Origin of the sequence: Pseudomonas sp. URIL14HWK12:I5, assembly GCF_900176445.1 — a bacterium.
Classification (GTDB): Bacteria; Pseudomonadota; Gammaproteobacteria; order Pseudomonadales; family Pseudomonadaceae; genus Aquipseudomonas; species Aquipseudomonas monteilii.
In genome coordinates this window covers 56,269-113,217 of the sequence record NZ_FWXQ01000012.1, presented here as the reverse complement: position 1 = coordinate 113,217, position 56,949 = coordinate 56,269, and the positions used below count along the sequence as shown (strand labels likewise).

The following is a 56,949-nucleotide window of genomic DNA, read 5'->3' as shown; positions in this document are numbered from 1 at the left end:
GGTCACGCTGGGGAAACGGGACAGAAAGCGCTCATCGACGTTGGCCAGCTCCAGGTTTGTCAGCGTGAGCGTGGTCACATGGTCAAAACTGACGGTATCTGGCAAATCCGGCAATGAGCCCAGCCGTGAGTTTTCCAGAATCAACGCGAAGTTGCCGGCCTCGTCGCGAATACTGCGCCGCCAGGCATTTCGTATTCGCCGTGCCATGCGGGCCCGCCTGAGCAGTTGCACAGGGCCGGATGACTGACGTCGCCATCGGCTCAAAGCCAGGTCAAGTGCACGCAGCTGCCCACTGAGGCGCAGATGATAGTTCCAGGCCGTCAACCCAAGGCTTCGCGCCCTGTCGATGAGGTCGTCAAATGCGTGATCATCCAGTTCCGGAAACAGCCGCTGCATACCCCGGCGCAATGCACGAAGGCTGCTCTCCCCCCGTCCGCTCAACGGGTATCCCACGCGCCCGTCTCCCAGCCTGACTGGAGGCCTGAAACCAGGGGTGATTGGCGCCATACCAAGCACATCGGCCACCCGTTCACGCCGCTGGCTTGCCCAGAGTGACAACGCATCCACCAACGCCTGCGGGCTGTCGGCGGCCTCGCCCAACTGCTTGCGCTGCCAAGGGTCCAGCAGCTGTATCAGCGCTTCGAACAGGCTGCATGGCGACGAAGGGGGCGACAAAGGGTCGCCGGCGCGCGCTATTACTTCATAGCCGTCGGCGGTACGCACCAGCGTACGGAGCTCGTCGGAGGTTTCAGCGCCGACACAGGCCATTCTTTCGCCTTGCGCCGATGCAAGCCGCACTTCAACCCGGGTGCCTCGCCAAGGCGCCTCATCGCCGACCAGGCTCAACGCCAGCTGCTCGGTATCGCGGTTGATGGCTGCGGCCTGGCGCAGCCCGGCACAGGCACGATCCAGTCGCGCATCGTGCAGTTGCCAACGCGCCTGTTCGGCCAAGGCAAGGGGAACACGCTGGTGTATCAGCAATTGCTCGACCTGGTCCTCGCTGGCATGCTCGACGATTTCACGCGCCTCCCTGATTGAAAGCCCAGGGAAGTCTCTTCGCAACACGGCCTGCTCTGGGGTAGCGACGCCTTGTTGGGCCTGCAGATGCTCCTCGAAGCCATCGCCGCGTAGCCATGGCACTTGCGTGTGCATACGATGCCGCTCAGCTGCATCGAGCAGCCGTGCCGGTGGCGGCGCATGATCGAGGTGCAAACGCCTCAGATGGTCTTCATTCAGGCCGGTGGCGAGCAGCACATCGTTGGCCGCTTCAGCATCCAGCTGCGACAGATCGCTGGCGAGGTCTTGCAGCAAATGCACGCGCCCCTGCCACTCATGAGGGCTTTCGAGCTCGTGGCGCCAACCGCCGGCGCCGTTGTTTTCAAGCATTGGCGCATAGGCACTGGTACGCTGCGGATGACGGATTCGCCGTTGTTGCGATTGCGCCTCCAGGTAGGTTTCAAAGCTGCCGACCGGCGTGCGCACCCGCTCACCCGGCCCGCCCAAAGGTCGTGCTCCCGTGCTGCCCACTGGGTCAATCGCATAGCCGGGCAACGCCGGGTCGCATAATTTCAAACTGTGCTCATCGTACTGGACCGGCACCAGCTCATCGACCTGCACTGCCCTGGCCAGCCGCTGCGCTGCCAGCCCGGCGCCAACATTGGCGCCCGTCATGATTACCGTTTCAGCAACCGAATAAAGGTGTTCCAGCGCCGCCTGTCGATCACCCAGTCGCCAATCGGCATAGCCCTCGTATACCTCGCCGGCCACCTGCAACGCGGTGATGCCCAACAATGGCAGCGCCAACGCGGGAAGCCCGAAGCTCGCCAGGCCCACTAGGTCCAGCGCACTTTCGAGATAGAAGTGCAAGCGCCGGTCACGCACCTGTGCATCCACATCGGCGGTAGGCACCGCCAGGACCCTGGCATTGTCCAACAAGGTATCGATCTGTTGCTTGCGCAGGTACTCGAACAATGGCTGCTCGATCACTTCGTGACGCCCATCGAGACGGACCGGCACATTTTCATCACCTTGCTTCAACGCCTCACCCAGCGCACGGCTATACGCTTCACGATCCCGTTCGCAGATGAAACGCTGGAAGAAATCGACATACCCAGGCAAGCGAAACTGCTTGCCCATCGTCAGGAACAGTTGGTCCCAGGTGGAGTACCAGGTAAGTGCACCATGAGGATCGTCAGGCACCCAGCACAGAAGGCCCTTCTGCGAACTGTCGGATGCTGCAACGTCGAATACCACCACCCCGCGTGCGAGCTTGCCGAATACACGCAGCGCATGAGGCTGCAAACCTGTACCTGTCGAGGGTTTGCCAGCTACCTGCGAGGCCAGCGGGATGCACTGATCAAAGCCATGCCTGGAAATTTCGCCGTTGTACAGTGAGAGACGCAGTGCCGCCTCCAGAGCAGCCCGATAGCCCTCCTGCAAAAGGGCCTCCAGCTGCCTCCCAGGCTCTCCGCCTGGCATCAACCGGGTATTCAGATAAGCCTGGTACTGCCCACCCAGGTCGAGGGTTCGGCACAACGTGTAAAATGCCTTTGGCGAAAGACTTGCGTCCTGGCCATTCGAGTCCTGCACGACAGTGCCTTGCAAAATAGCACTGGCAAATGTTTCCCCCTCGGTAAAATTATGCAGCGCAGCAGCCAGCAGGCTCTGCTGATGGACATGCTCTTTCACCCCATCTGGAAGGGTCGCAATGTGTGATGGGAAACGCTGCAATGTACGTCGGCGCAGCATCGCCTTGCGAACATCCAACGTCAAACCATGCCGGGTGTACAACGCCTGCTGCAACAATGGGGCGGCAAATGCATCCAGAGGCAGGATACTTGCCAACCACTCATGCAACTGGTGTTGAACGTGCTGCTGCCATTGCTGGCTCGCATGCAGTGAGTACAAGGTATTCAGCGATGCCCCGGTCAGCCAGGACGGTAAACGGCTGGCAATCAGGGCATCGGTCGAGCCATCGGTAAAGGGTGGCGGGTGCATCGCGGTCTCCGGGCAAGAAAACCGCATTGCATCAGGCCCGACGTGGCCACGGTGGTATCTATGGCAATCCCTTGGCGCCCTGAACATAAGTACCGGGGCGACTGTTGACTTCAAAGCAAAAGATCTTGCCGCCACACTGCATTAATCGTTACACGCAAAACCTGCACACTGGCTTCACTGACGCAGGCCCCCGCCTGGGTCCACCCTGATCTGCCAAGGAGCATTTTCATGAGCATCCCATCTTTTGGTCTAGGCACCTTCCGCCTCACCGGGCAAGCCGTTATCGACTCGGTCAAGTCGGCCCTGGCGCTGGGCTACCGGGTGATCGACACCGCGCAAATCTACAAGAACGAAGCTGACGTCGGCCAGGCGATCGCCGAAAGCGGCGTGCCGCGCAGCGAGCTGTTCGTCACCACCAAGATCTGGGTGGACAACTACGCCGCCGACAAGCTCATCCCCAGCCTGCGCAACAGCCTGAGCAAACTGCGTACCGACTATGTCGACCTGCTGCTGATCCACTGGCCAGCGCCGGGCAACGGGGTGGAACTGCGCGAATACATGACCGCGCTGGCCGAAGCGAAAAAACTGGGCCTGACGCGCCAGATCGGTGTATCCAATTTCAACATCGAGCTGACCCGCCAGGCCATCGACGTCGTCGGCAAAGGCGAAATCGCGACCAACCAGATCGAACTCAGCCCTTACCTGCAAAACGGCAAGCTGACCGCGTTCCTGAAGGAACAGGGCATCACCGTCACCTCCTATATGACCCTGGCCTACGGCAAGGTGCTGAAGGACCCGGTACTCGCCGAGATTGCCGCGAAGCACAAGGCTACTGTCGCCCAGGTTGCCCTGGCCTGGGCCTTGCAGTTGGGCTATGCGGTCATCCCGTCGTCGACCAAGCGTGAAAACCTGGCCAGCAACCTGCTTGCCCGTGACCTGAAGCTGGACGCAGACGACATGGCACGCATCGCCACGCTCGAACGCAATGGCCGCGAAGTCAGCCCGCACGGCCTGGCACCGGCCTGGGACTGACAGGGGTACGCCCTTGTGCAGGGGTGACACAAGGGCCGCACCTGGGCAAGACACCTCAGCACTATTCCACGCACCGCAATTATGAAGTGCCCGGCACATCCATTCTCTGTCCAGGCAGCGGCAGCTAACCTGCTACAAGCCAAACGACCCGAGGAGTACACCGATGTCCCGCCCACCCCTTCCTCCCTTCACCCGCGAAAGTGCCATCGAAAAAGTCCGGCTGGCCGAAGATGGCTGGAACGGCCGTGACCCTGCCAAGGTTGCGCTCGCCTACACCCCGGACACGGTCTGGCGCAACCGCGTCGAGTTCCCCCGTGGCCGTGCCGAGGTCGAAGCGTTTCTGACCCGTAAATGGCACCACGAACTGGAATACCGCCTGATCAAGGAACTGTGGGCCTTCACCGGCAACCGCATTGCCGTGCGCTACGCCTACGAATACCACGACGACAGCGGCCAGTGGTTCCGCGCCTACGGCAACGAGAACTGGGAGTTTGCCGACGACGGACTGATGCAGAACCGTCATTCGAGCATCAACGAACACCCAATCAGCGAGGCCGAGCGCAAGTTCCACTGGCCGCTGGGCCGGCGCCCGGACGATCACCCCGGGCTCAGCGAACTGGGGCTTTGATCAACCCACTGGCAGTGTGACTTTGGCTTGCAAACCGCCGTCGAGGCGGTTGCTCAATGTCAGGCTGCCACCTTGTTCCAGCACGATGGCCCGTGCGGCGGGCAGGCCCAGCCCCACACCGCCAGTGTCGCGGTTACGTGAGCCTTCAATACGGTAAAACGGCACGAATACTTGCTCCTGCAGTTCCGGCGCGATACCCGGCCCGCGATCCTGCACGGTAATTTCTATCTGCCTGGCAGTTACCACCAACACCACCGTTGGTTCGCAACCGTACTTCGCGGCATTGTCGATCAGGTTGACCAACACCCGCTTGATGCCCACGGGCCGCCCGGTGTAAACACAGCGGCGCGGCCCGCTGAGGCCAACCTCCACGCCCGCATCCTTGAAGTCGTCCACCACGGTCAGCAGCAGCTCGCCCAGGTCGAACACGGTGGTGGGCTCAAGCCGCGCGTCATCACGGAAAAACGCCAGCGCGGCATCGACCATCGCCTGCATCTCGTCAACGTCCTGAAACAACTTGGCCTGCAACTGGGCATCGTCGATGAACTCAGCGCGCAAGCGCATGCGCGTCAGTGGTGCGCGCAGGTCGTGGGAGATGGCCGCGAGCATCTGCGTGCGGTCGTTCAGGTAATGCTTGAGCTGAGCCTGGGTGGCATTGAAGGCCAGGATGGCCTGGCGCAGGTCGTGCGGGCCGACCACCGGGATGGGGGGCGCGTTGAAGTCCTTGCCAAAGCGCCGCGCACCTTCGGCAAAGCGCTCCAGGGGCTTGGCCAGGTAGCGTGTGGCCAACAACGCGACAGCAAGGCTGGAAGCCAGCATCAAGGCGAGGATGATCAGGTTACGCGGCAGTACATCCAGGCCCCAGCTACGGCTGGTAGCGCGAAACAGCACCCAGGACTTGTCGCTCAGCTCGATCATCAGGGCATAGCCGCGTTCAGGGGCGTATTCCGGCATGTCGGAAGGCTCGAATGCCTCGACCCTGGCATCCGGGCGCTTGAGCAAGGCACGCAGGATAGGCGTGCCCTGGCGGTACTCGGCATCGACCAGCATGGGCACACCGGCTTCGTCATGGCGCTGCAACCAGCGTACCGAATAGGTGCCATCACCCGCCGCGCCCGCAATGTTGCTGCGTTGCAACACAGGCGCCGCATCGAGGATGCGGGTCACCGCTGCCACTTTCTCGATCACCCCGCTTTCCAGCAGCGGTGGTTGCGCCCACACACTCAACAGCAGGCTGAACAGCCCCTTGAGCAGCAACAGGAACAGCATCGCCGTCAAAGTGGTCAGCGCAATCCAGCGGGCAATGGTGATTCTTGGCTGCGGCAGGGCCTGTCGCAGCCGGGTGAACAGCTTCATCGCCTGGCGACCGTGGGCGTGAACAGGTAGCCGGCATTACGCAGGGTGCGAATCAACGGCTCACTGCCATTGTCGGCTTCAAGCTTGCGGCGCAACCTGCTCACCTGTACATCAACGCTGCGGTCGTAGGCATCGTAGGCTTCACCACGGGCCAGGTCCAGCAACTGCTGGCGGCTAAGCACCCGACGTGGATGCTCGGCAAACACCAGCAACAGCTCGAATTCACCATTGGACAACGGGATCATGACGTTATCCGGCGAGCGCAACTCGCGCCGCACCACGTCCAGCTGCCAGCCGGCGAACTCAAGCACCGAGGGGTGGCTCGTAGCGACAACAGCGCCAGCAGCCCCCTCACCGGCCCTGCGCAACACGGCCCTGACCCGCGCCAGCAGTTCACGGGCAGCGAACGGCTTGGTCAGGTAGTCGTCTGCCCCCAGCTCCAGGCCCACCACACGGTCGCTCAGCTCGCCCATGGCGGTCAGCATGATCACTGCCACCTTGTGTTCGGCCAACAGGCGCTGGCACAGCACCAGGCCACTGTCACCGGGCAGCATCACGTCGAGGATGACCAGGTCTGGCACGCGCCGCTCGATCGCCTGCCAGAGCGCTTTGCCATCGCAGGCGACGTCTACCTCGTAGCCATGCTGGCGAAGAAACTTCTGTAACAGGTCGAGCACCTCGACATCATCGTCGACGATCAGCAAATGGCTCACGAAAAAGCACCACGAACAAGGTAACCAAGCGGTACTTTAAGGCCATCACCCTGCGGCCGTCATATATTTCAACCCGGTAACAAAGTGTCCGGGCCGAGACAATCCAGACATTACCAGGCAAAAAAAGCCGGGCAGCATCGCCGCCAGTTCTTGCCAGGAATGTGCCTATGTCCCGCTCATCATCCGTCTCCCGTTCGGCGCGCTCTGCTGCGCTGGCACTGTCGCTGCTTGCAGCCGGAGGCTGCAGCCAGCGCGCACCTGCCGCCTCGTCCTGCGGCCCTGTGGCCTATCAAGTCAGCGATCCGGCGGAACCCGCCAACCGCGCAGTATTTGCCTTCAACCGCACGGTCGATGACTACCTGCTGACCCCCATCGCCCGCGGCTACACCGCGCTGCCTGGCTTTGCCCGGCAGGGCGTGCACAACTTTGCCAACAACTTCGGCGAGCCCAAGGTGTTCGTCAACGACCTGCTGCAGGGCAACGGCGAACGGGCCATGACCAGCCTTTCACGCTTCATCCTCAACACCACCCTGGGTGTGGCGGGCCTGGTCGATGTGTCCGGGAAGATGGGGCTGAGCCAACACCGCTCAGACTTTGGCCAGACTTTCGGCGTCTGGGGCATCGCCAATGGCCCCATCGTCGAGCTGCCATTACTGGGTACGCACAACGTGCGCGACGCTACCGGCAAGGTATTGAGCATGGCCGTGGACCCGTTCGGCGATAACAGCGACACGGTTGCCACCCTCACGACCGTGGCCACTGCCGGGCACATCGTGGATGGGCGCGCCGCCACCCTGCCGTTGACCGATCTGCTGCACACCTGGCCCGATTACTACCTGGCAATGCGCGACTACACCGCCCAGCAGCGCAGCAACCGGGTGGCAGAAGGCAAGGCAGGCAGACCTGGAACGTGGCAAGCCCATTGCCCGGAGGCAACCGGCCATGAATGATGCCCAGGCGGCCATGCTGCTGTTCAGGCGCCTGGAAGGTGCCGCCCGGCAACCCCTGTTGCTGCATGAACTGGAGGCGCGGCTATCGGCTGATGGCCGTAGCCTGGTCATTAGCCGGTATCGAGAGCGCTTCAGCGCCGAAGGTAAGCCCTACCGACACGAGGCTCACCGCAGCATACCGATTGCGGCATTGCTGCGCTGGATGGCCAGGCACGAACGCTAAAAGGGCTTTGCGGGCACGGATGCCCGAAACGCGGCAGTGGCTGCCTGTTCGGCGTGAGACAGGCAACCCGGGCACTGGCTACCCTGCTGCGGCAATGCCTTGCTCCCTTGCCACAGAAGAACCTTGCCCATGACAACCTCCGCTGCCTCCGTAGCCTCGACCACGCCTGCCGACCAGCCTCAGGGCTTTGTGGTCCGCATCGTCGGTGCTGCTGCATTCGCCCACCTGCTCAACGACCTGATCCAGGCGGTGCTGCCATCGATCTACCCCATGCTGAAAAGCGATTTTGCGCTGAGCTTTGCCCAGATCGGCTGGATCGCCCTGGTCTACCAAGTGACCGCCTCCCTGCTGCAGCCCTGGGTCGGCCTGTTCACCGACAAATATCCACAACCTTTCCTGCTGCCCGCCGGCATGCTGGTGACGCTGGTGGGCATCGCCCTGCTCGCCTTTGCCGGCAGCTATGAAATGCTGTTGTTGGCCGCCGCAGTGGTTGGCGTGGGTTCGGCGACCTTCCACCCCGAAGCCTCGCGGGTGGCCAGGATGGCCTCCGGCGGGCGCTTCGGCACCGCGCAATCCACCTTCCAGGTTGGCGGCAATACCGGCTCGGCCCTCGGCCCGCTGCTCACCGCCGCGATCGTCATTCCGCACGGCCAGCCGGCCATTGCCTGGTTCATGCTGGCGGCTGCACTGGCAGTATGGGTGCTGTTGCGGGTAACAGGCTGGAGCGTGCGCCACGGCCAGGCCCGGCTCAAGACCTTCGCCGGTCAGCAGGCGCCCGGGTTGTCGCGGGGTGCCATGTGGCGCGCAGTGGCCGTGGTAGCCGTGCTGATGTTCGCCAAGTTCGTTTACATCGCCTCGTTCACCAACTACTTCACCTTCTACCTGATCGAGCATTTCGGCCTGAGCGTGCAACACAGCCAGCTGTACCTGTTCGTGTTCCTCGCAGCCGTGGCGCTGGGGACCTTTGCCGGCGGCCCGGTGGGTGACCGCATCGGGCGCAAGGCGGTGATCTGGGTCTCGTTCCTTGGCGTTGCCCCCTTCGCCCTGGCCCTGCCCCATGCCAACCTGGCCTGGACAGCCGTACTGGCCGTGGCCATTGGCCTGGTGATGTCCTCGGCCTTCGCGGCCCTGGTGGTGTATGCCCAAGAGGCGGTGCCAGGGCGGGTCGGCATGGTCTCCGGGGTGATGTTCGGGCTGATGTTCGGCATCAGCGGCATCGGCGCCGCCGGCCTGGGCGAACTCGCCGACCGGCATGGCATCGAGTGGGTGTACCAGGCCATCGCGTTCCTGCCGCTGCTCGGGCTGGCCACCGCGCTGCTGCCGGCCACCCGCTCGCAGGCCCGGCCGAACCGTTGCTGCTAAAGTGGCGCTGCCTGGCTGCATCTACACGAGGTCACGATGGTAAAGCCGCAGCGCGAATTGCTGGTGGAGGTCGATGAATGGACCTGGGAAGTGGGGAGCCGCGCGACCGACTACCCTACGGACTGGTTCATCGAACCCCACCGGCATGCCAAGCATCAACTGATCTACGCCATCAAAGGCTTGATGATCGTCGAGTCCGGTAACGAATGCTGGACCGTGCCGCCCAGCCGCGGTGTGTGGATGCCCTGCGGCCAGGTGCACGCCATCCGCTGTGTTGGCGACGTGAAGATGCGCAGTGTGTTCGTGCGCACCGACGCAGCCGCGGGCCTGCCCCTGCAGAGCAAGGCCATCAGCATCTCGCCGCTGCTCAGCGAACTGATCAAAGCCTCGGTGAGCTTTACCGCCCCCTTTGCCGAGGACTCGCGTGAGGCCCGGGTAATGCGCTTGATCCTCGACGAAATCTGCGTACTGCCAACCTTGCCGCTGAAGCTGTCGCAACCCAGCGACAGCCGCTTGAAGGCCATCTGCTCGGCCTTGCACGAAAGGCCTGATGACAACGCCACCGTGGCTGACTGGGCCTTGCAACTGGGCGTAGATGAAAAGACCATCCAGCGCCTGTTCCGCAAGGAAACCGGCATGACTTTTGGCCAGTGGCGCCAGCAGGCGCGGCTGATGCAGGCACTTGAGCGGATCGCACAGGGCGAGCGGATCATCGATGTGGCGGGGGCGCTGGGGTATGACAGCCCCAGTGCCTTCGCCAGCATGTTCAAGCGCCAGTTCGGCACCACACCGAGCCAGTTCTTCAAATAACCTTCAGGCCGGTGCGATTTTGGCGTCGACCGGGCCAAGCCGTGTACAGTACCCCTACAACAACGCCCGATAAGGAGCCCGGCCCATGACCGTGACGCTGTCCCCCGTGCAGATCGACTGCGCTTTCGATTCCGGCAACATTCAGGTGCTGGACGCCAGCAACCCGGCCCAGGTGCACCTGGCCATCCGCCCCGACACCCACAGCGGCCACTACCAGTGGTTCCACTTCAAGGTCAGTGGGCTGACCCCGGGCCAGGTCCATCGCTTCAGCCTCGACAACGCATCGGGCTCCTCGTACAAAAATGCCTGGAGCGGCTACAACGCAGTGGCCAGCTACGACCAGAACACCTGGTTCCGCGTACCCAGTCAGTTCGACGGCACGGCGCTGTCGTTCGAAGTGAAAGCAGAGCACCAGCAGATCTGGTTCGCCTACTTCGAGCCCTACCCGCGCGCCCGTCACAACCAGCTGATCGAACGTGCTCGCCAGTTGCCAGGGATCGAGTTGCTGGCCAGCGGCAGAAGCGTACAGGGCCGCGACATCCCGCTGCTGCGCGCCGGTGATGGCGCCACTGGCAAGCGCAAGCTGTGGCTGATTGCCCAACAGCACCCGGGCGAGCATATGGCCGAATGGTTCATGGAAGGGGTAATCGATCGCCTGCAGGCCAACGATACGGTAATCCAGCAGTTGCTGGCCAAGGCCGACCTCTACCTGATCCCCAACATGAACCCGGACGGCGCCTTCCTCGGCCACCTGCGTACCAATTTCAAGGGCAAGGACCTCAACCGCGCCTGGCAGGACGCCAGCGTCGAGCTGACCCCGGAGGTGTTCTTTGCCCAAGCGCAGATGAAGCAGTACGGGGTGGACGCCTTTGTCGATGTACACGGCGATGAAGAGATCCCCCACGTATTCACCGCCGCCTGTGAGGGCAACCCGGGCTACACGCCACGCCTGGCAACGCTCGAGGAGCAGTTCCGCAGCACCTTGTGCAGCCTGACCCGGGACTTCCAGACCGTGCATGGCTACACCCGTGACGAGCCGGGGCAGGCCAATACCACGCTGGCCTGCAACGCGGTGGGCATGGCGCATGACTGCCTGTCACTGACCCTGGAGATGCCGTTCAAGGACCATGACGACGCGCCCGATGCGGTTACCGGGTGGTCGGGGGCGCGGTCGAAGGCACTGGCCGGGGCGGTCCTGGAGACATTGGCGAAAATGGTTGACGATTTGCGTTGACCATCATGGCCTCATCTCCGGCAAGCCGGCTCCCACCTCGACCGCGCTATACCTGAGCCATGTGCAGTACCGTGGGAGCTGGCTCGCCGGCGATGAGGCCGGTAAGCCCTACAGAGGTCTGGGCTCAGAACTGCACATCCAGTATCACACTGTCGGAATAGGTCGCCGCTGGCGGCGTAGCCTGGTCCGTGTAGACCTTGGCGTTATAGTTGAACACCTGGCTGCCGATACCGGTACCCGCCCCGGGGTTGACGTCTGCATCGGTACTGGCACGTCGTGCCGCCCCCGATGAGCCCCAGCGCACCGTCCCGGCACTCTTGAAAATGTCGTAGGCCAGGTAGTTGTTGGCCGATGACTTCATTCGCCGCCGGCCACCGGAGACGTTCTGCCCGTCGTCCAGCCCCACGGTGTAGTTGCTGCCCTTGGTGCACGACACGTTGAGGCTCTGGCTCACCGTACCGAACCCTGCGACCACCGGCGCGCTGCTGAAGCTGATGTCGGGGGTGGTAATCTGGCAATCGTTGGTCACGGTCAGGCTCACGTTCAAGGTCTTGGTGCCCGAACCAACGTCACGCCCCAGGCATATTCCAAGCGCGCCAATCCCCGAACAGTAATCCCAGCTCCAGGCCACGGTCAGGTTTTCCTGATACAACCCTGCTGCAACGTTGCTACCGATCTGCGTGCGCATGTAGATCGGCACTGCCTTGGGTGTAGTGCCCCCGAGCAACCCCAACAGGTCGATAATACCGTTGCGGGCAAAGTCGTAGGCCACCCCCCGGGTGATCGGGTAACTGGTCGTGTTGTTCGCGTACAGGGTATAAGGAATGACATCGCCTGTAGGGCCGACCAACCCGCCCGAGGCAGGCGTTATCGTCGCGTAGAAATGATCACTGCTGCTGAGCAAGGTCAGTAATGAACCTGTGCACTGCAAACCGGAGTTCAGGGTCGACGCAGTCTGCACCGTGGTGCGAACCTGCGTTGAATTCAGACTGCCAAACGCTGCTGGCAACGTTGCTACCGACGAGCAAAGGGCCCAGGAGGTACCCGCTGGCAACAGCAGCACGCTCGCCCACAGGACACGCAGCCAGCCACTCATCGGCACACCAACGGGCCAATCAAGGGTATCGAGCCTTGTGCTTCGGGCAGGTCGAAGGCCACCTGGCACTGCCCGCCCCCTTCGATCTGCACCTGCAGGCGGTTGTGCTCCGACAGGTTCTCCAGGTATACCAATCCGTCCCAACCCACCACGGCCTGGCTGCCACTTTGCTCGTGGGTGACCCGGCTGCCCAGCTTGAGCACCTGCTGGTTGCCGTCCACCAGCTCGACGCTGGCCGCCATCACACGCTTGAGCGGGAACTCCAGCAAATAACCGCTGCCCCGGCGCACCGCCACGCGCTGTTCAACCTCAGCAGCAAGCACGTCCGGTGGCAGGTCCATGGGGTCGATTTCGTACTTGCCGCGGTAGTACCCGCTGCTGTATGGCACAAGCAAATGACCTTTGGAATCGGTACGGCCGATTTCCTGGTTCTCGTAGCGTACCGGTACATCGGCATAACCTGTAGTACTCACTACCACAAACGCATCGTCAATGCGGTTGGCGGCGAAAACGCCCGCATCCATCCACACCAGCGAGCCACTGGCGTCGGCCCAGCGGGTCATCTCGCCGCTGCTGCCATACACCCCGGCCTGCAACTGCACCGATTGCAGCCGCCAGGTAACGTCAGCCTGGCGGTAGGCATCGCGGTCACTGCCTGCGGCGTAACCGAGGTTATAGCCAACGCCGACGCCGGCCGGTACCGCATGGCTGTAGTTGACCCGTTGCAGGCGCTCGCCTTCCTTGCTCCGCTCCATACTCAACGCCAGGGTGCCGTGCAGGTCGAACGGGATCACCAGCTGCGCCTGCACCGCCCACTGGCTATCACCCACTTCGCGGTTAGCCGACAGGTACACGCTGCTGCTGCCCCACAACGGTTTGCTGTAACTCAGGTTGATCAGACGGGTTCGCGTGCCGTCACCGGCGCGCACATCGAAATAGCCGGCACCTATGCTGCCGTACTCGTTCAGGTTGAGGCTCAGGGTGACCTGCTCGCTGCTTTTGCTCAGTTGCATGTCCGGGGAATCGACCCGCGTCAGGTCGGCATAATCGCCATGGCGTTGCAGGCGCTGGTAGCTGAAGCCGATGCGCTGGCTGTTGTACTGGTAACCCAAGGCGACCTGGTGGCCCTTCTCGCCGTCGAAGCGGCTTTGCGCCAAGGCAGCGTTGAGCACCCCGTAGTTGCCCAGCCGCATGTTGCCGCCCAGGCCGCCCAGCATCAGCGATTCGGAGGTTTCGGCATGGGTTTCCAAAGTGAAGGTGTCGCTGAGCCCGTAGCGCAGGCTGCCCGAAGCCACGCCTGGGCCATAAGCAAAATCGCGCACGGCGTAATCACGTCGCAAGCTACCTGCCGCCATCGAATAGTCCGACAGCCCTTTTTGCAGCAGGCTACTGGTGACGTAAAACGGCAAAGTGGTCGACACCTGCCGTCCCAAAGAATCAGTAGTGACCACCACCGCTTCCCCCGCGCCATTGATGAAGGGGACATTGGTCAAGGTGTATGGACCCGGTTGCAACTCGGTGGTGCTGGACTTGTAGCCATTGATGAACAGGTCCAGCGACGTCGGAACCGCCGCTTCACCCGCGAATGCCGGTAACGGGTACGTCACCAGGTCGGGGCGTGCACCGAAATCACGCGACAACTGAAGCCCCCCTACCCGTACCGAACTGCTCCAGGGCAAGGCACCGGTAACAAAATCACCCATTTCATACGTGAGCAGGCGCTGCTCGTCGGTAAGGCGCCAAGTGGTGTCGTAACGCATGAACCCCTGGCGTGTTGCATCCGCCTGTGCGCCATTGAACGACTGGCGCCACTGCCCGGTGCTGGAAAACGTGCCCCAACTGTCGAACAGGCGCAGCTCGTTCCAGGCGGCCAGGTAGGTACCGCCATCATCGGTGTCGTTCAGGTACAGGTCGTAGTTGAACAAGGCGCCGAAGCTGCTGCGGGCATCACTGGCCGGGTACAGGTTGTGGTCGCCGACCTGTTGATCGGGCAGCCAGGCCGGCGGCACCTGCAGCAGCAAGCGCTGGTTCTGGCTGTCGTAGTCGGTGTGCAACCCTGCGATGCCTTCCAGTGCCACTTCGCCCTGGGGGTTGCCCGGCAGCGAAATACCGGCCGCGCGCAACACCTCGCTGTCCAGGTACAACTGCCCGGCCCGCTGCTGCACCGGCACCAGTTCAGCCCTGGGCATCTGGTTTACCAGCAGGTCGAGGTACAGCGTGGCATCGGCGGTGGCGGACATCTCCGTAGGCGGCGGGGGCAGGTCGTCGGCCAGCGCCAGGCAGGGGCCAGCCATGGCCAGCCCCAGGCACCAGCGGCGCGTCGTCGCCGTCAGCCATTTCACACACGGTTTCCAACCATTGCCGGGTCCTCCCTGGCCCCTGCACTGCATTCAGTTGCTGGCTCATTGGCCTTGGCGGATGGCGTCCGCCGAGCCTTGGCCGTTGACCCGGCCCTTGAGCACGCTGGTGCTGCCGGGCGCCACGGGTGCCGGCCAACGCATGCTGGCACCCGGCAGCACATAGCCCAGCAAGCCCTCGGCCAACGGTTTGCTCTGGCTGCCTTGCTGCACCACCACATCGGTCAGGCGCGCATGCACCGGGCCTGTGTTGCGCAGCTCAACGTAGGGCTTGCCCTGCACGGTCACCGGGCGCCAGGTGAGTTGCGGCTTGCCAACGCCCTCGGCATTGCGCCTGCCCTCGGTGTCGGCCTTGCCCCACAGGCCTTCGCCGTAGACGAACAGAGGCACCGAATAGCGCATCTGCAGGCGAATTGCCGCAGTGGCGCCGGGCTCGGCCTTGTCCACAGCAATGGCGGGCGGGATTTCGTCGATGATGATGCGGTAGGCCTGCTCCTGACCGGCCGGTGACGGGCCGGTGCGGGTAAGGCGGATGAGCTGCTTTTGCCCAGGGGCGATGTTGGCCACCGGCGGGCTGCCGATGATTTCACGCTGCGCCTGGAACTGTTCCTGATAATCGCCCTGGCGCCAGGCGAATACCCGTACCTGCAGGTTGGCCGGCGCCGTGCCGCGGTTTTCAAGCCACAGGGCACCGGCCTTCTGATCAGCCTCCAACACCGGGTCGATCGGCCAGATCAGCACCGAAGTCGCCGCTCCGGCTGGCAGGCTCGCCAGCCACGATAACCCGATCAATCCATGCGCCCACTTCGCGCCTTGCCGCATGCAACTCTCCTTAGACACGTGTCGTTGGTGGCGCTGGCATTCACCAGGTCACCGTCACTTGCACCACATCGGTGTAGGTCCCCGCTGGCAGCGTGCCGCTCAGCTGAACCCGCCCGTAAACCGGCAGTTTGATCGCTGTCGGGTCGGAATAGCTCACAGCCACACTCGTGCCAATGCCCAACGTCTGGCTGTAGGCCGCGTCCCGGTAAAGCTGGTAGGCCAGCAGCTGCGTGCCGCTCGTGCGCTTGAGGTTGCGCGTGCCACTCGCACTGTTCTGCCCACCATCCACGCTCATGTTCATGGCAACGCCGGGGGTGCACTGGAACGTGACCGTGGTGCCACCCAGCGAGGTGCTCAGGGTGCTGTTGGACAACGCAGACTGCGTACCATAGTCCAGCGTTCCATAACTGGTGACGCCCCCCACCACCAGGCAACCGGCAACAATCTGTGCCGTCACGGTGAAGGTGCTGGTAGTCACCGCGCTCAACGGTGTAGCCAGGAGCAAACCGGTGCCCGTAAGGCCCCACGTCAACCAGCGGCGCATGGTTCAGAACGACAGCTCAACCGAAATCGTGTCGCTGTACACCCCAGCTGGCAAACCCGCCTTGCCCACGGCCTTGCCGTACAGGTTGACGGTCTGGGCCACACCCGTACTGGTGGGCAGGGTGATGGTGCCGTCGATTGCCAGCAACGTTGTACGCCCCGAGTCGGTATACAGGTCGTAAGGTACAAAGTTGCCAGCGCCGTCAGCGAGGGCACGCGTGCCACCGCTCGACTGGCCGTCGTGCAGGCCCGCACGTACCTTGACCACCGGCACCGTACCGGCCGAGCACAGAATGCTCATGGCGCCGCCCCCGCCCCCCAGTACCTGGGCATTTGCGGTAGTGAACAGGGCATCCTGGGTGCCAAAGTTCAAGGCACCGAAGTTAAGCCCCGATGTACCCGAACTACCGTTGACCTGGCACGCGGCAATCAAGGTCAGCGTCGAGGTGATATTCCCGGTTACCGTCGCCGCCTGGGCCTGGGAGGCCAGCGCGAGGCAAAGGCCTGCAAGCATGCAGCGTGAGAGGTTCGTTCGCATCGGAGTCTCCTTGCGTAGTTACCAGTCCAGGGTCACTCTGAGGGTGTCGCGGTACAGCCCGGCCGGCAGCGCGCGACGTTGCGCCACTACCACTCCGTAGATGGGAATCGGGATCTGCCGGGTGCTGTTGATGGTGAAGGCGCGTGCCTGGCCGATGGCGTAGCGGCTGTTGCCACCCGGGTCGACCGCCAGTTGATAAGGAATCAGTTCACGGCCGTTGCTCAGTCGGCGAATGCCGTCGTCGCCATTCAGGCCACCGTTGATCCGCACGTTGAACGCCCGTACCTCAGGCGTGCAACTGATCTGCAGGCTGCCCTCGCCGCTTGCTTCGTCAACCCGGCTGCGCAGCGGCTGGTCCCAGTTCGGGCCACGTTCACCGAAATCCAGCAGACCCGGGTTACCCAGTACGGCCGGTTGAGTGTCGTTGCTGCTGATCTGGCAGGCCGCGCTGATCACCAGCCGCGCCTGGATGAAACCGGTGGTGCTGCCGTGCGCCGCACCGCCAGTTACCAGCAATGGCCCAAGGGTGAGTAACAGGATGGAAGTACGGTTCATGGCATGGCGTCCTTGTGCATGGCGGCGTCCCTACCAGGTGACCGTGACTTTGAGCAGGTCGGCATACGCGCCTGCGCTCGGTACCCAGGCCAGCTTGTCGATGCGCGCGTACAACGGCAGTTCGGCCGAACCACTACTGGGCACCCTCGCCGATTGAGCCACGCCGACTACCAGCGGCTCGCGCCAAGCCGCGTCGCGGTAAACGCGGTAGGGAATGGGCCGGGCCGAACGGTCGCTGCTGGCGAGGTAGCGCAACTCGCCAACGCCGCCATGCTGGCCGCCATCGACGCGTATCTGGTAAGGGGTGTCGGGGTTGCACTCCAGGCGCGGCGGGCGCTGGCTCAGCAATACGCCACTGAGCGGTGCGTCCGGGCCGTCCAGGCGCGCTGTTACCCCTAGGTCTATTCGCCCCAGGGCCTGGGCTCCCGCATCGCGTGCCTGGGTAACCAGCATGCAGCCACGCTGCACCAGCACCCGCACTTCCACGAGAAAATCCGCTGCCACGGTACTGCCGCTGAACAACAGGCCCAACAGCACGGCCACCAAGCGCTCCGTCACCTTGTTATCCTTGTCGTTACGTCCTGAATTGAGCGTAGCAGCGAGGCAGCGCGACCGTGGTGGCATCAAGCCATTTTTTTGTATTAGCGATAAAGCGATACCGCCCCGTCAAAAAAAACCAGCCCCGCGTAGAACCCCTCGCTACCCAATGCCTCCAATGGCCAGAGGCCGGTAAAACTGCTGATATTCTGTTAGGGTGTCACACCTTATCCTGTGCCATACAGGGACGGACAAGACAGGAGCGTTTTCACTGATGACTGCAGACAACACGCTGGAAGAAGCCATGGAACGCTGTGCCCGGGAACCGATCCACGTGCCGAGCAGCATCCAGCCCCACGGTTTCTTGCTGGTGCTGGATGCCACCGACCTGTGCGTGCTGCAGGCCAGTGAAAATGTCGAACAGTGGCTGGGTTTGCCGGCCCGGGAACTGATCGGTTGCCAATTCACCCACCTGGTCGGCGACGGTTTTGACCTACGCGCGCAGCTCGCGCGCATACCCGACGATGAAATCTTCCCTTTTCACATAGGCGACGTGCGCTTGCGCCAAGGCGCGCCGTTCAGCACCCCGTTGCACCTGCTGGTGCACTGTCACGACGACGTGCTGGTGGCCGAGCTCGAACCCCCACGCCTGCCACCGGACCTGGTCGGGCAAGGCGACTACTACCCACTGGTGCGCAGCTTCGTTGGCAGCCTTCAGCTGGCCAGCAGCCTTGAAGACCTGCTGCAGCAAACGGTGCTGCAACTCAAGCGCATCACCGGTTTTGGCCGGGTCAAGGCGTACCGTTTCGATGCCGATGGCAACGGCCAGGTGCTGGCCGAGGTGGCCGACCCGGGCTACCCCCGTTACCTGGGCCTATGCTTCCCGGCTGCAGACATCCCGCGCCAGGCGCGCGAGCTGTACCGGATGAACCGCATCCGCGTGATCGAAGATGCCAACTACCAACCCTCGCCCCTGCACCCGGCCACCAACCCGCGTACCGGCAAGGCACTGGACATGAGTTTTGCCACGCTGCGCAGCGTGTCACCGGTGCACCTGCAATACATGCGCAACATGGGCACGCTGGCGTCGATGTCGTTGTCGATCGTGGTCGACGGTGAACTGTGGGGGCTGGTGTCCTGCCACCATGAGCAGCCGCGCGCAGTGGACCTGCGTACCCGCACGGCCAGCGAGCTGCTGGCCAGCGTGCTGTCGCTGCAGATCGAGTCCCGCGAGGCGCATGCCAGCACACGCAAGCTGCTGGCGCTGCGCCAACACATCGTGCGCATGATCTCGTCCATGGCCGACCATGACAGCGTCAGCGACGGCCTGCGCGACCTGCCCCATGTGCTACTGGCCTTTGCCGATGCGCAGGGTGCCGCCGTGATCTCGGCCGAACGCTGCGACCTGATCGGCAAGACCCCGCCCGAAGCCCAGGTGACCGCGCTGGTACACTGGCTTGGCCAGCGCGGTGCAGACACCGTGTTCCACAGTGACAACCTGCGCCGTGACATCACCGACCTGCCCGAGCTGGCCGCCCATGCGGGCGGTGTGCTGGCGGTGGCCATCTCGCAGATCCACTCGCACTACCTGCTGTGGTTTCGCCCCGAGCAGGTGCGCACGGTGAACTGGGCTGGCCAGCCGACCAAGCAGGCCGGGCCGCAGGGCAACCTCGACCCGCGGCACAGTTTCGAACGCTGGCAGGAAGAACTGCGCGACTACTGCGAGCCCTGGGACCCGCTGGTGATCGAGGGCGTGATGGAGTTGCGCAGCGCGGTGCTGGGCATTGTGTTGCGCAAGGCCGAAGAGCTGGCGCAACTGGCAGGCGAGCTGCGCCGTTCGAACAAAGAGCTTGAAGCATTTTCATACAGCGTGTCCCACGACCTGCGCGCCCCCTTGCGGCACATTGCCGGCTACACCGAACTGCTCGGCGAAATCGAAGGCCAGGGTCTGAGCGAACGCGGCAAGCGCTACCTTCAGCATATCGGAGAAGCAGCGCACTTCGCCGGCAGCCTGGTGGACAACCTGCTCAACTTCTCGCAAATGGGCCGCTCGGCCTTGCGCCTGTCCGACGTCGACCTCAACACGCTGGTCGATGCGATTCGCAGCGAGCTGGCGCCGGATTACGAAGGCCGCGCAATCGTTTGGGACATTGCTGAACTGCCCAAGGTGATCGGCGATCCGGCATTCATCAACATGGCCTTGCACAACCTGATCGCCAATGCCATCAAGTACACGCGTGGCCGTAACCCCGCGCACATTGGCATCCGCGCGGTACAGCACCCTGACGAAACCGAAATCATCATCGTCGATAATGGCGTAGGCTTCGACATGGCCTACGCCAACAAGCTGTTCGGGGTGTTCCAGCGCCTGCACCGCATGGAGGACTTCGAAGGCACCGGGATTGGCCTGGCCAGCGTACGTCGTATCATCGAGCGCCATGACGGCCGGGTCTGGGCCACTGGCCAGATCGACCAGGGTGCCAGCTTCCACTTCACCCTGCCACACCACCCCGCATCCACCTGAGGCACCACTATCACCATGCTCAAACCCATCCTGCTGGTCGAAGACAACCCAAGGGACCTGGAGCTGACGCTGCTGGCCCTGGAGCGTAGCCAGTTGGCCAACGAAGTCATCGTGCTGCGCGACGGCGCCGATGCCCTGGACTACCTGCTGCGCCGCAATGTCTATGCCGATCGCGACGACGGCAACCCTGCCGTGCTGCTACTGGACCTGAAACTGCCCAAGGTCGATGGCCTTGAAGTGCTCAAGGCAGTTCGTACCACACCTGAACTGCGCAGCATCCCCACGGTCATGCTGACCTCCTCGCGGGAGGAGCCCGACCTGCTGCGCGCCTACGAGTTGGGGGTGAACGCGTATGTGGTCAAACCGGTGGAATTCAAGGAATTCGTCGCCGCCATCTCCGACCTCGGGGTATTCTGGGCAGTGCTCAACGAACCGCCACCCGGCTCACTGCGGCTGAACCGTCGCGGTAGCAACTGAGGCCGCCGCAACGATGCAGCAAACGCCGTTGAAAATACTGATGGTCGAGGACAGCTCGATGGACGCCGAGCTGACCCTGATGCGCCTGGAGCGCAGCGGGCTGAATGTGCAGCACCGGCTGGTGTTCGACCATTGGGGTGTCGAACATGCCCTGCGTGAGGCCCACTATGACCTGATCCTGTGCGACTGCGTGCTGCCAGGCTCGTCCGGCACCGAGGTGCTGGCCATCGCCCAACGCCTGGCGCCAGCCGTACCGTTCATTTTCCTGTCCGGCATCTATGGCGAAGAGCACGCGGTGGAAATGATCCGCCTCGGCGCCACCGACTATGTGCTGAAGAAAAACTTGCCGCTGCTGCCCAAGGCCGTGCGCCGGGCCCTGACCGAGGTGCAGGAACGCCAGCGCCGGCGCCGCGCCGAAGAGGCACTGGCAGATGTCGAAGCCCGTGCCCGCATCGCCATCGACGCCGCCGGCATGGGCACCTGGGACCTGCGCCCGCAAGAAGGCCTGCTGCTGTGGGACGACCGCTGCAAGACGCTGTTCGGCCTGCCCACCAGCACCGAAATGAGCCTTGACGTGTTCTACGCCGGCATCTACCCCGACGACCTGCCACTGGTGCGCGAGGCGGTGGAGCACGCCATGCGCCCGGAAAGCGGGGGCCACTACCGGGTCGAGTTCCGTATTGCCCAACCCAACGGGCTGGAGCCACGCTGGTTGCTTAGCAGCGGCCAGTGCCAGTTCGTCAACGACCAGTGCGTGCGTTTTTCCGGCGTACTGCAGGACATCCACACCCAGCGCCTGGCCACCCAGGCGCTGCGCCAGCTCAACGAGATGCTGGGCGAGCGGGTGGAACGCCGCACCCGTGAACGCGACCGCGCCTGGGAGCTGTCGCAGGACCTGCTGGCCGTGCTCAACAAGGACCTGACCCCAGTCGCACTCAACCCCGCCTGGGAAGCCAGCCTGGGCTTCTCCCGCGAGCGCCTGAGCCAGTCCTCCTTGCTGCACCTGCTGCCCGAGCACGACCAGGAACTGTTGCTTACCGAGCTGGCCGCCCTCGCCCACGGCCGCACCAGTGCCCGCTTCGTCGGGCGCATCCAGCACGCCGGTGGGCAGCAGCGCTGGCTGTCGTGGGTGGTGGTGCCCGAGGACACCTTGCTGTACGTGGTGGCGCGTGACATTACCAGCGAGCGCGAAGCCGCCCTTGGCCTGGCAGAAGCCAACACGCGACTGCGCGAGCAGATCAACGAGCGCGAACGCATCGAGGCGGCGCTGCAGCAGATGCAACGGCTGGAAGCGGTCGGCCAGTTGACCGCAGGCGTGGCCCACGACTTCAACAACCTGCTGACGGTAATCCTCACCGGCGCCAGCTTTCTCGAGCGCGACCTGGCCAAGGCCAACCTGGACAAAGCCCGCACGCGCCTCACGCACATCCGCGAAGCCGGCGAGCGTGGCGCCAAGCTGACTTCACAGCTCCTGGCGTTTTCCCGCCGTCAGCGCCTGGATCCCGTGCCGCTGAACCTCAATCGCACCCTGGCCGGCCTGGAAGAACTGCTAAGCCGCACCTTGGGCGGTAACATCTCGGTACGCCTGGACCTGGATCCGGCCCTGTGGCAGGCCCTGACCGACCCTACCCAGACCGAAATGATCATCCTCAACCTGGCGATCAATGCCCGCGATGCCATGCCCGATGGCGGCCAGCTGACCCTGACCACTCACAATACCTGCATCGATACCCGCCCACAGCGCCCCGAAGACCCGGAGCCTGGGGAATACGTGATGCTGAGCATCCGCGATACCGGCTGCGGCATGAGCGAAGACGTGCTGGCCAAGGTGTTCGAGCCGTTCTTTACCACCAAGGACATCGGCAAGGGCTCCGGCCTTGGCCTGGCCCAGGTGTTCGGCTTTGCCAAACAGTCCGGGGGCGGCGTGCGCATCGACACCGTACCTGGCCGTGGCACGCAAGTGGCGGTGTATCTGCCGGCGGTCAAGGAGCAGGCCATGAGCGAACCGGCCGTACCGCTGCTCAGGCAGCCGGTCAGCGACAGTGGCCGCAACCGTACGGTGCTGCTGGTGGATGATGACCACCTGGTGCGCGACATGCTGGGCGACGTGTTGCGCCAGTACGGCTACCAGGTGCGCCAGGCGCACAGCGGCGAACAGGCCCTGGTCCTGCTGGATGGGGAAATCGACCTGCTGCTTACCGATTTCGCCATGCCCGAGTTCAACGGCGCGCAGTTGGCGCTGGCGGCCCGTGACCGCTACCCGCACCTGCCGGTGGTGTTTCTTACCGGTTATGCGGAGTTGCAGGGCCTGGAATTACCGCGCAGCGTGGTCATCCAGAAGCCCGTGCAGGCGGATGAGCTGGCCAGGGTGCTGAATGAAATGCTGGGGATTGCAGGTTAGTTGAGAGCGGCACAAGGCCGCTCTACAGACATCGCGCAAAAACGACAAAAACGACAAAACCCAGCGCTCATCTTTCCAGGCGCCGGGTGATATACGTTTGAATCTGAAAAATGGCAGGGGCGGCTGGATTCGAACCAACGCATGGCAGGATCAAAACCTGCTGCCTTACCGCTTGGCGACGCCCCTGTATCGGATGCAGCGCTTGCTGCTCTGACAATTCCAACTGAGTGACAACTGGGTTGTTGTCTTGGAATGCGCGGCACTTTAACAACAAAGTTTTGATCTGTGAAGCCCCCTGATGAAAAAAATTGCCAGAAAACAGCGAGTTAGTCATTTTCGCCCGCGCTGATGCCAGACCTATCGCATGAAGCGATCATTGCCGGCCACTTTCCGTATTAGTCAAAATGGCCGCCCTCGGGCAAGCTGCACGCTGCCCCGCCATCACCCAAGGAGCTGTGCATTTGTCTGCCTGGATCCCCGCCCCACTTCGCCAGCTTGGCCAACGCCTGCGTGGCGCCGAAGCCAACAACAGTGAACTGCTCGACTGGTTCGAGGAAAAAGCCCGCAGCCGGGGTTACCAGCTGAGTGATGGCCAGCGACGGGTGATCCAGTGCATGGCCACACAACTGGCACAGCTCGAACAAGGGCAAGCACGCAGCCTTTACCTGTACGGCTCGGTGGGACGCGGCAAGAGCTGGCTGCTCGATGGCTTTTTCCAGGCGGTGCCGGTAGAAGCCAAACTGCGCCTGCACTTTCATGACTTCTTTGCCCGCTTGCACCAGGGCATGCACCACCACCTGGCATTGGACGATGCACTGGGCGCCACACTCGATGAGCTGGTGGGCAATTGCCGGGTGCTGTGCTTCGATGAGTTCCATGTGCATGACATTGGCGATGCCATGCTGCTCACCCGGTTGTTCAACGCCTTGTTCGCCCGTGGCGTGTTCCTGCTGGTGACCTCCAATTACGCCCCTGAGGGCTTGCTGCCCAACCCGCTGTACCACGAGCGTTTCCTGCCCGTGATCCGCCTGATCAACAGCGCTATGCAAGTGCTGGAGGTAGGCGGCGATACGGATTTTCGCAGCCTGCCGGCCAACCGCGAGCACCAGCGTTTCACCCAGGGCCATTATGTGTGGCCAGGCGATGCCGCGCAGCGCCAGGCGCTGAACGTGCCGCGCGAACAGCCGGTGATGCTGGAGGTGAACAAGCGCCCACTACGCGCACTGGCCATCGACGGCCGGCGGGTGGTGCTCGGGTTTGACGACTTGTGCGAAAAGGCCACGGCGGTGATCGACTACCTGGTGCTGGCGCAGCAGTATGATGAGTGGATCATTGATGGGCTGGATGACTTGGCGGAGTGTTCGCTGGCAGCCCAGCAGCGCTTCGTCAACCTGGTGGATGTGCTGTATGACCAGGACCGCCAAGTGACGGTGATTGGCAAGCGACCGCTGGAAGAGAGCCTGGGCGGGCCGCTTGCCGACCTGATGCGAACCCGCAGCCGGTTGGGGCAACTGCATCAGGTAGCCCCTTAGATCTCCATTGCCTGATACGGCCTTTTCGCGGGTAACCCCGCGAAGAGGCCAGAAGAGTCAGCGCATCAACCCGCCCTGGGCAAATCCGCCAGCACCCCCTCGATCTCCCCCAGCACCGCCGGGTCATCCAGGGTCGAAGGCGGCACGTAGTCCTGCCCGTCGGCAATCTTGCGCAGCACCGCCCGCAAGATCTTCCCCGACCGCGTTTTAGGCAAACGCTTCACCAGCCGAACCCGGTTGAAACAGGCCAGCGGGCCGATTGCCTCGCGCACGCTGCCCACCAGGTCCACCAGCAACTGCGCCTCGCTGATGCCCTCGCCGTCCTTGAGCACAACGAGCGCCAGCGGCACCTGCCCCTTGATCTCGTCGTGCACACCAATCACCGCGCACTCGGCCACCGCCGGGTGACAGGCCACCAGGTCTTCCATTTCGCCGGTGGACAGGCGGTGCCCGGACACGTTGATCACGTCATCCGTGCGCCCCATGATGTAGACAAAGCCATCCTCGTCCAGGTAGCCGCCATCGCCTGTGTGGTAGTAACCCGGATAGGTGCGCAGGTAGGCCTGCAAATAACGCTCGTGGTCGCCCCATAGCGTCTGGCTGCACCCGGGCGGCAACGGCAGGGCAATGACAATCGAGCCTTGGTGATTAGGCCCCAGCAAGTGGCCTTCGTCATCCACGACACGCACATGGTAGCCCGGTACCGCCCGATTGCTTGAGCCCGGCTTGGCCGCGCTGCCCTCCAGCCCGACGCAGGGCGCAGTGACCGGCCAGCCGGTTTCGGTCTGCCACCAATGGTCGTGCACCGGTTTGCCACTGACCCGCTCCAGCCATTCATGGGTGCTTGAGTCGAGCTTCTCACCCGCCAGGAACAGCTGGCGCAGCGAGCTGAGATCGTGCTTGCGGATCAGCTCGCCCTCCGGGTCTTCCTTGCGGATGGCACGCATGGCGGTGGGCGCACAGAACAGCGCATTGACTTTGTATTGCTCCACCACCCGCCAGTAGGCCGAGGCGTCCGGGGTGCGGATCGGCTTGCCTTCGTAGAACACCGTGGTGCAGCCGCTCATCAACGGCCCGTAGACGATCAGCGAATGGCCGACCACCCAGCCCACGTCGGAAATGCCCCACCATACATCGCCGGCCTGCATGCCATAGATATGGCGCATGGCATAGCACAGCGCCACAGCATTACCGCCGTTTTCCCGGACGATACCCTTGGGTTTGCCGGTGGTGCCCGAGGTGTACATGATGTACAGCGGGTCACCGGCATCCAGTTCGACCGGGGCGACCGGCGTGGCGCCGGCCAAGGCCGCCTGCCAGTCCAGGTCGCGGCCTGGTTGCAGTTCAGCTTGTGCCTGCGGCCGTTGCAGCACCAGCACATTGCGCGGCTGGTGCCGGGCCAGTTGCAGGGCACGGTCGACCAGCGGCTTGTAGGCAATTACCCGGTCGAACTCCAGCCCGCAGGATGCCGTGAGCAACAGCGCCGGCCGGGCGTCATCGATACGCAGCGCCAGCTCGTTGGCGGCAAAGCCACCGAACACCACCGAGTGCACCGCTCCAATGCGCGCGCAGGCCAGCATGGCCATGGCCGCCTGCGGCACCATGGGCATGTAGATGATCACACCATCGCCCTTGTTTACCCCTAGCTGGTGCAGCAAGCCGGCCAGGCGCGCCACTTCGTCGCGCAACTGGTTGTAGGTATAGGCCTGCTGCACGCCCGTCACCGGCGAGTCGTAAATCAGTGCCAGCTGCTCGCCACGGCCCTGCTCGATCTGGCGATCGAGGGCCAGGTAGCAACTGTTCAGGCGGCCATCGGCGAACCAGCGGTGGGTACCGTCGGCGTTGTCTTGAAGGATAAGGGCAGGCTTGCGGTGCCAGGCCAGGTGCGCGGCCTGTTCCGCCCAGAATGCGGCAGGGTCGGAAATGGAATGGGCGTAGCTGTGCTGATAGCTCATAGCGAAAGGAACCCGGTACTTGTTGTTATTGAAGGGCGAACCTTGAGTATGGACCGCTACAACGGCGCCGCCATGGGACTAAAGTCACAACCGACCTGCAAATTTGCAGACAACGCTAAAGCGCCCCATAACGGTGCAAAGCCTCTAGAATAGGCCACCCTTCAGCCACCGAGCAGCCCATGGACATCGAACAGGCCCGAACCTTTCTGGAAATCGTGCGTTGCGGCAGCCTGGTCGCCGCCGCCGAACGCCTGTTCGTGTCACAGACGGCCATTACCGCCCGGGTGCAGCGCCTGGAGCAGCAATTGGGCTGCCAGCTGTTCGTGCGCAGCCGCAACGGTGCCAGCCTGACGAGCGACGGCGAGGCCTTTGTCAGTTATGCCAACCAGCTGGTGCAAACCTGGGAAGCAGCGCGGCGCGACCTGCCGCTGCCTGAAGGCTGCCAGCAAGTGCTGCATGTGGGGGCAGAAGTCAGCCTGGGCAACCCGATGTTGCTTGACTGGGTCACTGCCCTGCACCGTGAACTGCCCAGCCACGCCATACGCAGCGAAGTGAGCGACGGCGAGTCGCTGCTGCGCAAGGTCGAGATGGGCCTGCTGGACGCTGCGCTGGTGTACCAGCCGACCTACGGGCCGGGCTTGCAGGTGGAACAGTTGATGGAAGAGAAACTGATCCGCGTGCGCCGCGTCGACCAACCCGAACCGTATATCTACATCGACTGGGGCGAGGCCTTCCGCCGTCGGCACGATGCCGCCCTGCCCGATTGCGCGCGCCCGGCGTTAAGCTTCAACCTCGGCCCGTTGGCTTTGCAGTTCATTCTCGACCAGGGTGGCAGCGGTTACTTCCGCACGCGGGTGGTGCAGGCATACCTGGACAGCGGTGTGTTCGAGCGGGTACCGCAGGCCCCGGAGTTCACTTACCCAACCTTCCTGGTGTATCCACGCGAACGCGACAGCGAAGCCCTTCAACAGGCCTTCGCCATCTTGCGCCGGCTGGTGGCTGCAGGCGCCAGCGACTGGTCACAGCGCTGGGACCCGGTTATCTGACGCCTCGGCTTTGCTGAGCAACTGGCGCTTGAGGCCGGCGATCAGGTCAGTCTGGGTAATCACCCCCACCAGCTGGTCGGCGTCGAGCACCGGCAGGCAGTGCAAGCCTTGTTCGCACAACAGCGGCAGCAGGCGCTCCAACGGGTGCTGGCTGCAGACACTCACCACTCGCCGGCTCATCACCTGCTCCATGCGCACCGCCTTGCGGCCAAACAGCCCGCGCCAGCTGAAACGGCCGCGCTGCATGGCCGGGCCAACCAGGTCGCTGAGGCTGACGATGCCCACCAGTTTACCGTGCTGTAATACCGGCAGGGTTTTCAGGTGGTGGCTGGCGAGCATTTTCCAGGCCTGCTCAAGGGTGGTATCGGGCGTGGCGAACTGCACGTCGCGGGACATCACCGAGGCCGCCGTAATACCGCCGAGACTGCGCTGCAAGGCATGCTGCTCGGTGGCGAGAATGATGCGCTCCAGCTCGTCACGGGTGACGTCGACGAACTCGCCCAGCTCTTCCAGGGCCTGGTCCAGGTCTTCGCTGCGGATGCCAACCCGCTCGCCGGGCAGCGGGTCATGGGTGTGGTGCAGGTCTTTGCGCGGCACCGCGCCTTTCGGGTAGCGCACGCCCGTCAGGCGGTTGTAGACAATCGCCACTGTCACCAGGATCAACGCATTGAGCAGCACCGGCTCCAGCAAGTGGTCGCCCATGGCCGTCAGCCCTGAGTCAGCCAGCACTGCACTCACCGCCACCCCGCCACCCGGCGGGTGCAGGCAGCGCAGCAGGCACATCACCAGCAGCGAGATGCCCAGGGCGGCTGCGGCTACCCACAGCTCGGGGCCGAAGCCTTCGCGCATGGCCAGGCCGACCGCGCCCGCTAGGGCATAGCTGCCCAGCACCGGCCAGGGTTGGGCCAGTGGGCCGGAATGCACGGCGAACACCAGCACAGCCGAGGCGGCCAGCGGGCCAAGCAGATGCAGGGCGATACCGGGGCCATAGGCGATGCTGGTCAGCCAGCCGGCGAGGAACAGGCCGAGCAACGCACCGATAGCGGCACGCAGCCATTCTTTTGGGGGAATATTCAGGGGCGCCGGCAACAGCCGCTGCAGACGACTTTCGGAACGCGAGGCAGGCATTTGAGTAGTCGGAATCTTTGGTTTTTCTGATTAAAAAGAAAGCCCAGCCGAGGTGGCCTGGGCCTCGTATTGCGCGTGCAATACCACAAGGGGCTCCGTCCGTGGAGAGATGGAAACCGCAGGGTTTCGTGAATGGGATTTTGCCGGGCGGGGGGAGATTGGGCTAATTCAAAAAAATGCGGCTGTACTGCAATTTTTTTGCAGTACTGACAGGGCCTGGAGGGGCGCACAGCGGCCCCGGCATTATCGGGCCTTGCGCGGCAGGTCGATATTGACGCGAAGCCCACCCAGCGGGCTCTCCAGCAAGGCCAGCCGCCCGCCCCAGGCCTCGACGATATCGCGTACGATGCCCAACCCCAGACCGTGCCCGTGCACCTGCTCATCCAGCCGCGAACCACGCTCCAGCACCTGCTGCCGCTGGCCCTCGGGAATCCCCGGGCCGTCATCATCGACCCATACCTGATAGCCCTCGGCATTCGACCCAATGCCGAGGCGCACTTCGCTGTCTGCCCACTTGCAGGCGTTGTCCAGCAGGTTGCCCAACAACTCCAGGAAGTCCTCACGGTCCCATGGCAACAGCAACCCGGGGGGCACATCACTGGCCAGCAGCAACCCTTCCCCATGGATCATGCCCAACGTGCTCAACAACCCCGGCAGTTCGGCATCGCAATCGAATTGCGCACCGGGCAAGGCATCACCCGCCAACCGCGCGCGATTCAGTTCGCGCGCCAACCGCTGCTGAATCTGCTCCAGCTGCTCACGCATCTGCGCCCGCACTTCGGGCAAGTCCTTCAGGCGCTCACTCGACGCCAGGCTCAGCAGCACCGCCAACGGTGTCTTCAGTGCATGCCCCAGGTTACCCAAGGCATTGCGCGAACGGCGCAGGCTGTCTTCGGTATGGCTAAGCAAGTGGTTGATCTGCCCCACCAACGGGGCCAGCTCGCTGGGCACCTCGGCATCCAGTTGTGACCGTTGGCCCTGCTGCAGTTGGGCGATCTGCTGGCGCGCCCGCTCCAACGGCCGCAGCGAGCGCGTTACGGTCATGCGCTGCAGCACCAACACCAGAATCAGTGCCACCAGGCCCATGCCAAGGCCGATCTGCTGCATGCGCCGAAAGCCCTCACGCACCGGCGAGTAATCCTGTGCGACGCTGATCGAGATGTCTTGGCCCAGGCGCCGGTAGTCAGCGCGCAGGGCAAGCAGTTGCTGCCCTTCCGGACCGAGCTCATGGCTGTCGGAAAGGCCTGGCGCAGCAGGCTTGGGCATGTCCAGGTCCCACAGCGAGCGTGAGCGCCAGGTGCCTTTGTCGAAATCGATTCGGAAGTAATAACCGGAAAAAGGCCGCTGATACGCCGCCGAGATGCGCCGCTCATCCAGCTGCAGGCCGGATGGCCCGCGCACCAGTGCCACCAGCAGGTTCTCGCTTTCCTTGCGCAGGCCGTTTTCCAGGTAACGCTGCAGGCCGGCTTCGAACAACCACAAGGTCAGTTGCGCCAGGACCACCCCGACCACCACCAGCACCGCGACCAGGCCAAGGCTCAAACGCGCCTGGATCGACTTCACCCGGTGCTCCCCGCGTAGATATAGCCTTGCCCGCGTCGGGTCTCGATCACGCTGCGACCCAGCTTGCGGCGCAAGTGGTTGACATGTACTTCCAGCACGTTCGAATCCCGCTCGGTCTCACCGTCGTAGAGGTGCTCGGCCAGGTGGCTCTTGGACAGGATCTGCTGCGGGTGCAGCATGAAGTAGCGCAGCAGGCGGAACTCGGCGGCGGTCAGTTGCACATCCACGCCATCACGGCTCACGCACTGGCGGCTTTCATCCAGGTGCAGGCCGGCAGCTTCCAGGGTTGGCTGATTGGCCAGGCCGCGCGCACGGCGCAGCAGCGACTGGATGCGCAGTTGCAACTCTTCCGGGTGGAACGGTTTGCTCAGGTAGTCATCAGCCCCGGCTTTCAGCCCCTCGATACGCTCGGCCCACGAGCCACGGGCGGTAAGGATCAATACCGGAGTGGCCAGGCCAGCGGCACGCCACTGGGCGAGCACGTCCAGGCCCGGCAAGCCCGGCAGGCCAAGGTCGAGAATGATCAGGTCGTAGGGCTCGCTCTGGCCCTGGTACACCGCATCACGGCCGTCAGCCAGCCAGTCCACGGCATAACCCTGGCGCTGCAGGCCGGTGGTCAGCTCGTCGGCCAGCGGTACATTGTCCTCGACAAGCAACAGGCGCATTCAGTCGTCTTCCTCGTCTTTGAGCAAGGCGCCGGTGCTGGCATCGAGCTTGATCTCGCGCACCACACCGTCCGCCGTCAGCAGTTCGACTTCATATTCGTAGCGATCGTCGTCCTCTTCCAGCTCGGCCTCCAGCAAACGCGCCCCGGGGTAACGCCCCAGGGCGGTTTCCAGCAATTGTTCGAGCGGCAGGATGACGCCCTTCTGGCGCAGCTTCAGGGCTTCGTCCTGGTCAAGGTCGCGGGCAGCGGCCAGCGAACACACGGCCAGCAGCGCCAGCGCGAGGTAGCGCGCTGGCCGCGGTAAGTGAATCATCAGTTGTCCCGCTCGTCCTTCAGCACTTCACCGGTCTTGGCGTCCAGCGCCACGTCCCATTCTACGTTCTGCGTGTCACGCAGTTCGACCTTGTAGATGTAGCGGCCGTACTCGTCTTCCAGCTCCGAATCGGTGACGGTGGCGCCCGGGTGCTTGGCCACGGCGGCGGCTTTCAGCTCGTCAAGCGACTTGATGGTCTTGGCGTTGACCAGTTTAACCACTTCGTCAGGCTGTACGTCCTTGGCGAAGGCGGCATTGGCGCCCAGGGCAAGGGCGGCGGCGGTGAACAGGGCAGTCAAGGTTTTCATCGTGCTTCTCTCCTGAGAACTGTGCAAGTTGTCTACGGGGTTAAGATTAACCACCGGTCCTTAATTCAACCTGAAAACAGCTGGCGCCATGATAGCGCAGGTCAAGACCACACCACCGGGCGGTTGCATGAACACCTGCAAGCCTTGTAGCGGGCATGCTGGTAGACTGCGCGCATTATTGATTCACACAGAGTTATGACAGCGTGGAAATTTTTAAAGAGTTCACTTTTGAGTCGGCCCACCGCCTGCCCCACGTTCCCGAAGGGCACAAATGCGGCCGCCTGCATGGCCATTCGTTCAAGGTCGGCCTGCACCTGACCGGCCCTCTGGACCCGCACACCGGCTGGATTCGCGACTTCGCCGAGGTCAAGGCGATCTTCAAGCCAATCTATGACCAGCTGGACCACAACTACCTGAACGACATCCCGGGCCTTGAAAACCCCACCAGCGAAGTGATCGCCAAGTGGATCTGGGAGCAGGTCAAGCCGCTGATGCCAGAGCTGTCGAAGGTGCGCATCCACGAAACCTGCACCAGCGGGTGTGAATACACCGGCGACTGATTCGCCCGGCTCACTGCCCCTGCGTGCTGCCCATGGCATCGCGCAGGAAGCTGGGGGCGATGTAGCGCTGGTAATGCGCCTCTGAAAGCAGGAAGAATTCGCGGTCGATGGCATCGCGCAGTTGCGGCAGTTCCCAGTCGCGGAACTCCGGCAGCAAGGCCATGCCGTAGGCCTCAAGGTCCCGGATCATCCTCGCCCCACGGGCAATCAGCTGGTACGCCCAGCAATACGCCGACTGCTGCTCGACAAACCGGATGGAGCGCTGTTCCAGCTGCTGGCGCAGCAAGCCTTTGTCGAACACCTCCAGCTTGGCCATCATCACCTGCACCAGCAACTGCTCAAGGCGCAGCCATACCGCGCGCTTCTGCGCGTCGTCGTAGCCGTTCCAGTTGATCACTTCGTGGTGGAAGCGCTTGCAGCCACGGCACACCGTGTCTCCGTACACCGTGGAGCACAGGCCGACGCAAGGGGTCTTGATGGACTTGTTGGACATGAAAAACAACAGCTTGGCGGTGGAACACGGCCCCATGTTAGCCCTTTGTCTAACCAGGGTCACTCGTTAAAGTCATCTTCTGCGCCTTACCTTCGGGCTTTTTTTGCCGTAGAATCATCCCGCCTTTTCAAAGGCAACAATGTCCGTTGGAAGCTGTTTTCAAAGCGTCACGAGCACAGTTAATCCGGTAGAACGGCGTTGGCCCGGGCCATGCACCCTCGCATGGCCGAGCCAGCCCTCATCAGCTCCCCGTTCTGCAGGCGTAAAACTTTGAAAGCAGCTTCTGTAAGGATTCTTTGCGACCCTGGCTGGGCGGCCCACAAAGCCGTAGCAGCGCATGGGTGCATGGAATGCTGGATGAGCGTCCCGGACCCCCTTTAGGGACCACTGATGAGGGAAATAACTGTGCTTGAAGCCTACCGCAAACACATCGAAGAGCGTGCCGCCCTGGGTATCGTGCCCCAGCCGCTGAACGCCGAACAAACTGCAGGCCTGGTCGAGCTGCTGAAAAACCCGCCGGCCGGCGAAGAAGCCTTCCTCGTAGACCTGATCACCAACCGCGTACCGCCAGGGGTCGACGAAGCTGCCTACGTCAAGGCTGCTTTCCTCTCCGCCGTCGCCAAGGGCGAAGCCAAGTCGCCACTGATCGACCGCAAGCACGCCACCGAACTGCTGGGCACCATGCAGGGCGGCTACAACATCGAAACGCTGGTCGCACTGCTGGATGACGCCGAACTGGGCGCCGTCGCGGCCGAACAGCTCAAGCACACCCTGCTGATGTTCGATGCCTTCCACGACGTGGCCGAAAAAGCCAAGGCGGGCAACGTCCACGCCAAGGCCGTGCTGGAGTCCTGGGCTGCCGGCGAGTGGTTCACCTCGCGCCCGGCCATCGCCGACAAGTACACCCTGACCGTGTTCAAGGTGCCTGGCGAGACCAACACCGACGACCTGTCCCCTGCCCCGGACGCCTGGTCGCGCCCTGACATCCCGTTGCACGCCCTGGCCATGCTGAAAATGGCCCGTGACGGCATCGAGCCGTCGCAGCCAGGTTCGGTCGGCCCGCTGGCCCAGATCGAAGCCGTCAAGGCCAAAGGCTTCCCGGTTGCCTACGTCGGTGACGTGGTCGGCACCGGTTCGTCGCGTAAATCCGCCACCAACTCGGTGCTGTGGTTCTTCGGTGACGACATCCCGTACGTGCCGAACAAGCGCGCCGGTGGCTTCTGCTTCGGCACCAAGATCGCCCCGATCTTCTACAACACCATGGAAGACGCCGGCGCCCTGCCGATCGAATTCGACTGCACCAACCTGGCCATGGGCGACGTCATCGACGTGTACCCGTTCAAAGGCGAAGTGCGCCGTCACGGCAGCGACGAGCTGGTTACCGAATTCGCGCTGAAAACCGAAGTATTGCTGGATGAAGTCCGCGCTGGCGGCCGTATCCCGCTGATCGTCGGCCGTGGCCTGACCGAAAAAGCCCGCGCCGAGCTGGGCCAGGGCCCATCGGACCTGTTCAAGAAGCCAGAGCAGCCAGCCGACACCGGCAAGGGCTTCACCCTGGCGCAGAAGATGGTCGGCCGTGCCTGTGGCCTGCCAGAAGGCCAGGGCGTGCGCCCAGGTGCCTACTGCGAGCCTAAGATGACCACCGTCGGCTCCCAGGACACCACTGGCCCGATGACCCGTGACGAGCTGAAAGACCTGGCCTGCCTGGGCTTCTCCGCTGACCTGGTCATGCAGTCGTTCTGCCACACCGCGGCTTATCCGAAGCCGATCGACGTCACCACCCACCACACCCTGCCAGACTTCATCCGCACCCGTGGCGGCGTGTCGCTGCGCCCGGGCGACGGTATCATCCACAGCTGGCTGAACCGCATGCTCATGCCTGACACCGTGGGTACCGGTGGCGACTCGCACACCCGCTTCCCGATCGGCATCTCGTTCCCGGCCGGTTCCGGCCTGGTAGCCTTCGCCGCTGCCACCGGCGTCATGCCGCTGGACATGCCAGAATCGATCCTGGTGCGCTTCAAGGGCAAACTGCAACCTGGCATCACCCTGCGTGACCTGGTGCATGCGATCCCTTACTACGCCATCCAGAAGGGCCTGCTGACCGTCGAGAAGAAAGGCAAGAAAAACGCCTTCTCCGGCCGCATCCTGGAAATCGAAGGTCTGGACGAACTGACCGTCGAGCAAGCCTTCGAGCTGTCCGACGCCTCGGCTGAGCGTTCTGCTGCCGGTTGCACCATCAAGCTGCCAGAGAAGGCCATCGCCGAGTACCTGCAGTCCAACATCACCCTGCTGCGCTGGATGATCGGCGAAGGCTACGGCGATGCCCGCACCCTGGAGCGCCGCGCCCAGGCCATGGAAGCCTGGCTGGCCAAGCCTGAGCTGCTGTCGGCCGACGCCGATGCCGAATACGCCGAAATCATCGAAATCGACCTGGCCGACGTGAAAGAGCCTGTGCTCTGCGCGCCGAACGACCCGGACGATGCCCGCCTGCTGTCTTCGGTACAGGGCGAGAAGATCGACGAAGTGTTCATCGGTTCGTGCATGACCAACATCGGTCACTTCCGCGCTGCCGGCAAGCTGCTGGAAAAGGTCAAGGGCGGTATTCCGACCCGTCTGTGGCTGGCCCCGCCAACCAAGATGGATGCCCACCAGCTGACCGAAGAAGGCTACTACGGCATCTACGGCAAGGCCGGTGCGCGCATGGAAATGCCAGGCTGCTCGCTGTGCATGGGTAACCAGGCACGTGTGCAGACCGGCTCGACCGTGGTCTCCACCTCGACCCGTAACTTCCCGAACCGTCTGGGCGACGCCACCAACGTGTACCTGGCATCGGCCGAGCTGGCTGCTGTCGCTTCGATCATCGGCAAGCTGCCGACCGTCGAAGAGTACATGCAGTACGCGAAAGACATCGACAGCATGGCTGCCGACGTCTACCGCTACCTGAGCTTCGACCAGATCGCCGAGTTCCGCGAAGCGGCAGCCAACGCCAAGATCCCGGTGGTTCAGGCGTAAGCTGAGTTACACGCTGTAAAAGAAAGCCCCGGCAGCGATGCCGGGGCTTTTCATTTGCCTGCTCTCACCCGCTCAGATCACGAACAAATCCACAAACCGGTGCACCGCCATCCCTTCCAGCGTTTGCTGGTCCTTGCACACCTCCAGTACCTCCCCACACCGCTGGCGCGCAAATCGCGTTGCCAGGTTGGCCCTGAACTTGGCCTCCAGCAGGGGTATGCCCTCCCCTCGCCGCCGCCGGTGCCCGATAGGGTATTCCACCACCACCTGCTCGGTACTGCTGCCATCCTTGAAGAACACCTGCAGCGCATTGGCGATGGAGCGCTTGTCCGGCTCCAGGTACTCGCGGCTGAAGCGCGGGTCTTCCACTACTTCCATCTTCTCGCGCAGGCGGTCGATGCTGGGGTGGTTGGCATGGAAGGTGTCTTCATAGTGCTCCGCCACCAGATGCCCGAAGATCAACGGCACTGCCACCATGTACTGCAGACAGTGGTCACGGTCAGCGGCATTGGCCAGCGGGCCGCTCTTGGAAATGATGCGGATTGCCGACTCCTGGGTGGTGATGACGATGCGGTCGATTTCATGCAGGCGGTTACGTACCCGAGGGTGCAGGGTAACTGCCGCTTCGCAGGCAGTCTGGGCGTGAAATTCGGCAGGGAAGCTGACCTTGAACAGCACGTTTTCCATCACGTAGCTGCCCAAGGCCTGAGGCAGACGCAGTTCGTACTGCCCGGCGGGCTTGAGCGCCAGGTCCTTGTTGGTATGGCTGAACGATACGTCGTAGAAGCCCCATTGTGGCGCCGTGAGCACACCCGGTACGCCCATCTCACCGCGCAGGGCGATATCGGCCAGGCGCACGCCACGGCTGGACGCATCACCTGCGGCCCAGGACTTGCGTGAGCCAGCATTGGGCGCGTGCCGATAGGTACGCAGGGCCTGGCCATCGACGAAGGCATGGGACAACGCCGAGAGCATCTGTTCGCGGTTGGCGCCCATCAACCTGGCGCACACGGCAGTCGAGGCCACTTTCACTAAAATGACGTGATCGAGACCGACTCGGTTGAACGAGTTTTCCAGTGCCAGCACGCCCTGGATCTCATGGGCCATGACCATGGCTTCGAGCACATCACGCATCAGCAGCGGTTTTTCACCAGCGGCCACGCGCTTCTGCGACAGGTGATCGGCAACGGCCAGAATACCGCCCAGGTTGTCCGAGGGGTGAGCCCATTCGGCCGCCAGCCAGGTGTCGTTGTAATCCAGCCAGCGCACGGTGCAGCCGATGTCCCAGGCCGCCTTGACCGGGTCGAGCCGGTAGGCGGTACCGGGGACGCGGGCACCATTGGGCACCAGCGTGCCCTCCACCTGAGGGCCGAGCAGTTTGGTACATTCGGGAAAGCGCAGGGCCAGCAGGCCGCAGCCCAGGGTGTCCATCAGGCAGTTGCGTGCGGTATCGAGGGCTTCGGCGGAATCGACCCGGTAGCCGAGGGCGTAGTCGGCCAGGGTTTGCAGCACCAGGTCGTAGTCCGGGCGGTCGTTCAGGTCAACGTTGGCGCTCATATCCAGCTCCCTTCAGAATTGCCGGGGCTGCTATGCAGCCCCAACTAACTAAAGCCGAGCGCCAGTGGTGCGTTAGAAGCTATCGCCAGGCACGCGAACCCAGCCCTCCATCAGCACGCGAGCACTGCGGCTCATGATTGCCTTGGTCACTGTCCACTCACCATTCACCTGACGCGCCTCGGCCCCGACCCGCAAGGTGCCCGAGGGGTGGCCGAAACGCACGGCGCTACGCTCACCCCCGCCAGCCGCGAGGTTGACCAGCGTGCCCGGAATGGCCGCCGCAGTGCCAATCGCCACCGCAGCCGTCCCCATCATCGCATGGTGCAGTTTACCCATGGACAAGGCGCGCACCAGCAGGTCGATATCACCCGCTTGCACCGCCTTGCCACTGGACGCAGTGTAGGTGCTCGGCGGCGCAACGAACGCCACTTTTGGCGTGTGCTGACGTCCGGCTGCCTGGTCGACGTTTTCAATCAGGCCCATGCGCACGGCACCGTATGCACGAATGGTCTCGAAACGCAGCAGCGCCTGAGGGTCCCCGTTGATGGCGTCCTGCAGTTCTGCGCCGGTATAACCGATATCGGCCGCATTGACGAAGATGGTCGGAATGCCGGCATTGATCAGGGTGGCCTTGAACGTACCCACGCCCGGCACCTCCAGCTCATCGATCAGGTTACCGGTCGGGAACATCGAACCGCCGTCACCGTCTTCGTCGGCTGCCGGGTCGAGAAACTCCAGCTGCACCTCGGCCGCCGGGAAGGTCACCCCATCCAGCTCGAAATCGCCGGTTTCCTGCACTTCACCTTCGGTGATCGGCACATGGGCGATGATGGTCTTGCCGATGTTGGCCTGCCAGATGCGCACCGTGGCGATGCCGTTGCGTGGAATGCGCGCCGCGTCCACCAGGCCACTGCTGATGGCGAACGAACCGACCGCCGCAGACAGGTTGCCGCAGTTGCCGCTCCAGTCGACAAACGCCTTTTCGATACTGACCTGGCCGAACAGGTAGTCCACATCATGCCCGGGCTTGATGCTTTGCGACAGGATCACGGTCTTGCTGGTGCTGGAGGTGGCACCGCCCATGCCGTCGATCTGCTTGCCGTAAGGGTCGGGGCTACCGATTACCCGCAACAGCAGCGCATCGCGGGCCGGCCCCGGGATTTGCGCCTGCTCGGGCAAGTCTTGCAGGCGGAAGAACACACCCTTGCTGGTGCCGCCACGGATGTAGGTGGCGGGGATTTTCACTTGCGGTACATGTGCCATGTTCAAGTCCTGTTCAAGCGGTTGCTTCGAGGAAGTCCTGGGCAAAACGCTGCAGCACGCCACCCGCCTCGTAGATCGACACTTCCTCGGCGGTGTCCAGGCGGCAGGTCACCGGCACTTCCAGGCGCTCGCCATTGGCGCGGGTAACCACCAACGTCAGGGTCGCCCGGGGCGTACGCGCGCCCAGCACGTCATACGTCTCGCTACCGTCCAGGCCCAGGGTCTTGCGGTCGGTGCCCGGCTTGAACTCCAGCGGCAGCACGCCCATGCCCACCAGGTTGGTGCGGTGAATGCGCTCGAAGCCTTCGGCCACGATCGCCTCGACACCCGCCAACCGCACACCCTTGGCCGCCCAGTCACGGGACGAACCCTGGCCGTAGTCGGCGCCGGCCACGATGATCAGCGGCTGCTTGCGCTGCATGTAGGTTTCGATGGCCTCCCACATGCGGGTGACCTTGCCTTCCGGTTCGATACGCGCCAGCGAACCCTGCTTCACGCTGCCGTCTTCCTTGCGCACCATTTCGTTGAACAGCTTGGGGTTGGCGAAGGTGGCACGCTGGGCGGTCAGGTGGTCGCCACGGTGGGTGGCGTAGGAGTTGAAGTCTTCTTCCGGCAGGCCCATTTTCGCCAGGTACTCACCGGCCGCGCTGTCGAGCATGATGGCGTTGGACGGCGACAGGTGGTCGGTGGTGATGTTGTCCGGCAACACCGCCAGCGGGCGCATGCCGCGCAGGGTGCGCTCACCGGCCAGGGCACCTTCCCAATAGGGGGGGCGGCGGATGTAGGTGCTCATCGGGCGCCAGTCGTACAGCGGCGCCACCTTCGGCCCACGGTCTTCCTCGATGGCGAACATCGGGATGTACACCTTGCGGAACTGCTCTGGCTTCACCGCAGCACGCACCACGGCGTCGATCTCTTCATCGCTCGGCCAGATGTCCTTGAGGCGGATTTCCTTACCATCGACCACACCCAGCACATCCTTCTCGATGTCGAAGCGGATGGTGCCGGCAATGGCATAGGCCACCACCAGTGGCGGGGACGCCAGGAAGGCCTGCTTGGCATACGGGTGGATACGCCCGTCGAAGTTGCGGTTACCCGACAGCACGGCGGTGGCGTACAGGTCGCGGTCGATGATTTCTTGCTGGATTACCGGGTCCAGAGCGCCGGACATGCCGTTGCAGGTGGTGCAGGCGAAGGCGACGATACCAAAGCCCAGTTGCTCCAGCTCCTTCTCCAGCCCCGCCTCTTCCAGATACAGCTGCACGGCCTTGGAGCCCGGTGCCAGCGACGACTTGACCCAAGGTTTGCGGGCCAGGCCCAGCTTGTTGGCATTGCGCGCCAGCAGGCCTGCGGCAATCACGTTGCGCGGGTTGCTGGTGTTGGTGCAGCTGGTGATGGCGGCGATGATCACCGCGCCGTCAGGCATTTGCCCTGGCACGTCTTCCCAACTGCCGGCAATGCCCTTGGCAGCCAGGTCACGGGTGGCCACGCGGGCGTGTGGGTTGGACGGCCCGGCCATGTTGCGCACCACGCTCGACAGGTCGAAGCTCAGGGTGCGCTCGTAGACGGCGCCGCCCAGGCTGTCGGCCCACAGGCCGGCGGCCTTGGCGTAGGTCTCGACCAGCTTGACCTGCTGCTCTTCGCGGCCGGTCAGGCGCAGGTAGTCGATGGTCTGCTGGTCGATGGCGAACATGGCTGCGGTGGCACCGTATTCCGGGGCCATGTTGGAAATGGTGGCGCGGTCGCCCAAGGTCAGGGCGCGGGCACCCTCACCGTGGAACTCCAGATACGCGCCGACCACTTTCTGCTTGCGCAGGAATTCGGTCAGGGCCAACACCAGGTCGGTGGCGGTGATGTTCGGTGCCAGCTTGCCAGTCAGCTCGACGCCGACGATTTCCGGCAGGCGCATCCACGAGGCGCGGCCGAGCATCACGTTCTCCGCTTCCAGGCCGCCCACGCCGATGGCGATCACGCCCAGGGCATCGACATGCGGGGTGTGGCTGTCGGTGCCGACGCAGGTGTCCGGGTAGGCCACGCCACGGTCGTTGTGAATCACGGGCGACATCTTCTCCAGGTTGATCTGGTGCATGATGCCGTTGCCCGGCTGGATCACGTCGACGTTCTTGAACGCCTTCTTGGTCCAGTTGATGAAGTGGAAGCGGTCTTCGTTGCGGCGGTCTTCGATGGCACGGTTCTTTTCGAACGCCTGCGGGTCGAAACCACCGCACTCGACGGCCAGCGAGTGGTCGACGATCAACTGCACCGGCACCACGGGGTTGACCGCGGCCGGGTCACCGCCTTTGTCGGCAATGGCGTCACGCAGGCCGGCAAGGTCGACCAGCGCGGTCTGGCCGAGAATGTCGTGGCACACCACGCGGGCCGGGAACCACGGGAAGTCGAGGTCGCGCTTGCGCTCGATCAGCTGGCTCAGCGACGCATCGAGGGTGGCCGGGTCGCAGCGGCGCACCAGGTTTTCGGCGAGCACGCGGGAGGTGTATGGCAGGCCGTCGTAGGCGCCGGGCTTGATCGCCTCGACCGCCGCACGGGCATCGAAGTAGTCCAGGTCGGTACCTGGCAGGTGCTTGCGGAATGCAGTGTTCATATCGTTATCAGGCTCGGTCACGGTATTCGGTTTGCAGGTCTGGCCACGGGGGTGCTTTGCACCCCTTTTCCCGGCACAAGGCCGCTCCTACAGGTATTGCGCCGTCCTGTAGGAGCGGCCTTGTGCCGCGAAAGGGTTGCAAAGCAGCCCCTGCGACGTCAGCTCAGCGTTGTTCGATCGGCACGAACTGGCGCTGCTCGACGCCGACATACTCGGCACTCGGGCGGATGATGCGGTTGTTGGCGCGCTGCTCGAAGACGTGCGCCGCCCAGCCGGTCAGGCGCGAGCAGACGAAGATCGGGGTGAACAGCTTGGTCGGGATGCCCATGAAGTGGTACGCCGAGGCATGGTAGAAGTCGGCATTGGGGAACAGGCGTTTCTGCTCCCACATGGTCTTGTCGATGGCTTCGGAAACCGGGTACAGCACCTTGTCACCCACTTCGTCGGCCAACTGCTTCGACCAGCCCTTGATCACCTCGTTGCGCGGGTCGGACTCTTTGTAGATCGCGTGGCCAAAGCCCATGATCTTGTCCTTGCGCTCCAGCATGCGCAGCAGCTCGGCGGTGGCGTCCTGCGGGCTCTGGAAACGCTCGATCAGCTCCATCGCCGCCTCGTTGGCACCGCCGTGCAGTGGGCCGCGCAGCGAGCCGATGGCAGCGGTGACGCAGGAGTACAGGTCGGACAGGGTCGAGGCACAGACCCGGGCAGTGAAGGTCGAGGCATTGAACTCGTGCTCGGCGTAGAGGATCAGCGACACGTTCATCACCTTGACGTGCAGCTCGCTCGGCTTCTTGCCATGCAGCAGGTGCAGGAAGTGGCCACCGAGGGTGTCTTCGTCGCTGGTGCAATCGATGCGCACACCCTCATGGGTGAAGCGGTACCAGTAGCACATCACGGCCGGGAACAGCGCCAGCAAGCGGTCAGTCTTGTCGCGCTGGGCCTCGAAGGTCAGCTCGGGCTCCAGGGTGCCCAGCACGGAACAACCCGTGCGCATCACGTCCATCGGGTGAGCGTCACGCGGGATGCGCTCCAGCACTTCCTTCAGTGCTTGCGGCAGGTCACGCAGGCCCTTGAGCTTGCGCTTGTAGTCGGTCAGTTCGGCCTGGGTTGGCAGCTCGCCGTACAGCAGCAGGTAGGCGACTTCTTCGAATTCGGCACCGGCCGCCAGGTCACGCACGTCGTAACCCCGGTAGGTCAGCCCGGCACCGGCCTGGCCCACGGTCGACAGTGCGGTCTGACCAGCCACTTGGCCGCGCAGGCCTGCGCCACTGAGTACTTTTGCTTCGGCCATGGTGATTCTCCTTTCTTGAATTTGTTATGGATGCTTTCTGGCTAATTCGGGGTGTTGCTCAGCCCTTCTTCTGGGCAAACAGCGCATCGAGGCTCTGCTCGAAGGCGTGGTAACCAATGGCATCGTAGAGTTCCATGCGGGTCTGCATGGTGTCGATCACGTTCTTCTGCGTGCCGTCGCGGCGCAGTGCGGTGTACACGTTCTCGGCTGCCTTGTTCATGGCACGGAACGCCGACAGCGGGTACAGCACCAGCGAGACGTCGACCGAGGCCAGCTCTTCGGTGGTGTACAGCGGCGTGGCGCCGAACTCGGTGATGTTGGCCAGGATCGGTGCCTTCACCCGGTCAGCGAACGTCTTGTACATCTGCAGTTCGGTAATGGCTTCCGGGAAGATCATGTCGGCGCCAGCCTCGATACAGGCCTCGGCACGGTCCAGGGCAGCGTTCAGGCCTTCGACGGCCAGGGCATCGGTACGCGCCATGATCACGAAGCTGTCATCAGTGCGGGCATCGACGGCGGCCTTGATGCGGTCGACCATTTCCTGCTGGCTGACGATTTCCTTGTTCGGGCGGTGACCACAGCGCTTGGCGCCCACCTGATCCTCGATATGGATGGCGGCAGCACCGAACTTGCTCATCGAACGCACGGTACGGGCAACGTTGAAAGCCGAGGCCCCGAAGCCGGTGTCGACATCCACCAGCAACGGCAGGTCGCACACGTCGGTGATGCGGCGCACGTCGGTGAGCACGTCGTCCAGGCCACTGATACCCAGGTCCGGCAGGCCCAGGGAGCCGGCGGCCACGCCGCCACCGGACAGGTAGATGGCCTTGAAGCCGGCGCGCTTGGCCAGCAGGGCATGGTTGGCGTTGATGGTGCCAACCACCTGCAGCGGGTGTTCAGCGGCAACGGCGTCGCGGAAACGCTGACCGGGGGTGCTCTTCACAGTCATTTCTCACCTCGTGGGCTGTTGTTGTGGGCGTCCAGGTAGTGACGCTCGATATTGCGCTTGGACGCGCCGATGTGGCGGCGCATCAGGAGTTCGGCCAGTTCGCCGTCACGGTCGGCGATGGCATCGAGAATGCGGTGGTGCTCGGAAAACGCCTGGCGTGGACGGTTGGGCGTGGCCGAGAACTGGATGCGGTACATGCGCACCAGTTGGTACAGCTCGCCACACAGCATCTTGACCAGGGTCTGGTTGCCGCTGCCCTGGATAATCCGGTAATGGAAGTCGTAGTCGCCTTCCTGCTGGTAATAACCCAGGCCGGCCTGGAACGCGGCATCGCGCTCGTGGGTGTCGAGCACCCGGCGCAGCTCGTCGATGTCCGCCTGGCTCATGCGCTCGGCGGCCAGCCGGCAGGCCATGCCTTCGAGCGATTCACGGATTTCGTACAGCTCGATCAGCTCGGCGTGGTTGAGTGACACAACCCGCGCCCCCACATGCGGCACGCGCACCAGCAGACGCTGGCCTTCGAGGCGGTGAATGGCCTCGCGCAGCGGCCCGCGGCTGATGCCATAGGTGCGTGCCAGCTCCGGCTCGGAGATCTTGCTGCCGGGGGCGATTTCACCTTTGACGATGGCCGCCTGGATGCGCCGGAAGACGTTTTCGGAAAGGGTTTCCGTTTCGTCTGCCTGCACCGGGCTGGGGGTGGAAAGGTCCTGCATATTGTCGACACCTTGAAAAACTCTTCGCCAGAAATTAACGAACAGAGCCCTCCAAGTCAAAGACAAAATGAATATTGTCGACAATCGTCTAAGAACGAACTATCACCCTCTCGATGCTGTCAGATCGCGCACCGCTGGCGTCAAGACGTCGGCGTGATAGAATGCCGCGCCTCCGATGGGGTATGGATAGCCTGTCTGTCATCCATTCATGCTTGTTGACAGATTAACGAGGAAGCTTGCGCAGTCGTTGCCAGTCGCCTTGCCCTTAACATAGCCCGAACCTTGCACTGCACCGCGCCAGGATTATGAGACTTACACCCGTTTTATTGCTGCTATGCCTCACCCTGCTACCGGCCCTTGGCCAGGCGGCGGGCAAGACCGTGTATGGTCTCAACGAATACGCCCGCCTGGGCGACCTGGACCTGGAAGTGGCCGCCAAGCTCGATACCGGTGCCAAGACCGCATCGCTCAGCGCCCGCGACATCAAGCGTTTCAAGCGCAACGGCGAAAGCTGGGTGCGCTTCTACCTGGCCATCGATGCGGCGCACTCGCACCCGATCGAACGCCCGCTGGCACGCGTGAGCAAGATCAAGCGCCGGGCCGGCGACTATGATGCCGAATCGGGCAAGGCCTATACCGCCCGCCCGGTCATCGAACTCGAAATCTGCATGGGCCAGGCCATGCGCACCATCGAAGTCAACCTCACCGACCGCAGCGCGTTCCAGTTCCCGCTGCTGATCGGCTCCGAGGCGCTCAAGCACTTCGACGCGCTGGTCGACCCAAGCCTTAAATATGCGGCCGGCAAACCTGCCTGTGCCACCGACGCTCCCAAAGCAGAGTAATCCCGATGCGCTCTCTTACCCTCCATCTGAAAGTCCTGATCACCGTGCTGGTGCTGCTGGGCGTGGCGGTCACGGCTTATCAGATCTTCTTCCTCGGCATCCCGGTGACCGAGGATGAAACCGACGACCTGTGGAACATCGACGCCAAGGTCGAGTTCGTGGCCAGCACCAAGGACCCGGTCAAGGTGCAGATGTTCGTGCCACCGCTGAACCGCGACTACGTCAGCCTTAACGAGAGCTTCATCTCCAACAACTACGGGGTCAGCGTCAACCGCGCCGACGGCAACCGCAAGGTTACCTGGTCGGCCCGCCGCGCCAGCGGCAACCAGACCCTGTACTACCGCCTGGTGCTGACCAAGCGCTACAGCAACGAGAAGACCACCGTCAAAGGCCCGACCTTCCGTGACAGCCTGGCGATCGAAGGCCCCGAGAAGATTGCCGCCGAAGCCCTGATGGCGCCGATTCGCCAGCACTCCGCCGACGTCGAGACCTTCGTCAGCGAGACCATCAAGCGGGTCAACAACCTCAACGACGACAACGTCAAGCTGCTGCTGGCCGGCGACACCTCGCCAATGAAAAAGGCCCAGATCATCGACCTGCTGCTGTCGATTGCCCATGTGCCGATGGAGAAGGTGCACACCATCCGCCTGGTGGCCGATACCCCGCAAACCCCGGAGCTGTGGCTGCGCAGTTTCAACGGTAACGACTGGTTGTACTTCAACCCGGACACGGGCGAGCAGGGTCTGCCTAGCGACCGCCTGCTGTGGTGGACCGGTGACGACAACCTGATCACCGTCGATGGCGGCAAGAAAGCCAACGTCACCTTCAGCATGAACAACAGCGAGATGAACGCCATCCGCCTGGCCAAGCTGACCGACGAGAACACCGACGCCGACTTCCTCGAATACTCGTTGTACGGCTTGCCGCTGCAGACCCAGCAAACCTTCATGATCATGGTGATGATCCCGATCGGCGTGCTGGTGATCCTGGTATTGCGCAACCTGATCGGCCTGCAGACCCTGGGCACCTTCACCCCGGTACTGATCGCCCTGGCCTTCCGCGAGACCCAGCTGGGCTTCGGCATCGTGCTGTTCACGGTCATCACGGCCTTGGGCCTGTCGCTACGCTCGTACCTGGAACACCTCAAGCTGCAGATGCTGCCGCGCCTGTCGGTGGTACTCACCTTTGTCGTGGTACTGATCGCCGCCATCAGCCTGTTCAGCCACAAGCTGGGCCTTGAGCGCGGGCTGTCGGTGGCACTGTTCCCGATGGTGATCCTGACCATGACCATCGAACGCCTGTCCATTACCTGGGAAGAACGTGGCGGTGGCCATGCCATGAAAGTGGCCATCGGCACCCTGTTCGCCGCGTCGCTTGCGCACCTGCTGATGATGGTGCCGGAACTGGTGTACTTCGTGTTCACCTTCCCTGCCGTGCTGTTGATCCTGGTGGGCTTCATGCTGGCGATGGGCCGCTACCGCGGTTATCGCCTGACCGAGCTCGTGCGCTTCAAGGCATTCCTGAAGAAGGCTGACGCCTGATGTTTGGCCTGATCAAGACGTGGAAAGCCCTGGAGGCCCGGGGCATCATGGGTATCAACCGGCGTAACGCGGACTACGTGTTGAAGTACAACAAGCGCCACCTGTACCCGATTGTCGACGACAAGATCATCACCAAGGAGCGTGCCCTGGCGGCCGGCATCCATGTGCCGGAAATGTACGGCATCATCGAGACCGAAAAAGAGATCGAAAAGCTCGACCAGATCATTGGTGGGCGCAGCGACTTCGTCATCAAGCCGGCGCAGGGTGCCGGCGGTGATGGCATCCTGGTCATCGCTGACCGCTTCGAGGACCGCTACCGCACAGTGTCGGGGAAGATCATCAGCCATGAGGAAATCGAGCACCAGATCTCGAGCATCCTCACCGGCCTGTACTCGCTGGGCGGCCACCGCGACCGCGCGCTGATCGAGTACCGGGTTACCCCCGACCAGATCTTCAAGAGCATCAGCTACGAAGGCGTGCCGGACATCCGCATCATCGTGCTGATGGGCTACCCGGTCATGGCCATGCTGCGCCTGCCGACCCGCCAGTCTGGCGGCAAGGCCAACCTGCACCAGGGCGCCATCGGCGTGGGTGTTGACCTGGCCACCGGCGTGACCCTGCGCGGCACCTGGCTGAACAACATCATCAGCAAGCACCCGGACACCACCAATGCGGTGGACGGCGTGCAACTGCCGAACTGGGATGGTTTCATGAAGCTGGCGGCCGGCTGCTATGAGCTGTGCGGCCTGGGCTACATTGGCGTGGACATGGTGCTGGACCAGGACAAAGGCCCGCTGATTCTGGAACTCAACGCCCGCCCGGGCCTGAACATCCAGATTGCCAACGACTGCGGCCTGACCCAGCGCACCCATGCCATTGAGGCGCACATTGAAGCGCTGGCAAAAGATGGTATTACTGAAGATGCCGAACAGCGCGTTCGTGTAGCACAGGGGTTGTTCGGGCACGTGCCCAACCGCTGAAATATTGGGGCTGCTTTGCAGCCCCTGCATAAAACACAATGTTGAATGTCGCGCCCAGTGCTAGGCGCTTTTCCTACACAGGTCTACAATCGCCCTCCTCGCTTTTACATCGCCGTCCACACTGATGCCGACCTGTACGCTGCACCCCCTGCCCTACCAGCCCGACCCTGCTGCCTATTTCGCCCGCCTGCGCCAGGCCCCCGGCGCGATCCTGCTCGACAGCGCTCGCCCCGGCGCCGAACGCGGTCGCTTCGACCTGCTCAGCGCCTGGCCGCTGCAACAGTTGCAAGCGCAGCCCGATGAAGACGGCCGCGCCTTCCTCCAGCGCCTGCGTGCCGGCCTGGCGCAACTGGGCCACGCAGGCTTGCCCAAGGGCGTTGAACTGCCCTTTGCCGGTGGCCTGATCGGCTACCTGAGCTACGACTTCGGCCGTCGGCTGGAACACCTGCCAAGCCTGGCTGTGGACGACCTCGGCCTGCCTGACGCGCAACTGGGCCTGTACACCTGGGCCCTGGTCAGCGACCACCTGCAAGGTACCAGCCAGTTGGTGTTCCACCCGAGCCTGGCAAGCGACGAGCGAGAACGCCTGATCGGCCTGTTCGAAGGCAGTCGCTGCACCGAAACCGGTGACTTCCAGTTGCTCGCCCCAATGGCTGGTGACCTGCAGCCGGAACAGTACAAAGCCGCTTTCGACCAGGTACAGCGCTACATCCAGGCCGGTGACTGCTATCAGATCAACCTGACTCAACGCTTCCGCGCCCCCTGCCAGGGTGACCCCTGGCGAGCTTACCAGGCCCTGCGCAAGGTATGCCCCACGCCGTTTTCCGGCTACCAGCAATTGGCTGACGGCAGCGCCTTGCTGAGCTTTTCGCCCGAGCGCTTCATCCGTGTCAGCGAGGGCCAGGTGGAAACCCGGCCAATCAAAGGCACCCGTCCGCGCGCCAGCGACCCAGGCGAAGACGCACGCAATGCCGAGGAGCTGCTGCGCAGCCCCAAGGACCGCTCGGAAAATCTGATGATTGTCGACCTGCTGCGCAACGACCTGGGGCGCAGCTGCGAAATCGGCTCGGTGAAAGTACCGGAGCTGTTCAGCCTGGAGAGCTACCCCAACGTCCATCACCTGGTCAGCAGTGTCACCGGCCAGCTTGCCAGCGACAAGGATACCCTGGACCTGATCGGCGACAGCTTCCCCGGCGGCTCGATCACCGGCGCGCCGAAAATTCGCGCCATGCAGATCATCGACGAGCTGGAACCCACGCGGCGGGCGCTGTACTGCGGCTCGCTGCTGTATGTGGATGTGCGCGGCGAGATGGACAGCTCGATTGCCATTCGCAGCCTGCTGGTCAAAAACGGCCAGGTCAGCTGCTGGGGTGGCGGCGCGGTAGTGGCTGACTCCGAATGGCAGGCCGAATATGAAGAGTCGATCGCCAAAGTGCGGGTGTTGATGCAGACCTTGCAGGGCTTGTGAGTCCGTCTAGCCCGCGTTTTTTTGTTACCATCACCTTACTACGAGCGCACAGCGCCACAGCCAAGATGGAAACCGCCTGATGAGCCAACCCTTCGACGTCGCCGCCCTGGCCGCGACCTATGCCAACAAGTCCCCGCAGGACATCCTCAAGCTTGCCTTCGAGCACTTTGGTGATGACCTGTGGATCTCCTTCAGCGGCGCCGAGGACGTGGTGCTGGTCGACATGGCCTGGAAGCTGAACAAGCAGGTCAAGGTGTTCAGCCTCGACACCGGCCGACTGCACCCGGAGACCTACCGGTTCATCGACCAGGTGCGCGAGCAGTACAACCTGCCAATCGAAATCCTCAGCCCGGACCGCGACAGGCTTGACCCGTTCGTGAAAGAAAAGGGCCTGTTCAGCTTCTACAAGGACGGCCACGGCGAGTGCTGCGGCATCCGCAAGATCGAGCCGCTGCGCCGCAAGCTGGCTACCGTGAGCGCCTGGGCCACCGGCCAGCGCCGCGACCAGAGCCCGGGCACCCGCAGCCAGGTAGCGGCACTGGAAATCGACAGCGCCTTCTCCACACCCGAGCGCACGCTTTACAAGTTCAACCCGCTGGCGCAGATGAGCAGCGAGGAAGTGTGGGGTTATATCCGCATGCTTGAGCTGCCGTACAACAGCCTGCATGAGCGCGGCTTCATCAGCATTGGCTGCGAGCCTTGCACCCGGCCGGTGCTGCCGAACCAGCATGAGCGCGAGGGGCGCTGGTGGTGGGAAGAGTCGACACAGAAGGAATGCGGGTTGCACGCGGGCAACCTGATCAGCAAGGCTTGAAATAACCGGGGCTGCTTTGCAGCCCCTGCATTTGCGGATCAGTGCACCGGCAGTTCGACACCTTCGAACAGCTCTTCCAGTTCCTGCTTGTTATGGCATTGAATGGCCTTGGCCATCACTTCGCGGGTCAGGTGCGGGGCGAACTTCTCGATGAAGTCGCACATGAAGCCACGCAGGAAGGTGCCACGGCGGAAGCCGATCTTCGTGATACTGGCCTCGAACAGCTCGCTGGCATCCAGCGCCACCAGGTCGCTGTCGAGCTTGGCATCCACAGCCATGCCCGCCACGATACCCACGCCCAGCCCCAGGCGCACATAGGTCTTGATAACGTCGGCGTCGGCCGCGGTGAACACCACTTTCGGCGTGAGGCCGCGGTGGTTGAACGCTTCGTCCAGCTTCGAGCGCCCGGTAAAACCGAACACATAGGTAACGATCGGGTATTCGGCAACCGCTTCCAGAGTGAGTTTCGGCAGCTTGGCCAGCGGGTGACCCTGCGGCACCACCACGCAACGGTTCCACTTGTAGCACGGCATCATGATCAGGTCGCCGAACAGCTCTAGTGCCTCGGTGGCGATGGCGAAGTCTACCGTGCCGTCTGCTGCCATCTCGGCGATCTGCATGGGCGAACCCTGGTGCATGTGCAGGGACACTTCCGGGTATTGCTTGATGAAGCTACTGATCACCGGCGGCAAGGCATAGCGCGCCTGAGTGTGGGTGGTGGCGATGGACAGCGTACCCTTCTTCTCGTTAGAGAACTCCTGGGCAATCTGCTTGATGCTTTCGACCTTGCGCAGGATTTCGCCGGCGGTATTGATGATGCGCTCGCCGGCCGGCGTGACGCGGGTCAGGTGCTTGCCGCTACGCGCAAAGACTTCAACACCCAGTTCGTCTTCGAGCAGGCGGATCTGCTTGCTGATACCTGGCTGGGAGGTATACAGGCTCTGCGCCGTCGCGGAGACGTTGAGGTCATGGTGCGCCACTTCCCAGATGTAGCGCAGTTGTTGAAGCTTCATAGGTTCCCCTCGGTTCAGCGATGAGTCCGCGGCAGCAGGCAGCGACGATATATAACTATATTAGTGGTTCTGGAAATAAATCTAGAACTATTTTGTTACATGCCCCCGGAAATAGCCTACAGCCATCTTCATGCTTTTCTACGCCCCAAGTGCTGCGCCAACGGCACCATGTACACCGGCACCGGCGACAGCTGCAGCAGCCGAACCGCCGTTCGCCCCAGCGGTACATCCACGCCGGCACCGGCGCTGTGGCTGCCGAAGATCAGCAGGTCGACACTCAACCGCTGTGCCTGGTCAAGGATTACCTGCGCGGGGTCACCTTGGCGTACCCGCACCGCCTTGATCACCGCGAGGTCGGCCTCCTCGCCCAGCTCATCACGAAAGTTTTCCAGCACGCGCTGCTCGATGTTGGCCATCACCGTGTTCACGCCCTGGCTGTGCAACTGGTCAAGCGTCTGCTCATCAAGGTAGCTTTGCAGGAGGGATTCGGCGAACTGCCCCATGGGTTCCACCGCATGGATCACATACAACTCGGCATTGAACGTACGCGCCAGTGCCAGCGCGTGTTGCATCACAAAAGGTGCGTAGACACCGAGGTCGGTGGCGTACAGCATGGAGCGGATCATTCGACCTCCTCGACTGCCGCAGCGGCAGAGCAAGCTTCAGCTTAGCAGCGCGCCGGATGCACGCTTTGCCGTCCGGCGCGCTACTGGTGCGGGCTGAAGCGCCCAGCCGAGGTCAGTGCCGCCCTCAGTGAGGCCGGTGGTTGCTGTCGAGAAAGCTCAGCGCCTGATAGAGCATTTCCATACGCGGCAAGCAGCAACCTGCCGCACGCGCACGTGCCAGCGGCTCGGCATAGATAGCCTGCAATTCCAGTGGGCGTTTGAACGTATGGTCGTGATACATGCTTGGCCAGTAGTCGGGCATGCGCTCTGTAACCTGGAACAAGTGCTCGGCATACCCCTTAGGCAACACGTGGCCACAGGCTGCAGCGCCCTGCACCACCTCGGCCATCAATGCCTGGATGAGATCACGGCTGTGACTGTCTGCCATCAGCGGCATGGTGCTAGCCCCCAGCAGCACCGACAGCCCATTGTAGGGCACGTTCCACACCAGCTTCTGCCAGCGCGCCGCGTCGAGATTTGGCATGCCCTGCGAATCGATGCCCGCGCGTTTGAACAACGCCACCCCTTCATCGACCAGCCCGGTACCGCCGTCACTTGCCGGCCCACTGTGGTAACCCAGGTTGACAGCCCCGAGTGCCTGATGGCGGATCACACCTGGCGCATGACGGTTGACGCAGATGAAGCACAGGCCGCCCAGCAGATGCATGTCGCTACGCAAGGACGGGCGCAATTGCTCCTCCACCCCCAGGCCGTTCTGCAGCAGTACGACCTTGGCGCCGGGTGCGGCGGCCTGCACGACCAGAGGTGCGAGCTGATCATTGCTGGTGGCCTTGGCACCGATCAGCAACCAGTCGCAAGGCGGCATGTCGGCGGCACTGGCATAGGCTTGCACCTGCATCTGCAACGCACCATGCACGTCACTGTCCAGGGTCAGCCCTTGCTCCCTGACGGCCTGGTACTCGCTGCGCAACAGAAAATGCACATCGAAACCGGCCCGGGCCAGCATCAACCCATAAAAGCCGCCGATGGCGCCACTGCCGATGATACCGATGCGAGGGGTGTGTGGATGCATGCCGATCTCCGAGTATGAAGTCAGCCCTCTTTTTACACAGGTTACGCAGCGCTGGGCAGCCCATTCGCGCGCAACGCACTCGAACACGGAAAAACCCCACAATGACTGGGCCAAGCCCATTGTCGCGCCACCTGTAACGCGCTAAGGTTCGGCTCCCCGCTGCGAATATTCTTGCTGCTGGGCCGCACGGGGATAGCTGGCGGCCGGCACCCGTGACCTGACGAGTAACACGATGGCTGATTTACCGATCGATGACTTGAACGTTGCCTCCAACGAGACCCTGATCACCCCCGATCAGCTCAAGAAGGAAATCCCCCTCAGCGCCAAGGCCCTGCAGACCGTGACTGCCGGCCGTGAAGTGGTGCGCAATATTCTCGACGGCAAGGACCATCGCCTGTTCGTCGTGGTCGGCCCTTGCTCCATCCACGACATCAAGGCCGCCCACGAGTACGCCGAGCGCCTGAAGGTGCTGGCCGAAGAAGTGTCCGATACGCTGTACCTGGTCATGCGCGTGTACTTCGAAAAACCACGCACCACCGTGGGCTGGAAAGGCCTGATCAACGACCCGTACCTGGATGACTCGTTCAAGATCCAGGACGGCCTGCACATTGGCCGTCAGCTGCTGCTGGACCTGGCCGAGATGGGCCTGCCGACCGCCACCGAGGCGCTCGACCCGATTTCCCCGCAATACCTGCAAGACCTGATCAGCTGGTCGGCCATCGGCGCCCGCACCACCGAATCGCAAACCCACCGCGAGATGGCCTCGGGCCTGTCTTCGGCGGTCGGCTTCAAGAACGGCACCGACGGCGGCCTGACCGTTGCCATCAACGCCTTGCAGTCGGTCTCCAAGCCACACCGCTTCCTCGGCATCAACCAGGAAGGCGGCGTGTCGATCGTCACCACCAAGGGCAACCCTTACGGCCATGTGGTACTGCGCGGCGGCAACGGCAAGCCGAACTACGACTCGGTCAGCGTCGCCCTGTGCGAGCAGGACCTGGCCAAGGCCAGGATCAAGGCCAACATCATGGTCGATTGCAGCCACGCCAACTCCAACAAGGACCCGGCCCTGCAACCGCTGGTGATGGAGAACGTTGCCAACCAGATCCTCGAAGGCAACCAGTCGATCATCGGCCTGATGGTCGAGAGCCACCTGAACTGGGGCTGCCAGTCGATCCCGAAAAACCTGGAAGAGTTGCAGTATGGCGTCTCGATCACCGATGCCTGCATCGACTGGTCGGCTACCGAGAAAACCCTGCGCAGCATGCGTACCAAGCTCAAGGATGTGCTACCGCAGCGTAAGCGCGGCTGAGCATTGCAATAAACAAAACGCCGGGCATTGCCCGGCGTTTTTGTATCTGATGCCTTTCGGCAGCTCAGGCCTTGCTGGAATGCCGCTGCTGGCGCTCCATGTAGCGTTCCACATACGAGCAGGACGGAATGACCGTGTAACCCATTTGCTCGGCGTACGCCAAGGCCTGCTCGGTCAACGCGGCGGCAATCCCGCGGCCCCGCAAGGCGTTCGGCACGAAGGTGCGATAGATGTCCAGCGTCTGCTTGCCCAGATCCATGTACGTCAGGTAGGCACGATGACCGTCCACGTTGGTCTCGAACTGATGACCGGCCTGGTCATGGTGGATGGTCAGCGCTTCGCTCATCACTACTCCTCGCAGGTCTTCTCGGCAGACCCATACCTTCACCGATGGTGGTTTATCCGGCACAGAATCCTCTATGCCACCTGTTGCCCCTTCGACCTCTGGACGATTGCAATCGTTCGGATTCTCTGGCACTCACAAGATAGTAGGCGCCGCAAACGGGATTGCTCAAGGCGGTAGCGGCTAAAAATGGCGAAAATGCCCGGAATGCGACTCTTCCCTGCACGTTCAACAGCCACCGGATGTTGTAGGGCTTAAGACGTCGAAGGACAGTTAAAGTCACCCTTAGTTCAACAAAAAAGTTCCTGTAGTACAACCGCTTGCGAACCCTGCACGTTTTTTTCACACACGCGTCGCAAATCTTGTCGGCACGGCGTCAAGCAACATTTTTTTTGCAGTTCTTGCGCTCAGTCAGTTTACTTACTACAAGTAATGGGTACTATGTACGCCGGCCAGTTTCTCTTTTCCTGAGAGATGGCTATTTAATAGAAAGTCCTTGAAGGGGAACACGATGAACAACGTTCTGAAATTCTCTGCTCTGGCTCTGGCCGCAGTTCTGGCTACCGGTTGCAGCAGCGTATCCAAAGAAACCGAAGCTCGTCTGACTGCGACTGAAGACGCAGCAGCTCGCGCTCAAGCTCGTGCTGACGAAGCCTACCGTAAGGCTGACGACGCACTGGCAGCCGCTCAGAAGGCTCAGCAGACCGCTGACGAAGCCAACGAGCGCGCTCTGCGTATGCTGGACAAAGCCAGCCGCAAGTAATAGTCCTCACGGATTGTTATGGAGCCGACCCACTTGTGGGTCGGCTTTTTTATTGCCTGTATACAACGCAAACGCGCCCCGCAGATACGAAAAGGCCCGCACTGAGGCGGGCCCGGGTGTGTCGCGAATACCTTACTGCAGTTCGGGCGGTATGCTCGTCACCATCGGCGCATTGCCCTGGTTTTGCACCGGCACGGCAATTTCTACCGGCATGCCATCTTCTGCAGCCACCACGTCACGCACCATGTCCCAGTTCATGCGCAGGTTGTTGGCCAGGTCTTCCCGCTTGAGCAAGGCGTTGATAACCGCAGTGTGTTTGTCGACCACCGACGGGTTACCCTGGTCGTCCAGCGGCGTGTGCGCCTCCAGATAGACCTTGCCGCCACTGATACCGAACTTGTAGGGCTCGTTGATGATGCGTACCGGCGTACCGACCGGCACCATCTTCGACAGTTCCAGCACGTTGTTGTTGAGCATGCGGAAGCAACCGTGACTGGTACGCATGCCGATACCGAACTTCTTGTTCGACCCGTGGATCAGATAGCCCGGCACGCCCAAGGTGAACTTGAACGGCCCCAGCGGGTTATCCGGACCTGCCGGCACCACGGCCGGCAGGATGTCGCCGTCTGCGGCGTGTTCTTTACGGATAGAGGCAGGTGGCGTCCAGGTCGGGTTCGGCGTTTTGGCGGTGATCTTGGTGTTGGCGATCGGCGACCCCCACCCCTCACGTCCAATACCCAGCGGGAAGGTATGCACTACGTTCTGCCCTTTCGGGAAGTAATACATACGGTACTCGGCCAGGTTTATGACGATACCTTCACGCGGGCCCGGCGGCAGGATGTAGCGGGTCGGCAGGATGATCTCGGTGCCGGCGCCCGGTAGCCACGGATCGACGCCCGGGTTGGCGGCGATCATTTCCAGATAGCCGAGGTCGTTGGCGGTGCCGATGTCGGCGAACGTGTCCTCGTACTTGGCCTTGATCGTATGCACCTGGCCGACGATGTCTTCACCGGGCGGTGGCAGTGGCAATTCCAGCGCAGCAGCGGGGCCCGCTACCAGCAGGGCGGCCAGGGACAGGCTACGGGTGACGACAGGAAAGCGCGGCAACATCCGGTAAATCCTTCGAAAGATAGGTCAAGAGGAACGATTGTACACCCGCCTTGATGCAAGCGGGAGGCATTGGCGCCCATGCAAGCGTTTCAGATGATGAAAGGTGCTTGCCGCTCAGCTGGCCTGCAGCTCTGGCCAGACCGGGCGCATGCCGCGCCGCTGGGCATCGAGGATGGCACGGCACAGGTCACACAGGCGGCTGTCACGGTAGATGGCGCGCGGCACGGCCGACCAGCGCGGCTGCGCAGGCAGCAGGCCGCCGCACAGGGTGCGGTCTACCGGCACGCCCAGCTCAAGCTGGCGAGCCACCAGGTGAACGCGGATTTCCTGGCAGGCGAACAGGTCGAGCTGCTCATCGGGCTCGATCAGTTGGTAGGCATACAGGGACCAGGCAGGGCGCGGCATCGGGGGCACTCGAAACGGGGGGCGCAACATTAGCCGAAAGCCGGCCCCGTTTAAAGCGTCAGAGCAAGGGTTTTATCGCCGGCCAGGCATTTTCCAGCAAGCGCTGCTGGGCACCCTGGGCCGGGTGGATGCCATCGGCCTGCATCAACTCAGGCACACCCCCTATTCCTTCGAGGAAAAACGGCACCAATGGCACCTGTTTATCCGCCGCCAGCTGTTCATACACCTTGGCGAATGCGGTGGTATAGCGCACGCCATAATTGGGCGGCAGGCGCATGCCCAACAGCACGACCTTGGCGCCGGCCTGGCGTGCGCTTTCAATCATCGAGGCAAGATTTTGTTGCAATTGCGCAGGCGGCTGCCCACGCAAGCCATCGTTACCGCCCAGCTCCAGCACCACCAGGCTCGGTTTATGGGCTGCAAGCAGCGCCGGCAGCCGCGCCTGGCCACCTGCACTGGTGTCACCGCTGATCGAGGCGTTGACCACTTTATCGTCGAAACCTTCGTCCTTAAGCCGGGTCTGCAACAAAGAGACCCAACCCTGGCGGCTATC

The 56,949-nt window shown here is 62.9% G+C and carries 51 protein-coding genes and 1 tRNA gene (2 of these 52 cut by a window edge); 21 read left to right on the top strand and 31 right to left on the bottom strand.

The features are described from left to right. Positions 1–3,084 carry the 5' portion of a dermonecrotic toxin domain-containing protein gene (locus tag B9A31_RS24385; RefSeq protein ID WP_256576294.1) on the bottom strand. 2,460 nt of this gene lie to the left of the window's left edge, so the window shows 3,084 of its 5,544 coding nt (coding positions 1–3,084); the start codon lies at positions 3,082–3,084; its stop codon lies beyond the left edge, outside the window. A gap of 141 nt (positions 3,085–3,225) precedes the next feature. On the opposite strand from B9A31_RS24385, the gene dkgB reads away from it, so the two are divergent. Further along, on the top strand, positions 3,226–4,029 hold the full coding sequence (gene dkgB, locus B9A31_RS24380) for a 2,5-didehydrogluconate reductase DkgB (protein WP_019099689.1): 804 nt from the start codon (positions 3,226–3,228) through the stop codon (positions 4,027–4,029). Positions 4,030–4,192: 163 nt separating this feature from the next. Next, complete coding sequence (locus B9A31_RS24375; protein ID WP_019099690.1) at positions 4,193–4,657, top strand: nuclear transport factor 2 family protein; 465 nt, start codon at positions 4,193–4,195, stop codon at positions 4,655–4,657. On the opposite strand, the gene B9A31_RS24370 is transcribed toward B9A31_RS24375, so the two are convergent. Together B9A31_RS24370 and B9A31_RS24365 are read right to left on the bottom strand one after the other, a co-directional pair. Continuing rightward, on the bottom strand, positions 4,658–6,013 hold the full coding sequence (locus B9A31_RS24370) for an ATP-binding protein (protein WP_084297473.1): 1,356 nt from the start codon (positions 6,011–6,013) through the stop codon (positions 4,658–4,660). Beyond that, the gene (locus tag B9A31_RS24365; RefSeq protein WP_016714713.1) at positions 6,010–6,726 is read right to left on the bottom strand and encodes a response regulator; all 717 of its coding nucleotides are present in this window, start codon (positions 6,724–6,726) and stop codon (positions 6,010–6,012) included. The genes B9A31_RS24370 and B9A31_RS24365 overlap by 4 nt, the downstream gene beginning before the upstream one ends. 167 nt (positions 6,727–6,893) lie before the next feature. Between B9A31_RS24365 and B9A31_RS24360 the strand changes: the two genes are divergently transcribed. The 5 genes from B9A31_RS24360 (at position 6,894) to B9A31_RS24340 (ending at position 11,305) form a co-directional block, all read left to right on the top strand. After that, on the top strand, positions 6,894–7,676 hold the full coding sequence (locus B9A31_RS24360) for an MlaA family lipoprotein (protein WP_084297472.1): 783 nt from the start codon (positions 6,894–6,896) through the stop codon (positions 7,674–7,676). Next, positions 7,669–7,899, top strand: a complete 231-nt coding sequence (locus tag B9A31_RS24355; RefSeq protein ID WP_019099692.1) for a hypothetical protein — start codon at positions 7,669–7,671, stop codon at positions 7,897–7,899. The genes B9A31_RS24360 and B9A31_RS24355 overlap by 8 nt, the downstream gene beginning before the upstream one ends. A 129-nt stretch (positions 7,900–8,028) precedes the next feature. Beyond that, complete coding sequence (locus B9A31_RS24350) at positions 8,029–9,261, top strand: MFS transporter (protein WP_019099693.1); 1,233 nt, start codon at positions 8,029–8,031, stop codon at positions 9,259–9,261. A gap of 36 nt (positions 9,262–9,297) precedes the next feature. Then, on the top strand, positions 9,298–10,071 hold the full coding sequence (locus B9A31_RS24345; protein ID WP_019099694.1) for an AraC family transcriptional regulator: 774 nt from the start codon (positions 9,298–9,300) through the stop codon (positions 10,069–10,071). Between the two features lie 85 nt (positions 10,072–10,156). Further along, positions 10,157–11,305, top strand: coding sequence for a M14 family metallopeptidase (locus B9A31_RS24340; protein ID WP_025754389.1), 1,149 nt, complete (start codon positions 10,157–10,159; stop codon positions 11,303–11,305). 124 nt (positions 11,306–11,429) lie between these two features. Here the strand turns inward: B9A31_RS24340 and B9A31_RS24335 are convergent, their stop codons facing one another. From B9A31_RS24335 to B9A31_RS24305, 7 genes are all read right to left on the bottom strand, one after another. Next, on the bottom strand, positions 11,430–12,401 hold the full coding sequence (locus B9A31_RS24335) for a Csu type fimbrial protein (protein WP_019098007.1): 972 nt from the start codon (positions 12,399–12,401) through the stop codon (positions 11,430–11,432). Further along, positions 12,398–14,695: a fimbria/pilus outer membrane usher protein gene (locus B9A31_RS24330; RefSeq protein ID WP_026020411.1), complete on the bottom strand. Its 2,298-nt coding sequence runs from the start codon at positions 14,693–14,695 to the stop codon at positions 12,398–12,400. The genes B9A31_RS24335 and B9A31_RS24330 overlap by 4 nt, the downstream gene beginning before the upstream one ends. Positions 14,696–14,803: 108 nt before the next feature. Further along, positions 14,804–15,580: a fimbrial biogenesis chaperone gene (locus B9A31_RS24325; protein ID WP_025754391.1), complete on the bottom strand. Its 777-nt coding sequence runs from the start codon at positions 15,578–15,580 to the stop codon at positions 14,804–14,806. A gap of 40 nt (positions 15,581–15,620) precedes the next feature. Beyond that, positions 15,621–16,124: a Csu type fimbrial protein gene (locus tag B9A31_RS24320; RefSeq protein ID WP_084297471.1), complete on the bottom strand. Its 504-nt coding sequence runs from the start codon at positions 16,122–16,124 to the stop codon at positions 15,621–15,623. 3 nt (positions 16,125–16,127) lie between these two features. After that, entirely contained in the window at positions 16,128–16,661 is a 534-nt protein-coding gene (locus B9A31_RS24315) for a Csu type fimbrial protein (protein WP_019098004.1), read from the bottom strand. Between the two features lie 18 nt (positions 16,662–16,679). After that, positions 16,680–17,216 carry a Csu type fimbrial protein gene (locus B9A31_RS24310; protein ID WP_019098003.1) on the bottom strand — a complete coding sequence of 179 codons (537 nt, stop codon included), beginning with the start codon at positions 17,214–17,216 and terminating at the stop codon, positions 16,680–16,682. A gap of 30 nt (positions 17,217–17,246) precedes the next feature. Next, the gene (locus B9A31_RS24305) at positions 17,247–17,774 is read right to left on the bottom strand and encodes a Csu type fimbrial protein (RefSeq protein WP_019098002.1); all 528 of its coding nucleotides are present in this window, start codon (positions 17,772–17,774) and stop codon (positions 17,247–17,249) included. Between the two features lie 253 nt (positions 17,775–18,027). Between B9A31_RS24305 and B9A31_RS24300 the strand changes: the two genes are divergently transcribed. Genes B9A31_RS24300 through B9A31_RS24290 form a run of 3 tightly spaced genes read left to right on the top strand, consistent with a single transcriptional unit; the run spans position 18,028 to position 23,155 of the window. Next, positions 18,028–20,277 carry an ATP-binding protein gene (locus B9A31_RS24300; RefSeq protein ID WP_019098001.1) on the top strand — a complete coding sequence of 750 codons (2,250 nt, stop codon included), beginning with the start codon at positions 18,028–18,030 and terminating at the stop codon, positions 20,275–20,277. A gap of 15 nt (positions 20,278–20,292) precedes the next feature. Next, entirely contained in the window at positions 20,293–20,754 is a 462-nt protein-coding gene (locus B9A31_RS24295) for a response regulator (protein ID WP_019098000.1), read from the top strand. A 13-nt stretch (positions 20,755–20,767) separates the two neighbouring features. Beyond that, entirely contained in the window at positions 20,768–23,155 is a 2,388-nt protein-coding gene (locus B9A31_RS24290; RefSeq protein WP_027609728.1) for a hybrid sensor histidine kinase/response regulator, read from the top strand. A 111-nt stretch (positions 23,156–23,266) separates the two neighbouring features. Here B9A31_RS24290 and B9A31_RS24285 read toward each other — a convergent pair. Continuing rightward, positions 23,267–23,341: transfer RNA gene (locus B9A31_RS24285), tRNA-Gln, on the bottom strand. Positions 23,342–23,616: 275 nt separating this feature from the next. On the opposite strand from B9A31_RS24285, the gene zapE reads away from it, so the two are divergent. Then, on the top strand, positions 23,617–24,687 hold the full coding sequence (gene zapE, locus B9A31_RS24280; protein WP_084297470.1) for a cell division protein ZapE: 1,071 nt from the start codon (positions 23,617–23,619) through the stop codon (positions 24,685–24,687). 65 nt (positions 24,688–24,752) lie between these two features. Here the strand turns inward: zapE and B9A31_RS24275 are convergent, their stop codons facing one another. Then, a complete protein-coding gene (locus B9A31_RS24275) occupies positions 24,753–26,642 on the bottom strand; it encodes a propionyl-CoA synthetase (RefSeq protein ID WP_084297469.1) in 1,890 nt (629 codons plus the stop codon). 179 nt (positions 26,643–26,821) lie between these two features. Between B9A31_RS24275 and B9A31_RS24270 the strand changes: the two genes are divergently transcribed. Then, positions 26,822–27,688, top strand: a complete 867-nt coding sequence (locus B9A31_RS24270) for a LysR family transcriptional regulator (RefSeq protein ID WP_025754393.1) — start codon at positions 26,822–26,824, stop codon at positions 27,686–27,688. On the opposite strand, the gene B9A31_RS24265 is transcribed toward B9A31_RS24270, so the two are convergent. The 5 genes from B9A31_RS24265 to B9A31_RS24245 form a co-directional block, all read right to left on the bottom strand. Next, positions 27,662–28,816, bottom strand: a complete 1,155-nt coding sequence (locus B9A31_RS24265) for an HPP family protein (protein ID WP_019097602.1) — start codon at positions 28,814–28,816, stop codon at positions 27,662–27,664. The two genes, B9A31_RS24270 and B9A31_RS24265, sit on opposite strands and share 27 nt — an antisense overlap. Positions 28,817–29,059: 243 nt before the next feature. Next, complete coding sequence (locus tag B9A31_RS24260; protein WP_019097601.1) at positions 29,060–30,379, bottom strand: ATP-binding protein; 1,320 nt, start codon at positions 30,377–30,379, stop codon at positions 29,060–29,062. Beyond that, positions 30,376–31,044 carry a response regulator transcription factor gene (locus B9A31_RS24255; RefSeq protein WP_019097600.1) on the bottom strand — a complete coding sequence of 223 codons (669 nt, stop codon included), beginning with the start codon at positions 31,042–31,044 and terminating at the stop codon, positions 30,376–30,378. Before B9A31_RS24255 ends, B9A31_RS24260 begins: the two co-directional genes overlap by 4 nt. Further along, entirely contained in the window at positions 31,045–31,359 is a 315-nt protein-coding gene (locus tag B9A31_RS24250) for a PepSY domain-containing protein (RefSeq protein ID WP_019097599.1), read from the bottom strand. Continuing rightward, entirely contained in the window at positions 31,359–31,667 is a 309-nt protein-coding gene (locus B9A31_RS24245) for a PepSY domain-containing protein (protein ID WP_019097598.1), read from the bottom strand. The genes B9A31_RS24250 and B9A31_RS24245 overlap by 1 nt, the downstream gene beginning before the upstream one ends. A gap of 203 nt (positions 31,668–31,870) precedes the next feature. Between B9A31_RS24245 and queD the strand changes: the two genes are divergently transcribed. Further along, positions 31,871–32,227 carry a 6-carboxytetrahydropterin synthase QueD gene (gene queD, locus B9A31_RS24240; protein ID WP_019097597.1) on the top strand — a complete coding sequence of 119 codons (357 nt, stop codon included), beginning with the start codon at positions 31,871–31,873 and terminating at the stop codon, positions 32,225–32,227. Between the two features lie 10 nt (positions 32,228–32,237). Here queD and B9A31_RS24235 read toward each other — a convergent pair whose 3' ends face one another. After that, a complete protein-coding gene (locus B9A31_RS24235; RefSeq protein ID WP_161751678.1) occupies positions 32,238–32,720 on the bottom strand; it encodes a DUF1289 domain-containing protein in 483 nt (160 codons plus the stop codon). A gap of 405 nt (positions 32,721–33,125) precedes the next feature. Here B9A31_RS24235 and acnB point away from each other — a divergent pair, with 405 nt between their 5' ends. Then, positions 33,126–35,735 carry a bifunctional aconitate hydratase 2/2-methylisocitrate dehydratase gene (gene acnB, locus B9A31_RS24230; protein WP_016714738.1) on the top strand — a complete coding sequence of 870 codons (2,610 nt, stop codon included), beginning with the start codon at positions 33,126–33,128 and terminating at the stop codon, positions 35,733–35,735. Positions 35,736–35,807: 72 nt separating this feature from the next. Here acnB and prpD read toward each other — a convergent pair whose 3' ends face one another. The 6 genes from prpD to B9A31_RS24200 form a co-directional block, all read right to left on the bottom strand. Next, a complete protein-coding gene (gene prpD / locus B9A31_RS24225; RefSeq protein ID WP_019097594.1) occupies positions 35,808–37,292 on the bottom strand; it encodes a 2-methylcitrate dehydratase in 1,485 nt (494 codons plus the stop codon). Between the two features lie 72 nt (positions 37,293–37,364). Continuing rightward, on the bottom strand, positions 37,365–38,555 hold the full coding sequence (gene prpF / locus B9A31_RS24220; protein WP_084297468.1) for a 2-methylaconitate cis-trans isomerase PrpF: 1,191 nt from the start codon (positions 38,553–38,555) through the stop codon (positions 37,365–37,367). Between the two features lie 13 nt (positions 38,556–38,568). Beyond that, positions 38,569–41,157 carry a Fe/S-dependent 2-methylisocitrate dehydratase AcnD gene (acnD, locus tag B9A31_RS24215; RefSeq protein ID WP_025754396.1) on the bottom strand — a complete coding sequence of 863 codons (2,589 nt, stop codon included), beginning with the start codon at positions 41,155–41,157 and terminating at the stop codon, positions 38,569–38,571. Between the two features lie 163 nt (positions 41,158–41,320). Beyond that, entirely contained in the window at positions 41,321–42,448 is a 1,128-nt protein-coding gene (prpC, locus tag B9A31_RS24210; protein WP_016714742.1) for a bifunctional 2-methylcitrate synthase/citrate synthase, read from the bottom strand. 58 nt (positions 42,449–42,506) lie between these two features. Then, positions 42,507–43,397 carry a methylisocitrate lyase gene (prpB, locus tag B9A31_RS24205; RefSeq protein WP_016714743.1) on the bottom strand — a complete coding sequence of 297 codons (891 nt, stop codon included), beginning with the start codon at positions 43,395–43,397 and terminating at the stop codon, positions 42,507–42,509. Then, positions 43,394–44,110, bottom strand: coding sequence for a GntR family transcriptional regulator (locus B9A31_RS24200; protein WP_016714744.1), 717 nt, complete (start codon positions 44,108–44,110; stop codon positions 43,394–43,396). The genes prpB and B9A31_RS24200 overlap by 4 nt, the downstream gene beginning before the upstream one ends. A gap of 305 nt (positions 44,111–44,415) precedes the next feature. Here B9A31_RS24200 and B9A31_RS24195 point away from each other — a divergent pair, with 305 nt between their 5' ends. The 5 genes from B9A31_RS24195 (at position 44,416) to B9A31_RS24175 (ending at position 49,755) form a co-directional block, all read left to right on the top strand. Next, on the top strand, positions 44,416–44,952 hold the full coding sequence (locus B9A31_RS24195; protein ID WP_016485910.1) for a retropepsin-like aspartic peptidase RloA: 537 nt from the start codon (positions 44,416–44,418) through the stop codon (positions 44,950–44,952). 5 nt (positions 44,953–44,957) lie between these two features. Next, entirely contained in the window at positions 44,958–46,493 is a 1,536-nt protein-coding gene (locus B9A31_RS24190) for an osmotic stress tolerance membrane protein RloB (protein WP_016714745.1), read from the top strand. Further along, complete coding sequence (locus B9A31_RS24185; protein ID WP_016714746.1) at positions 46,493–47,473, top strand: alpha-L-glutamate ligase-like protein; 981 nt, start codon at positions 46,493–46,495, stop codon at positions 47,471–47,473. Before B9A31_RS24190 ends, B9A31_RS24185 begins: the two co-directional genes overlap by 1 nt. A 124-nt stretch (positions 47,474–47,597) precedes the next feature. Further along, positions 47,598–48,941 (top strand): aminodeoxychorismate synthase component I, encoded by a 1,344-nt coding sequence (pabB, locus tag B9A31_RS24180; RefSeq protein WP_084297467.1) that lies wholly within the window; start codon positions 47,598–47,600, stop codon positions 48,939–48,941. 79 nt (positions 48,942–49,020) lie between these two features. Next, a complete protein-coding gene (locus B9A31_RS24175; RefSeq protein ID WP_019097591.1) occupies positions 49,021–49,755 on the top strand; it encodes a phosphoadenylyl-sulfate reductase in 735 nt (244 codons plus the stop codon). 38 nt (positions 49,756–49,793) lie between these two features. On the opposite strand, the gene cysB is transcribed toward B9A31_RS24175, so the two are convergent. The 3 genes from cysB to B9A31_RS24160 form a co-directional block, all read right to left on the bottom strand. Continuing rightward, positions 49,794–50,768 carry an HTH-type transcriptional regulator CysB gene (gene cysB, locus B9A31_RS24170; RefSeq protein WP_010953293.1) on the bottom strand — a complete coding sequence of 325 codons (975 nt, stop codon included), beginning with the start codon at positions 50,766–50,768 and terminating at the stop codon, positions 49,794–49,796. A gap of 128 nt (positions 50,769–50,896) precedes the next feature. Continuing rightward, positions 50,897–51,394, bottom strand: coding sequence for a universal stress protein (locus tag B9A31_RS24165; protein ID WP_016714749.1), 498 nt, complete (start codon positions 51,392–51,394; stop codon positions 50,897–50,899). A gap of 124 nt (positions 51,395–51,518) precedes the next feature. Further along, the gene (locus tag B9A31_RS24160; RefSeq protein WP_084297466.1) at positions 51,519–52,466 is read right to left on the bottom strand and encodes a putative 2-dehydropantoate 2-reductase; all 948 of its coding nucleotides are present in this window, start codon (positions 52,464–52,466) and stop codon (positions 51,519–51,521) included. Between the two features lie 232 nt (positions 52,467–52,698). On the opposite strand from B9A31_RS24160, the gene B9A31_RS24155 reads away from it, so the two are divergent. Next, positions 52,699–53,775, top strand: a complete 1,077-nt coding sequence (locus tag B9A31_RS24155) for a 3-deoxy-7-phosphoheptulonate synthase (RefSeq protein ID WP_019097589.1) — start codon at positions 52,699–52,701, stop codon at positions 53,773–53,775. A 64-nt stretch (positions 53,776–53,839) separates the two neighbouring features. Here B9A31_RS24155 and B9A31_RS24150 read toward each other — a convergent pair whose 3' ends face one another. Continuing rightward, positions 53,840–54,121, bottom strand: coding sequence for a GNAT family N-acetyltransferase (locus B9A31_RS24150; protein WP_016714752.1), 282 nt, complete (start codon positions 54,119–54,121; stop codon positions 53,840–53,842). A gap of 508 nt (positions 54,122–54,629) precedes the next feature. Here B9A31_RS24150 and oprI point away from each other — a divergent pair. Then, on the top strand, positions 54,630–54,881 hold the full coding sequence (oprI, locus tag B9A31_RS24145) for an outer membrane lipoprotei OprI (protein ID WP_003259780.1): 252 nt from the start codon (positions 54,630–54,632) through the stop codon (positions 54,879–54,881). A 132-nt stretch (positions 54,882–55,013) separates the two neighbouring features. On the opposite strand, the gene B9A31_RS24140 is transcribed toward oprI, so the two are convergent. The 3 genes from B9A31_RS24140 to B9A31_RS24130 form a co-directional block, all read right to left on the bottom strand. Beyond that, positions 55,014–55,991, bottom strand: a complete 978-nt coding sequence (locus B9A31_RS24140) for a L,D-transpeptidase family protein (protein WP_016714753.1) — start codon at positions 55,989–55,991, stop codon at positions 55,014–55,016. Positions 55,992–56,105: 114 nt separating this feature from the next. Further along, positions 56,106–56,396: a hypothetical protein gene (locus B9A31_RS24135; RefSeq protein WP_016714754.1), complete on the bottom strand. Its 291-nt coding sequence runs from the start codon at positions 56,394–56,396 to the stop codon at positions 56,106–56,108. Between the two features lie 58 nt (positions 56,397–56,454). Continuing rightward, positions 56,455–56,949, bottom strand: partial view of an arylesterase gene (locus B9A31_RS24130; RefSeq protein WP_019097588.1) — the 3' portion only. Its footprint extends 111 nt past the window's final position; 495 of the gene's 606 nt are visible here — the last part of the coding sequence; its start codon lies off the right edge, out of view — the gene reads right to left on this strand; its stop codon occupies positions 56,455–56,457.

Excerpts from the sequence above, each read along its gene's own strand:
- B9A31_RS24295 (WP_019098000.1), top strand. The coding sequence starts at position 20,293 with ATGCTCAAACCCATCCTGCTGGTCGAAGACAACCCAAGGGACCTGGAG.
- B9A31_RS24155 (WP_019097589.1), top strand. The coding sequence starts at position 52,699 with ATGGCTGATTTACCGATCGATGACTTGAACGTTGCCTCCAACGAGACC.
- prpC (WP_016714742.1), bottom strand. The coding sequence starts at position 42,448 with ATGGCCGAAGCAAAAGTACTCAGTGGCGCAGGCCTGCGCGGCCAAGTG.
- B9A31_RS24320 (WP_084297471.1), bottom strand. The coding sequence starts at position 16,124 with ATGCGCCGCTGGTTGACGTGGGGCCTTACGGGCACCGGTTTGCTCCTG.
- B9A31_RS24345 (WP_019099694.1), top strand. The coding sequence starts at position 9,298 with ATGGTAAAGCCGCAGCGCGAATTGCTGGTGGAGGTCGATGAATGGACC.
- B9A31_RS24160 (WP_084297466.1), bottom strand. The coding sequence starts at position 52,466 with ATGCATCCACACACCCCTCGCATCGGTATCATCGGCAGTGGCGCCATC.
- B9A31_RS24315 (WP_019098004.1), bottom strand. The coding sequence starts at position 16,661 with ATGCGAACGAACCTCTCACGCTGCATGCTTGCAGGCCTTTGCCTCGCG.
- B9A31_RS24270 (WP_025754393.1), top strand. The coding sequence starts at position 26,822 with ATGGACATCGAACAGGCCCGAACCTTTCTGGAAATCGTGCGTTGCGGC.
- B9A31_RS24150 (WP_016714752.1), bottom strand. The coding sequence starts at position 54,121 with ATGAGCGAAGCGCTGACCATCCACCATGACCAGGCCGGTCATCAGTTC.
- B9A31_RS24195 (WP_016485910.1), top strand. The coding sequence starts at position 44,416 with ATGAGACTTACACCCGTTTTATTGCTGCTATGCCTCACCCTGCTACCG.
- B9A31_RS24375 (WP_019099690.1), top strand. The coding sequence starts at position 4,193 with ATGTCCCGCCCACCCCTTCCTCCCTTCACCCGCGAAAGTGCCATCGAA.
- B9A31_RS24200 (WP_016714744.1), bottom strand. The coding sequence starts at position 44,110 with ATGCAGGACCTTTCCACCCCCAGCCCGGTGCAGGCAGACGAAACGGAA.
- B9A31_RS24335 (WP_019098007.1), bottom strand. The coding sequence starts at position 12,401 with ATGAGTGGCTGGCTGCGTGTCCTGTGGGCGAGCGTGCTGCTGTTGCCA.
- B9A31_RS24245 (WP_019097598.1), bottom strand. The coding sequence starts at position 31,667 with ATGAAAACCTTGACTGCCCTGTTCACCGCCGCCGCCCTTGCCCTGGGC.
- B9A31_RS24355 (WP_019099692.1), top strand. The coding sequence starts at position 7,669 with ATGAATGATGCCCAGGCGGCCATGCTGCTGTTCAGGCGCCTGGAAGGT.
- B9A31_RS24255 (WP_019097600.1), bottom strand. The coding sequence starts at position 31,044 with ATGCGCCTGTTGCTTGTCGAGGACAATGTACCGCTGGCCGACGAGCTG.
- prpF (WP_084297468.1), bottom strand. The coding sequence starts at position 38,555 with ATGGCACATGTACCGCAAGTGAAAATCCCCGCCACCTACATCCGTGGC.
- B9A31_RS24135 (WP_016714754.1), bottom strand. The coding sequence starts at position 56,396 with ATGCCGCGCCCTGCCTGGTCCCTGTATGCCTACCAACTGATCGAGCCC.
- B9A31_RS24310 (WP_019098003.1), bottom strand. The coding sequence starts at position 17,216 with ATGAACCGTACTTCCATCCTGTTACTCACCCTTGGGCCATTGCTGGTA.
- B9A31_RS24370 (WP_084297473.1), bottom strand. The coding sequence starts at position 6,013 with ATGAAGCTGTTCACCCGGCTGCGACAGGCCCTGCCGCAGCCAAGAATC.
- B9A31_RS24330 (WP_026020411.1), bottom strand. The coding sequence starts at position 14,695 with ATGGCTGGCCCCTGCCTGGCGCTGGCCGACGACCTGCCCCCGCCGCCT.
- B9A31_RS24140 (WP_016714753.1), bottom strand. The coding sequence starts at position 55,991 with ATGTTGCCGCGCTTTCCTGTCGTCACCCGTAGCCTGTCCCTGGCCGCC.
- B9A31_RS24325 (WP_025754391.1), bottom strand. The coding sequence starts at position 15,580 with ATGCGGCAAGGCGCGAAGTGGGCGCATGGATTGATCGGGTTATCGTGG.
- oprI (WP_003259780.1), top strand. The coding sequence starts at position 54,630 with ATGAACAACGTTCTGAAATTCTCTGCTCTGGCTCTGGCCGCAGTTCTG.
- B9A31_RS24350 (WP_019099693.1), top strand. The coding sequence starts at position 8,029 with ATGACAACCTCCGCTGCCTCCGTAGCCTCGACCACGCCTGCCGACCAG.
- cysB (WP_010953293.1), bottom strand. The coding sequence starts at position 50,768 with ATGAAGCTTCAACAACTGCGCTACATCTGGGAAGTGGCGCACCATGAC.
- acnD (WP_025754396.1), bottom strand. The coding sequence starts at position 41,157 with ATGAACACTGCATTCCGCAAGCACCTGCCAGGTACCGACCTGGACTAC.
- prpB (WP_016714743.1), bottom strand. The coding sequence starts at position 43,397 with ATGACTGTGAAGAGCACCCCCGGTCAGCGTTTCCGCGACGCCGTTGCC.
- B9A31_RS24235 (WP_161751678.1), bottom strand. The coding sequence starts at position 32,720 with ATGTCCAACAAGTCCATCAAGACCCCTTGCGTCGGCCTGTGCTCCACG.
- B9A31_RS24360 (WP_084297472.1), top strand. The coding sequence starts at position 6,894 with ATGTCCCGCTCATCATCCGTCTCCCGTTCGGCGCGCTCTGCTGCGCTG.
- dkgB (WP_019099689.1), top strand. The coding sequence starts at position 3,226 with ATGAGCATCCCATCTTTTGGTCTAGGCACCTTCCGCCTCACCGGGCAA.
- B9A31_RS24250 (WP_019097599.1), bottom strand. The coding sequence starts at position 31,359 with ATGATTCACTTACCGCGGCCAGCGCGCTACCTCGCGCTGGCGCTGCTG.
- B9A31_RS24185 (WP_016714746.1), top strand. The coding sequence starts at position 46,493 with ATGTTTGGCCTGATCAAGACGTGGAAAGCCCTGGAGGCCCGGGGCATC.
- prpD (WP_019097594.1), bottom strand. The coding sequence starts at position 37,292 with ATGAGCGCCAACGTTGACCTGAACGACCGCCCGGACTACGACCTGGTG.
- B9A31_RS24175 (WP_019097591.1), top strand. The coding sequence starts at position 49,021 with ATGAGCCAACCCTTCGACGTCGCCGCCCTGGCCGCGACCTATGCCAAC.
- B9A31_RS24290 (WP_027609728.1), top strand. The coding sequence starts at position 20,768 with ATGCAGCAAACGCCGTTGAAAATACTGATGGTCGAGGACAGCTCGATG.
- B9A31_RS24190 (WP_016714745.1), top strand. The coding sequence starts at position 44,958 with ATGCGCTCTCTTACCCTCCATCTGAAAGTCCTGATCACCGTGCTGGTG.
- B9A31_RS24300 (WP_019098001.1), top strand. The coding sequence starts at position 18,028 with ATGACTGCAGACAACACGCTGGAAGAAGCCATGGAACGCTGTGCCCGG.
- B9A31_RS24275 (WP_084297469.1), bottom strand. The coding sequence starts at position 26,642 with ATGAGCTATCAGCACAGCTACGCCCATTCCATTTCCGACCCTGCCGCA.
- B9A31_RS24165 (WP_016714749.1), bottom strand. The coding sequence starts at position 51,394 with ATGATCCGCTCCATGCTGTACGCCACCGACCTCGGTGTCTACGCACCT.
- pabB (WP_084297467.1), top strand. The coding sequence starts at position 47,598 with ATGCCGACCTGTACGCTGCACCCCCTGCCCTACCAGCCCGACCCTGCT.
- B9A31_RS24340 (WP_025754389.1), top strand. The coding sequence starts at position 10,157 with ATGACCGTGACGCTGTCCCCCGTGCAGATCGACTGCGCTTTCGATTCC.
- B9A31_RS24265 (WP_019097602.1), bottom strand. The coding sequence starts at position 28,816 with ATGCCTGCCTCGCGTTCCGAAAGTCGTCTGCAGCGGCTGTTGCCGGCG.